Source organism: Enterococcus sp. 22-H-5-01 (assembly GCF_050310005.1).
GTDB classification, from domain to species: Bacteria; Bacillota; Bacilli; order Lactobacillales; family Enterococcaceae; genus Enterococcus_A; species Enterococcus_A hailinensis.
The window spans coordinates 1,890,001-1,947,671 of record NZ_CP189993.1 but is presented as its reverse complement, the minus strand read 5'-3'; the positions used below and the strand labels follow the sequence as shown (position 1 = coordinate 1,947,671).

General features: G+C 38.5%; 50 protein-coding genes, 7 tRNA genes, 1 other RNA gene, 1 pseudogene, 1 riboswitch and 1 other annotated feature (1 of these 61 running past the window's edge). Of the genes and pseudogenes, 13 read left to right on the top strand and 46 right to left on the bottom strand.

The features are described from left to right. The 4 genes from ACQKTA_RS09955 to ACQKTA_RS09940 all read right to left on the bottom strand — a co-directional run. Window positions 1-330, bottom strand: the 5' portion of a protein-coding gene (locus tag ACQKTA_RS09955; protein WP_427814545.1) for a serine acetyltransferase. The gene continues 168 nt to the left of window position 1, outside the view; the window shows 330 of its 498 coding nt (coding positions 1-330); the start codon lies at window positions 328-330; the stop codon falls past the left edge of the window. A 115-nt stretch (window positions 331-445) separates the two neighbouring features. Next, on the bottom strand, window positions 446-1,855 hold the full coding sequence (locus ACQKTA_RS09950; RefSeq protein ID WP_427813602.1) for an MDR family MFS transporter: 1,410 nt from the start codon (window positions 1,853-1,855) through the stop codon (window positions 446-448). Window positions 1,856-2,036: 181 nt separating this feature from the next. After that, the gene (locus tag ACQKTA_RS09945) at window positions 2,037-2,504 is read right to left on the bottom strand and encodes a MarR family transcriptional regulator (RefSeq protein WP_427813601.1); all 468 of its coding nucleotides are present in this window, start codon (window positions 2,502-2,504) and stop codon (window positions 2,037-2,039) included. An 86-nt stretch (window positions 2,505-2,590) separates the two neighbouring features. Further along, window positions 2,591-6,109, bottom strand: a complete 3,519-nt coding sequence (locus ACQKTA_RS09940) for a hypothetical protein (RefSeq protein WP_427813600.1) — start codon at window positions 6,107-6,109, stop codon at window positions 2,591-2,593. 119 nt (window positions 6,110-6,228) lie between these two features. On the opposite strand from ACQKTA_RS09940, the gene ssrS reads away from it, so the two are divergent. The 3 genes from ssrS to ACQKTA_RS09925 all read left to right on the top strand — a co-directional run bounded on the left by ssrS (window position 6,229) and on the right by ACQKTA_RS09925 (window position 7,301). Further along, a non-coding RNA gene (gene ssrS, locus ACQKTA_RS09935) (6S RNA) lies at window positions 6,229-6,422 on the top strand. Between the two features lie 65 nt (window positions 6,423-6,487). After that, window positions 6,488-6,772 (top strand): hypothetical protein, encoded by a 285-nt coding sequence (locus tag ACQKTA_RS09930; RefSeq protein WP_407856018.1) that lies wholly within the window; start codon window positions 6,488-6,490, stop codon window positions 6,770-6,772. Window positions 6,773-6,830: 58 nt separating this feature from the next. Next, complete coding sequence (locus tag ACQKTA_RS09925) at window positions 6,831-7,301, top strand: universal stress protein (RefSeq protein WP_332580686.1); 471 nt, start codon at window positions 6,831-6,833, stop codon at window positions 7,299-7,301. A 110-nt stretch (window positions 7,302-7,411) separates the two neighbouring features. On the opposite strand, the gene ACQKTA_RS09920 is transcribed toward ACQKTA_RS09925, so the two are convergent. The 9 genes from ACQKTA_RS09920 to ACQKTA_RS09880 form a co-directional block, all read right to left on the bottom strand. After that, window positions 7,412-8,323 (bottom strand): restriction endonuclease, encoded by a 912-nt coding sequence (locus ACQKTA_RS09920; protein ID WP_427813599.1) that lies wholly within the window; start codon window positions 8,321-8,323, stop codon window positions 7,412-7,414. Window positions 8,324-8,415: 92 nt separating this feature from the next. After that, window positions 8,416-8,775: a hypothetical protein gene (locus ACQKTA_RS09915; protein WP_427813598.1), complete on the bottom strand. Its 360-nt coding sequence runs from the start codon at window positions 8,773-8,775 to the stop codon at window positions 8,416-8,418. A 404-nt stretch (window positions 8,776-9,179) separates the two neighbouring features. Next, window positions 9,180-9,347 carry a hypothetical protein gene (locus tag ACQKTA_RS09910; RefSeq protein ID WP_332580687.1) on the bottom strand — a complete coding sequence of 56 codons (168 nt, stop codon included), beginning with the start codon at window positions 9,345-9,347 and terminating at the stop codon, window positions 9,180-9,182. 41 nt (window positions 9,348-9,388) lie between these two features. Then, the gene (gene fucO / locus ACQKTA_RS09905) at window positions 9,389-10,543 is read right to left on the bottom strand and encodes a lactaldehyde reductase (protein ID WP_427813597.1); all 1,155 of its coding nucleotides are present in this window, start codon (window positions 10,541-10,543) and stop codon (window positions 9,389-9,391) included. Window positions 10,544-10,614: 71 nt separating this feature from the next. Further along, window positions 10,615-10,926, bottom strand: a complete 312-nt coding sequence (gene rhaM, locus ACQKTA_RS09900) for an L-rhamnose mutarotase (RefSeq protein ID WP_427813596.1) — start codon at window positions 10,924-10,926, stop codon at window positions 10,615-10,617. Next, window positions 10,923-11,720, bottom strand: a complete 798-nt coding sequence (gene rhaD, locus ACQKTA_RS09895; RefSeq protein ID WP_427814544.1) for a rhamnulose-1-phosphate aldolase — start codon at window positions 11,718-11,720, stop codon at window positions 10,923-10,925. The genes rhaM and rhaD overlap by 4 nt, the downstream gene beginning before the upstream one ends. Before the next feature lie 114 nt (window positions 11,721-11,834). Then, complete coding sequence (rhaA, locus tag ACQKTA_RS09890) at window positions 11,835-13,115, bottom strand: L-rhamnose isomerase (RefSeq protein WP_332580691.1); 1,281 nt, start codon at window positions 13,113-13,115, stop codon at window positions 11,835-11,837. A 28-nt stretch (window positions 13,116-13,143) separates the two neighbouring features. Continuing rightward, window positions 13,144-14,601: a rhamnulokinase gene (rhaB, locus tag ACQKTA_RS09885; RefSeq protein ID WP_427813595.1), complete on the bottom strand. Its 1,458-nt coding sequence runs from the start codon at window positions 14,599-14,601 to the stop codon at window positions 13,144-13,146. After that, window positions 14,598-15,917: an MFS transporter gene (locus ACQKTA_RS09880; RefSeq protein ID WP_427813594.1), complete on the bottom strand. Its 1,320-nt coding sequence runs from the start codon at window positions 15,915-15,917 to the stop codon at window positions 14,598-14,600. The genes rhaB and ACQKTA_RS09880 overlap by 4 nt, the downstream gene beginning before the upstream one ends. A 111-nt stretch (window positions 15,918-16,028) precedes the next feature. Here ACQKTA_RS09880 and ACQKTA_RS09875 point away from each other — a divergent pair, with 111 nt between their 5' ends. Continuing rightward, window positions 16,029-17,069: an AraC family transcriptional regulator gene (locus ACQKTA_RS09875; RefSeq protein ID WP_427813593.1), complete on the top strand. Its 1,041-nt coding sequence runs from the start codon at window positions 16,029-16,031 to the stop codon at window positions 17,067-17,069. Window positions 17,070-17,085: 16 nt separating this feature from the next. Further along, window positions 17,086-17,760, top strand: a complete 675-nt coding sequence (locus ACQKTA_RS09870; RefSeq protein WP_407856020.1) for an HAD family hydrolase — start codon at window positions 17,086-17,088, stop codon at window positions 17,758-17,760. A gap of 38 nt (window positions 17,761-17,798) precedes the next feature. Here ACQKTA_RS09870 and ACQKTA_RS09865 read toward each other — a convergent pair whose 3' ends face one another. The 4 genes from ACQKTA_RS09865 to ACQKTA_RS09850 form a co-directional block, all read right to left on the bottom strand. Beyond that, window positions 17,799-18,344 carry a cysteine hydrolase family protein gene (locus tag ACQKTA_RS09865; protein ID WP_427813592.1) on the bottom strand — a complete coding sequence of 182 codons (546 nt, stop codon included), beginning with the start codon at window positions 18,342-18,344 and terminating at the stop codon, window positions 17,799-17,801. 29 nt (window positions 18,345-18,373) lie between these two features. Beyond that, window positions 18,374-19,066: a 5'-methylthioadenosine/adenosylhomocysteine nucleosidase gene (locus ACQKTA_RS09860; protein WP_427813591.1), complete on the bottom strand. Its 693-nt coding sequence runs from the start codon at window positions 19,064-19,066 to the stop codon at window positions 18,374-18,376. Between the two features lie 69 nt (window positions 19,067-19,135). Next, window positions 19,136-19,420: a cell wall synthase accessory phosphoprotein MacP gene (macP, locus tag ACQKTA_RS09855; protein ID WP_332580698.1), complete on the bottom strand. Its 285-nt coding sequence runs from the start codon at window positions 19,418-19,420 to the stop codon at window positions 19,136-19,138. Window positions 19,421-19,458: 38 nt separating this feature from the next. Then, window positions 19,459-20,019: an NUDIX hydrolase gene (locus ACQKTA_RS09850; RefSeq protein WP_427813590.1), complete on the bottom strand. Its 561-nt coding sequence runs from the start codon at window positions 20,017-20,019 to the stop codon at window positions 19,459-19,461. A 279-nt stretch (window positions 20,020-20,298) separates the two neighbouring features. On the opposite strand from ACQKTA_RS09850, the gene ACQKTA_RS09845 reads away from it, so the two are divergent. Together ACQKTA_RS09845 and ACQKTA_RS09840 are read left to right on the top strand one after the other, a co-directional pair. Further along, window positions 20,299-20,952: a 5-bromo-4-chloroindolyl phosphate hydrolysis family protein gene (locus tag ACQKTA_RS09845; RefSeq protein ID WP_332580700.1), complete on the top strand. Its 654-nt coding sequence runs from the start codon at window positions 20,299-20,301 to the stop codon at window positions 20,950-20,952. 58 nt (window positions 20,953-21,010) lie between these two features. Then, window positions 21,011-22,201 (top strand): toxic anion resistance protein, encoded by a 1,191-nt coding sequence (locus tag ACQKTA_RS09840; protein WP_332580701.1) that lies wholly within the window; start codon window positions 21,011-21,013, stop codon window positions 22,199-22,201. 34 nt (window positions 22,202-22,235) lie between these two features. On the opposite strand, the gene ACQKTA_RS09835 is transcribed toward ACQKTA_RS09840, so the two are convergent. From ACQKTA_RS09835 to ACQKTA_RS09800, 8 genes are all read right to left on the bottom strand, one after another. Further along, on the bottom strand, window positions 22,236-23,099 hold the full coding sequence (locus tag ACQKTA_RS09835) for a GRP family sugar transporter (protein ID WP_427813589.1): 864 nt from the start codon (window positions 23,097-23,099) through the stop codon (window positions 22,236-22,238). A 76-nt stretch (window positions 23,100-23,175) separates the two neighbouring features. Next, complete coding sequence (gene sapS / locus ACQKTA_RS09830) at window positions 23,176-24,198, bottom strand: two-component system sensor histidine kinase SapS (RefSeq protein WP_427813588.1); 1,023 nt, start codon at window positions 24,196-24,198, stop codon at window positions 23,176-23,178. Window positions 24,199-24,244: 46 nt separating this feature from the next. After that, window positions 24,245-24,916, bottom strand: coding sequence for a two-component system response regulator SapR (gene sapR, locus ACQKTA_RS09825; protein ID WP_427813587.1), 672 nt, complete (start codon window positions 24,914-24,916; stop codon window positions 24,245-24,247). Window positions 24,917-25,122: 206 nt separating this feature from the next. Then, window positions 25,123-26,616: a phosphomannomutase/phosphoglucomutase gene (locus ACQKTA_RS09820; RefSeq protein WP_427813586.1), complete on the bottom strand. Its 1,494-nt coding sequence runs from the start codon at window positions 26,614-26,616 to the stop codon at window positions 25,123-25,125. 103 nt (window positions 26,617-26,719) lie between these two features. Further along, on the bottom strand, window positions 26,720-29,143 hold the full coding sequence (locus ACQKTA_RS09815; RefSeq protein WP_427813585.1) for an HAD-IC family P-type ATPase: 2,424 nt from the start codon (window positions 29,141-29,143) through the stop codon (window positions 26,720-26,722). Between the two features lie 195 nt (window positions 29,144-29,338). After that, window positions 29,339-30,283: a 3'-5' exoribonuclease YhaM family protein gene (locus tag ACQKTA_RS09810; protein ID WP_332580707.1), complete on the bottom strand. Its 945-nt coding sequence runs from the start codon at window positions 30,281-30,283 to the stop codon at window positions 29,339-29,341. A gap of 2 nt (window positions 30,284-30,285) precedes the next feature. Further along, complete coding sequence (locus tag ACQKTA_RS09805) at window positions 30,286-32,913, bottom strand: AAA family ATPase (protein ID WP_427813584.1); 2,628 nt, start codon at window positions 32,911-32,913, stop codon at window positions 30,286-30,288. After that, the gene (locus ACQKTA_RS09800) at window positions 32,903-34,084 is read right to left on the bottom strand and encodes a metallophosphoesterase family protein (RefSeq protein ID WP_427813583.1); all 1,182 of its coding nucleotides are present in this window, start codon (window positions 34,082-34,084) and stop codon (window positions 32,903-32,905) included. The genes ACQKTA_RS09805 and ACQKTA_RS09800 overlap by 11 nt, the downstream gene beginning before the upstream one ends. Window positions 34,085-34,286: 202 nt before the next feature. Between ACQKTA_RS09800 and ACQKTA_RS09795 the strand changes: the two genes are divergently transcribed. Next, the gene (locus ACQKTA_RS09795) at window positions 34,287-34,469 is read left to right on the top strand and encodes a hypothetical protein (RefSeq protein ID WP_407856027.1); all 183 of its coding nucleotides are present in this window, start codon (window positions 34,287-34,289) and stop codon (window positions 34,467-34,469) included. A 71-nt stretch (window positions 34,470-34,540) separates the two neighbouring features. Here the strand turns inward: ACQKTA_RS09795 and ACQKTA_RS09790 are convergent, their stop codons facing one another. After that, on the bottom strand, window positions 34,541-34,882 hold the full coding sequence (locus ACQKTA_RS09790; protein ID WP_407856028.1) for a YlbF family regulator: 342 nt from the start codon (window positions 34,880-34,882) through the stop codon (window positions 34,541-34,543). 67 nt (window positions 34,883-34,949) lie between these two features. Next, the gene (locus ACQKTA_RS09785; protein ID WP_427813582.1) at window positions 34,950-37,121 is read right to left on the bottom strand and encodes a PBP1A family penicillin-binding protein; all 2,172 of its coding nucleotides are present in this window, start codon (window positions 37,119-37,121) and stop codon (window positions 34,950-34,952) included. A 219-nt stretch (window positions 37,122-37,340) separates the two neighbouring features. Here ACQKTA_RS09785 and ACQKTA_RS09780 point away from each other — a divergent pair, with 219 nt between their 5' ends. Beyond that, window positions 37,341-38,201: an RluA family pseudouridine synthase gene (locus tag ACQKTA_RS09780; RefSeq protein ID WP_427813581.1), complete on the top strand. Its 861-nt coding sequence runs from the start codon at window positions 37,341-37,343 to the stop codon at window positions 38,199-38,201. A 33-nt stretch (window positions 38,202-38,234) separates the two neighbouring features. Here ACQKTA_RS09780 and ACQKTA_RS09775 read toward each other — a convergent pair. The 8 genes and pseudogenes from ACQKTA_RS09775 to ACQKTA_RS09740 form a co-directional block, all read right to left on the bottom strand. Continuing rightward, a pseudogene (locus ACQKTA_RS09775) lies at window positions 38,235-39,008 on the bottom strand (SDR family oxidoreductase). A 9-nt stretch (window positions 39,009-39,017) separates the two neighbouring features. Next, window positions 39,018-39,491: an S-ribosylhomocysteine lyase gene (locus tag ACQKTA_RS09770; RefSeq protein ID WP_332580715.1), complete on the bottom strand. Its 474-nt coding sequence runs from the start codon at window positions 39,489-39,491 to the stop codon at window positions 39,018-39,020. Window positions 39,492-39,508: 17 nt separating this feature from the next. Next, the gene (locus ACQKTA_RS09765; RefSeq protein ID WP_427813580.1) at window positions 39,509-40,360 is read right to left on the bottom strand and encodes a MetQ/NlpA family ABC transporter substrate-binding protein; all 852 of its coding nucleotides are present in this window, start codon (window positions 40,358-40,360) and stop codon (window positions 39,509-39,511) included. 25 nt (window positions 40,361-40,385) lie between these two features. Then, a complete protein-coding gene (locus tag ACQKTA_RS09760) occupies window positions 40,386-41,057 on the bottom strand; it encodes a methionine ABC transporter permease (RefSeq protein ID WP_427813579.1) in 672 nt (223 codons plus the stop codon). Then, entirely contained in the window at window positions 41,054-42,094 is a 1,041-nt protein-coding gene (locus tag ACQKTA_RS09755; RefSeq protein WP_427814543.1) for a methionine ABC transporter ATP-binding protein, read from the bottom strand. Before ACQKTA_RS09755 ends, ACQKTA_RS09760 begins: the two co-directional genes overlap by 4 nt. Before the next feature lie 10 nt (window positions 42,095-42,104). After that, window positions 42,105-43,241 carry a 5-methyltetrahydropteroyltriglutamate--homocysteine S-methyltransferase gene (locus tag ACQKTA_RS09750; RefSeq protein WP_427813578.1) on the bottom strand — a complete coding sequence of 379 codons (1,137 nt, stop codon included), beginning with the start codon at window positions 43,239-43,241 and terminating at the stop codon, window positions 42,105-42,107. A 447-nt stretch (window positions 43,242-43,688) separates the two neighbouring features. Continuing rightward, window positions 43,689-44,294 carry a LysM peptidoglycan-binding domain-containing protein gene (locus ACQKTA_RS09745; protein WP_427813577.1) on the bottom strand — a complete coding sequence of 202 codons (606 nt, stop codon included), beginning with the start codon at window positions 44,292-44,294 and terminating at the stop codon, window positions 43,689-43,691. A gap of 394 nt (window positions 44,295-44,688) precedes the next feature. Then, window positions 44,689-46,326, bottom strand: a complete 1,638-nt coding sequence (locus tag ACQKTA_RS09740) for a putative polysaccharide biosynthesis protein (protein WP_427813576.1) — start codon at window positions 46,324-46,326, stop codon at window positions 44,689-44,691. A 136-nt stretch (window positions 46,327-46,462) separates the two neighbouring features. Here ACQKTA_RS09740 and ACQKTA_RS09735 point away from each other — a divergent pair, with 136 nt between their 5' ends. Next, a complete protein-coding gene (locus ACQKTA_RS09735) occupies window positions 46,463-47,962 on the top strand; it encodes a UDP-N-acetylmuramoyl-L-alanyl-D-glutamate--L-lysine ligase (RefSeq protein ID WP_427813575.1) in 1,500 nt (499 codons plus the stop codon). Window positions 47,963-48,019: 57 nt separating this feature from the next. Here the strand turns inward: ACQKTA_RS09735 and leuS are convergent, their stop codons facing one another. Next, window positions 48,020-50,533, bottom strand: coding sequence for a leucine--tRNA ligase (gene leuS / locus ACQKTA_RS09730; RefSeq protein WP_427813574.1), 2,514 nt, complete (start codon window positions 50,531-50,533; stop codon window positions 48,020-48,022). Window positions 50,534-50,669: 136 nt separating this feature from the next. Further along, window positions 50,670-50,862 (bottom strand) — a binding site (T-box leader). Between the two features lie 140 nt (window positions 50,863-51,002). On the opposite strand from leuS, the gene ACQKTA_RS09725 reads away from it, so the two are divergent. Genes ACQKTA_RS09725 through ACQKTA_RS09715 form a run of 3 tightly spaced genes read left to right on the top strand, consistent with a single transcriptional unit; the run spans window position 51,003 to window position 53,177 of the window. Next, window positions 51,003-51,662: a phosphatase PAP2 family protein gene (locus ACQKTA_RS09725; protein WP_427813573.1), complete on the top strand. Its 660-nt coding sequence runs from the start codon at window positions 51,003-51,005 to the stop codon at window positions 51,660-51,662. Further along, window positions 51,659-52,639, top strand: coding sequence for a TIGR01212 family radical SAM protein (locus ACQKTA_RS09720; RefSeq protein ID WP_427813572.1), 981 nt, complete (start codon window positions 51,659-51,661; stop codon window positions 52,637-52,639). Before ACQKTA_RS09725 ends, ACQKTA_RS09720 begins: the two co-directional genes overlap by 4 nt. Continuing rightward, complete coding sequence (locus tag ACQKTA_RS09715; protein WP_427813571.1) at window positions 52,614-53,177, top strand: class I SAM-dependent methyltransferase; 564 nt, start codon at window positions 52,614-52,616, stop codon at window positions 53,175-53,177. Before ACQKTA_RS09720 ends, ACQKTA_RS09715 begins: the two co-directional genes overlap by 26 nt. Before the next feature lie 8 nt (window positions 53,178-53,185). Here ACQKTA_RS09715 and ACQKTA_RS09710 read toward each other — a convergent pair whose 3' ends face one another. From ACQKTA_RS09710 to ACQKTA_RS09665, 10 genes are all read right to left on the bottom strand, one after another. Continuing rightward, on the bottom strand, window positions 53,186-53,974 hold the full coding sequence (locus ACQKTA_RS09710; RefSeq protein ID WP_427813570.1) for an alpha/beta hydrolase: 789 nt from the start codon (window positions 53,972-53,974) through the stop codon (window positions 53,186-53,188). A 22-nt stretch (window positions 53,975-53,996) separates the two neighbouring features. Further along, entirely contained in the window at window positions 53,997-55,475 is a 1,479-nt protein-coding gene (locus ACQKTA_RS09705; protein WP_427813569.1) for an MDR family MFS transporter, read from the bottom strand. Window positions 55,476-55,648: 173 nt separating this feature from the next. Beyond that, window positions 55,649-56,839, bottom strand: coding sequence for a methionine adenosyltransferase (metK, locus tag ACQKTA_RS09700; protein ID WP_332580729.1), 1,191 nt, complete (start codon window positions 56,837-56,839; stop codon window positions 55,649-55,651). Continuing rightward, window positions 56,837-56,918, bottom strand: a riboswitch (SMK box riboswitch). Its footprint overlaps the gene before it by 3 nt. A 112-nt stretch (window positions 56,919-57,030) precedes the next feature. After that, a tRNA-Glu gene (locus ACQKTA_RS09695) sits at window positions 57,031-57,102 on the bottom strand. A gap of 20 nt (window positions 57,103-57,122) precedes the next feature. Continuing rightward, window positions 57,123-57,210: transfer RNA gene (locus tag ACQKTA_RS09690), tRNA-Ser, on the bottom strand. Window positions 57,211-57,229: 19 nt separating this feature from the next. Beyond that, a tRNA-Ile gene (locus ACQKTA_RS09685) sits at window positions 57,230-57,303 on the bottom strand. Window positions 57,304-57,317: 14 nt separating this feature from the next. Then, window positions 57,318-57,388: transfer RNA gene (locus ACQKTA_RS09680), tRNA-Gly, on the bottom strand. A 1-nt stretch (window position 57,389) separates the two neighbouring features. Beyond that, window positions 57,390-57,465 (bottom strand) — tRNA-Asp (locus ACQKTA_RS09675). Between the two features lie 16 nt (window positions 57,466-57,481). Next, window positions 57,482-57,555, bottom strand: a tRNA-Met gene (locus ACQKTA_RS09670). A 15-nt stretch (window positions 57,556-57,570) separates the two neighbouring features. Next, window positions 57,571-57,660, bottom strand: a tRNA-Ser gene (locus ACQKTA_RS09665). Window positions 57,661-57,671 lie beyond the last annotated feature (11 nt).

The following is a 57,671-nucleotide window of genomic DNA, read 5'->3' as shown; positions in this document are numbered from 1 at the left end:
TGCTCCAACTACTGTATTCTTACCGATGGTCACAGGACCTAGAATTTTTGCTCCATCAGCTACGATAACATTTTCTGCAAGGATTGGGCTCCCCATATTTTCCCATTTATTTTGAATATTGTTATATCGCATGTTCGAACCAAGTGTAACATTTTGATAAATGACCACACTTTGAGAAAGTTTTGCTGCAACAATCGTACATCCTCGAGCATGGTGAGCGAATAAAACACTTCTATCGATTTGCTCACATTGTATTTCGCAACCGAACCATTTTTCTAATAATTCAGCAGCTTCAGCTTTTTCACTCTCATCTTTTGAATAGCAATTTATTTCTAATAATTATTCAAAGGTCATTGTTTCCATATTAGTCCCTCAACTTTCATCTTAAAGTACTAACTTTATTGTATCAATTCATTCTAAATTATTGAATTTTTAACTATTTGAATTAATGGTTCTCTCCATTCACAGTTTTATTCGTTAAGAATAGACTTGGAATGAAGATCAAAGCCAAGACGATGACAGATACAAGAAAGCCTGCATGATACGCAGCTAATTGATGAGTAATAGTTGGCTGAGCCCCTTGCAGTACTGTTGCTACCACAGTTGCGATCATCGCTGAACCAAAACTTGAGCCAAGATTTTCAATGATATTGATTCCGACTCCAGCATCCGGCAATTCTTCATCTTTCAAACCAGTATACGCATCACTAGTTAATGGAAGATTGATCCCGCCGAAACTAGTACCCCGAATAAATAGAATCAATGCGATCCAAACCATACTTGTAGTATTGGTAACGAATACCAGTGGAATCGTACCAATTAAAGAAATGATCAAGCTGACAATGACGACGTATTTCGCACCTAGTTTATCAATCATTTTGCCAATCAATGGACGAGTGATCAACATGCCTACTCCTTGGGGAATCATTGCGATTGCTGCTTCCATCGCTGAAAAGTGACGGAAATTTTGGAAAAAGAGCGGCAAGATCAACATTGGACCCATAATTGCGATATTGGCAAAAAATAATCCGATACTAGAGGCTTTGAAACTCCGATGTGAAAAGATGGTTAATGGTAACACAGTCGCATGCTTTTTGAATCGATCATAAAAGATATAGACAACTAAGCAAATAATCCCAATACCTGTCCTTAGCAATGATTCACTATTTTTGAATGTTGCGTGATCTGCAGCTTTTGAAATACCATAAATCAGTGCTGCACTCATGATCGACAAATCAGCAATGCCAAAAATGTCTAGTTTACTCTTGCGATTAAAGGGATCAAAGTTCGGCAAAGTCTTTGTCATTAATGGTGCAGCAATCAATATAATGAAAACATTGATAAAGAAAATCCAGCGCCATGAAGCAGCTTGGACAATGAATCCTCCCAGCACAGGCCCTAAGATTGGTCCAAAGATCATCGGCGTACTAACGATCGCCATTACCCGACCTACATTTTCTGGTCCTGCAGTTTTAACCAGCAGCGTAGACATTAGTGGTGTAATAATCCCTGCGCTGAAACCTTGTAATAATCGAAAGACAATAAAACTAGTGACGTTCCAACTAATTCCAGCAAGGATCGAAGTGATCCCGAATAAGATAACTGCTCCAATAAAAATTTTCTTTCCATTGAAATGATTCATTAACCAGCCAGCGATCGGCACTGCCATGGCCATCGCCAATACATAACCCGTGATCGCCCATTGGATCATAGCTAGATCGGTTTGAAATGTTTTGGTCAATTGATCGATGGCGATATTGACCATCGTAGAATCCAGCATCGGCGCAATCGCTCCTAAAGCAATTGCCCAAGCGGCTGAAAGTACTTCTTTTGGTAATTTATTTGATTGAGTCATAATAAACTCCTTTCATTTTTTAAGAGAATTGATTATTATTTTTCGCCTTTTTGATCAAGACTAACGTGAAATCATTTGCTGCAGCCAAATATTTTTTGTTTCCTAGGAAACTATATGACTTTTTTGTTTCTTTGTCAACAAAAATATAAAAATAAAAAAGAAGCAGTCCTTCGACTACTTCCTAGTTGATTTTAATCCCTTGTTCCTTAATTTCTCGATTCAGATGCTGATCGTAACGTTGGAGGAATTTTAAAAAACCTTCATATTGTTCATCTGTAATTGGATCAAAGACTTCTTTATCGCGTTCTGTAAATTCTTCATGCAATTTTTCATGAAGCTCAAAAACCTGTTTGCCTTCTTCAGCTAAGCTAAAATAAATTTCTTTTTTATTTTCTGCTTTGCGATAACTTTCGATATACTGTTTCTTCAGCATTTTTTTTGTTAACTTACTGATTGCACCACGAGTCATATAAAGAGATTCCGCCATTTTTGTTACGTTAGGATCTTCGTTTTTCCCAATAAATTCAATACAGTGTACTTCAGAGGCTGTATAACCAGACAACGCTTGTTCCATTTTTACTTTATTGAGCCAAGCAAGCTTATTGAATACAGCACTGTAGCCATCTAAGACTTCTTCTCTTTTACTCATCTTTTTCTCCTATCTATTCACATAGACTACTTGCGCTAATACGTGCTCCATCATTCTAGGATATTTTTGTTTCTTTTTCAACAAAGTTATTCAACTTTTGTCGTTAACACCCAATGAAAGGTGATCGGATGACTTCCTATTTTTTGCCGTTCTTTATCAAGTAATAGAAAAAGTCCTTGCTCTGTATCCCAGTCACTAAAATCAGTTGTGAAGGAACCCTGATTTTCTGCTAATAGATATGCTTCTTCAATTGAATACGCTCGGCCTTGATTATTGAAAAATAATTCACCGTAAGTATCTGATTTAGCCTGCACTGTCAGCTGCCAATTTTCTTTTCCGCTCCTTGTATCTTTGATCTGTAATTCCCCAAATACTTGCGGATAAAAAATTGTTGTTCGTCCAACAGAATGTGTCCCAAAATCAATCCTTGAGGGAACAGATACTAATTTCAACGTTTCAATCGTTGGTTGAAACATCGCGTTTAATTGATGAGAATAGCCTCTTTCTGGCTGCCAAGTAATTTCAGTGAGTTGTTTTGCTTCTCCTTTGCTTATTTTTACTTCCGCCTGCATAAATTCGAATAAATCAGACTCCATAAAAGTGATTTCCAAAGGGTCTGGACTATTCAATGGAACAACCACTTTTCCTGATTTATTTGTTCCATTCCCCCATACTTCCATTGGTAAAGATTCATTCTCTGAAGGTATTGGCCGGTAGTTAATTTCTCCATAGGGACTGATTACGTGATAATCAAGAATCGTTGCTGCGATAGCACAACCGATGTTTCCATTTTTATCACCGGTGTAGGAATACCCATACTCATCAAATCCAATAAAGTTAGCCGGTGATAATGCTTGATCCTGGTTTATAAAAGTCATAACAGCAAACCCTGATTGTATCCCAAAATAATTACCGGTAATCGTTTGTTGTCCACTTGATGTCAACATCCGCCAAGTTAACTGTGACTCTGTTAGCAAATGGTCTAAATAAATATTTTCTGCTCCAGCAGGTGAATGCAACTCTGAACCCGTTGCTGCTTTCAAAGAACCCGTTTTTAATTGAGCTACCTTTAAAATGGCTTTTCCAATTAATTCTATCTCACCAAACTGATAATAATTTTGAGCAAAATTATCCGTTGTCGCGTTACTGCCATTTAAAATCTTCTGAGCAGTCAGCTGGTCGGATATAGTCAAATGTGTAAAATTCATTAGTTCGTTTATTTCAGCTGTTCCAATGTTTAGCACGACATTATTTTTACTATTCGCAACCAAGTGATTCGTAAAACTAGTCGAATCGGATCCAATCAATCGACTAATGCTTTTAGCTGCTTGAATATCGATCGCTACCTCATGAGCTAATTCTCCAGCAAAACTATTTTTTACCATTCCTTGGATCAAAGCGAACTCACTTTTTGGTGCATCAATAGTTAATTCAATCTTCGGGCTATATATCGTTTTAATATTGTCTGACCCATCTCCAATAATTTCAATGCCTGAAAATTGCTGATCCGTCTTCATGGTAAAAAAGATCTGTTTATCTGAACTTCCGAGATAATTTTTAGCATTGGCTTCTTTAGGGCGTCCAGCAATAATTTGACTATCATCCGGCAATTCCACTTCACCCGTTACTTGCAGATCGATGTCACCACTGATCATCCCTTCTTTAGCAACACTGCCGATGATCTTTACTGGATTATTGTTATCAACAAAATGACCTCCACTGATATGTGTTTTGACATCTCCATCAATTAGATGGTTGGAGGCCAATCCATGGGTTCCTACGATAGTCCCTAAAAATTCTCCACCAGATATTTTTGCCTCCGCATTACCGATCATTCGACGATCTTTCTCACTGCCGGCAGCACCAACGCTCTCGATTTTTCCATCGATCATCTCGAACAAACTATTTCCATAAATTCGGTAACAACCGCCACCAGCGCCAAAAATATTTTTTGATTGTCCGCCTCTAGAAATAACCTGACAATCACCTTCGACAATTCCGCTGAAACTACCACCATAGGCATAATTAACTAATGCTTCATGAATGTCTAATGTAGTATTCCCTTGAATATATAAACTCGTTTCTAACGTTTGTTGAGTACTTCCACCGCCAGCTGCTATACTGAAGCCGTAAAGGCCGCCTAAAAAATTTTCTGATGTTAATCGATTCGGATCTTTGCCTAATTGTTCCATTCGTAAAGCCCAACTTTTACTGTAAGCCAAACTCGCCTCACCTAAACTCAAGTAAACATTTCCTTTGACTACACCGCTAGCACCGGCGCCAGTGAGTATATGATCCATTCCTAAACCATCGCTGACACATCCGCCTAATATTTGCGTCGTCACATCCCCTACAACTAAAAAATTTGTTTTGCTTTTAGCTAAAGACAAACGTGCATCTGGGGTTAATTGATCATAAGCAAGCTCTTCTGATGTACGCTTTTGCGGGTCGCTCAAATCTACGTTTGGAAGTAAACTTTCTGAATTAGTCAAACTGACTTTTGGGATTTCTAGACTACCGGCACCGTCGATTCGTTTAAATGACCCTGCATTAGCGCTACCGGCATAGATTTTATTTGTGATCGAACCATAAATTGCTCCCCGTTTTTGGTTGCCGCCAACATAGCTGCGTTCCCCTTGCTGAAAGGCTCGAGAATCGATCGAAGTAGTAATCCCGCCATTGATGTCACCGATTTGAGAACCGCCTACCAAACATCCGTTGGTTGAAAAACTTCCTTTACCTTCAATCTGGGTATTTATTTTCCCAGTTGTTCCGACTGCGACACCGCCAATAAAATTACCCAAAATAAAATTTGGATTAGTAGAAGCAATCTTATTTTTGATCTCACCATTTACAGTCACTGGGTCGGCTTCTGTCCCTAATACACCGCCATAATAATCAATTAAATATCCTGCCATAGAATCTATTTCGGTCGTGATATTCCCTTCGATTTTTCCATTAACAGAACCGCCACATAAACGATCAATCGTCCCTGTCATATTTAGTATGTTTATTTGAATATTTCCAGTTACTATTCCTTTCTCATTTCCACCATAAATTTCCCAATTACCACCAGTAACTTGATCAAACAAAAGCTTGGGATCGCCAATTAAATTTCGGCTACCTCCGCCATATAGGAACGTTTTTCCCACATGGTGAATATTTTCAAACAGTACACGGTGACCATTTCCATATAACTCATCCGCTTGTATTGTCAAATTACTAAAGCTGGCCGTTTGACCCATAAAACTTTGAGCGGGCAATTTGAGAAAGGCATCTTTTGTTTTTCCTTTAAAATTCAACTGACTTTCAATGCTCATAAATGTTACCGTATCAAGCGAAGGATCTTTTGCAACAATATCTCTTCCAACAAAAGTCTGGCTTAGATCTAATTCACCATCTAACAAGATTTCATATTCCTCGGCCGTTCCTAATTCATCTATGTCTAATAATAATCGCTTGAATCCATCGACAGTTACTGGATATAACGCTTCTTGTTTTACAGCTGGTATCAGTTCTAATGACTGAGCCTGAGCTTCTTGTGGAACAGCTAAAAATAATAAGATATATATAATTGGCAAAATATAAACAATTTTTTTTGACATATTGCCCTCCTTTTTTATACAATGTACGTATAGAAGGCGAGAACGTTTTTGGTTCATACAATTTATTGTAATAAGCCACTTCGTTGCGTCACAATAATCTCTGTGCTATGATTGAGATGGAAGTTCTGTGATGTGCGCATTACCCATTACAGTGTTGACCGAACATTTTTATTGATATCTTGGGATCTGTCTTGTGTCAAAGTTGGTAACATGCCTTTTCATTTGGTAGTTCGATACTTAGACCATGGAACCCACCTGCTAGACTTTGCGGGATCAATACTACCGGGTTTATAACGGCATCGACGGAATTTCCATTTTTTATGGAATAAAAGCAATTTGCTTCGTGCAAATTGCTTTTTATTGTATTGGAGGAAAATCATGATCCGTATTTTGTTATTTGTATTGGCTTTGATCGTATTATTTTGCAGCTATTATTTAATCAAAAAGCCAGCTGGTTTTTTAGTTTTGTTCAGTCAAGAAGACCAAGAAGATGCTTTGAGTTTTTTAAGACAGTTTGGCTACCTTTATGCGTTTTTAGGAATCATTGGACTAGTTATCGGAGTGATCGATCATCGCGCTTATTCTATGATCTATCTTGTAGCTCTATTAGTGATAGCGGCCGTTTTTGCTTTGATGATGGGCGCTAAAACGAAAAAAGGTTAATAGTACCATTTTTTGATGTTTTGTTTTAAAATAAAAGTGTGAAAAGGAGTTGGAAACGATGGAACAAGAGTACAGTAAAATTATGGTAGCAATCGATGGATCTAACGAAGCAGAGTTAGCCTTCAGAAAAGCGGTAAACGTGGCAAAACGGAACCAAGCAGAATTATTACTTGTTAATGTTATTGATACACGTGCGTTTCAAACAGTTTCTTCTTTTGATAATGTTTTGGCAGAACAAGCAACTGATATGGCAAAACAAACATTAGATGATTATGAAGCTGAAGCAAAAACAGCTGGCGTTTCAACCGTCAATAAAGTCATTGAATACGGTGCGCCAAAAGTCATGATCGCTAAACAAATTCCTGAAGATAATCAAATCGATTTGATTATGTTGGGAGCCACTGGTTTGAATGCCGTTGAACGTTTATTCATCGGATCTGTTTCAGAATACGTTATTCGCAATGCATCTTGTGATGTCTTGATCGTACGTACTGACTTGGAAAATAAAGTACCAGTTGAAGAAAAATAAGTTTATCAGAATACCAAAAGAATCAGCGTATTCATACGAAGTAAAAGGAGCATAGCCAACATTGGCTATGCTCCTTTTACTATCTATACTTTGCATCTGACTTTTGGATTTCACTTTATAATTAGCTTATTTTCAAGTTCCGTAATCAATTTTTTACGATCCCATAAAACGATTCGATGTTCTTTCGCTAATTCAGTTGCTGATTTTGTAAAAGTGGCATTGGTAATAACCAAGCCTTCCTGTAAAGAGAGTGTTGCTAAGTCTTCCGCAATCTCTTGAATCGCCGCATCACCAAGTGGAAAACAAATTTTTTTGACTTGGATTCCTAATGAAGCTGTCTTGATCGTGGCGATTAAATTTATTGATGGAACAGTCTCCTCTTTAATCATTTCAACCCCATATCCCAAACCTCTAAAGATTCCGGCGATGAATACTTTAAAATCTTCAGCATTCATTTTATCGATATCTTCAATCGTGATTTTGGGTTTTGATGCTTGGCTTAACAAAAATTGTTCAAATTGCTCCAATTGCCGGTCATGTAAAATTTTTTCAACTAACTTTTCAACTGTTCTCAAACTATATACATAATTTTCTTTTTCTAAAAATGAAGTCATCTCCATCATATATAAAGTAAACAAGGTAATATTGCGTGTATCATCTGGAATGATTTCAGACATGGTCGCATAAACTTCGATATATGCTGCTAAGTTTTTTACACAATCTCTAAAAGAATTACCGTAATTTGTATGCCATTCAGTAGCACTATGATGCTTTAAGCGACTCCAAAATATTTGGTGCGTGACAAAAGTCGCAGTCGCTTCGTCGAGAATCATTTTTTTCTTAAATAGGCTTTTCAATAACTCAAAGTTTTTGATTGTTTCAGCGTAACTGTCTTTAAAATGAAGCTCACGACCATCATACCCATGTTCTTTCGCATAAGCCATTCGAGTTGCCGTCAAATAATCAATGATTCGAACCGCACTGAATTTCTGATCCGCTTTTAATAGACACTCGTCTACCAAATATAAAAATTCTAAATCATAAAAAAAGGATTGTGGTACAAATTTAGTGATGAAATTATCCGTATAACTGATAAATAATGTGCGATGCTCTTTTAAAAGCTCATGATATTTTTTTGATACGCTGAAATATAGGTCTGAACCGATTCCATTTCAATGGTTTGGACATGACTGGATAAGCGTTCCCACTGCTTCATATTTGTCAGCTCTAAAACAATGCCGTTATAGGTGATTTTAGCAATATTTTTTCCTACAAACGTTGAAATATTCAATTCCACCGTTTCTTCCTGGATGACTCTTACATCTTCAAGCAAATTATCAAAAACAATCCATGCAGCTTTTCCTGCCACAAAAAGAGTTCCAACTTCCGACACTGGATTTCGACCTTCTAAATAAACACTATCGGGTTCGTAAAACCTCACACGTCCAATCTCAATCGTCGGATAGCGTGTCATTTCTTCCTGAAAGCTTTTTTCTTGGTGCTCATTAAAAAGTAAATGATTGTCGTAAAAAGAAGTAGTGCTAGTGACCAATTTCATTCCTCTCTTCTAAAAATACTTCATCTATTTTAAACCAGCCTTTAGGCCCATTTTTTTACTCAATAAATCAAATAAATCAATGCGAGTTCTATTCTTCCATATAATTTTCTCCTAATTCATTTATGCTAAATTAATATTATTCTAATGTAGTGTACCTGATTCTTTTTTTAAAAGCTATTTGAATGCTGTTGAACATGCATAATAACTTAAGGCTAGCATGTTTTGGCTAATATTTGATGATCAAATTGTTTTCTAATAAAAAATAAAAAGACTGTAAAAGTATGCCAAATCAGCAGTAGCTTTACAGTCTAATGAAATATTTAAAATTTAAATGTATTGATCACTTCGCCTTGCCGAGTAATTTTACTTGCTTTTACATGGATGTAATCAGTTGCACAACACAGCGCTTCTCGATAACTTTTAAAATGTTTTTCTTTTTTATCACCTTTGATTGTTTCTGTTAAAACCTGATAAATTGCTTTTTTCATCCTCTTCTCCTTAGATCTGCTAGCAACGACGATCAAAAATTTTACAACATTGATTTATATAGTTCGATGATTTCTTCTAAAGATGCCTCTCTTGGATTTCCTGGTGTACAAACATCACGAAACGCATCCTTAGCAACTTGTTCAACATCTGCTGCTTTCATTCCAAGTTCAGATAAACTTTGTGGAATCCCTACATCGATCCCCAATTGTTTGACCGCATTTACAGTTGCAACACGAACATCAGTCAACGACATGTCAACAGCATCTTTAATTCCCATTGCAATGGCGATTTCTCGGTATTTTTCCCCAGTATTTTCTTTATTGAAATCCATGATCAACGGCAGTAATGTAGCACAGGCAACACCATGTGGGGTGTTATACCAAGCAGATAATGGGTGCGCCATTCCATGCACCAATCCTAATCCAACATTTGAAAATCCCATGCCTGCAATGTATTGGCCTAACGCCATCTCCTCGCGGCCCCTCTGATCACCCGCAACTGAATCACGTAATGAATGACTGATGATTTCAATTGCTTTAAGATGTAACATATCACTCATTTCCCAAGCCCCTTTAGTAATGAACCCTTCAATCGCATGCGTTAAAGCATCCATCCCGGTTGATGCACACAATCCTTTAGGCATTCCCATCATCATATCGCTATCGATAAAGGCAACTACTGGAATATCATGTGGATCAACACAAACAAATTTACGCTGATTTTCAGTGTCAGTGATGACATAATTAATCGTCACTTCCGCTGCTGTTCCAGATGTTGTTGGCACTGCTAAAATTGGTAATGCCGGTTTTTTCGTTTCAGCAACTCCTTCTAAACTAATAACATCCGAAAATTCCGGATTTTCTATGATGATCCCAATAGCTTTTGCTGTATCGATTGGAGAACCCCCACCAATAGCTATGATATAATCAGCTTCGGCTTTTTGGCAGGCTTCCACACCGGTCTGAACAGCTTGGATAGAAGGATTCGGCACGATACCATCATAAATTTCGTAGGCCAAACTAGCTTCTTCTAAAATATCGATAACTTTAGTCGCTACCTCGAATTTGAGCAAATCTTTATCTGTAACAACCAACGCTTTTTTGAATCCACGTTTTTTAGCTTCGTTAGCGACTTCTTTGATCGCTCCTTGACCAAAATAAGAAGTTTCATTTAATATCATTCTATTTACTGTCATTGTTTATCCTCTTCCCTAATTGTGTTTATATTCACAAAAATTGATGAAAAGAAACTACGAATAGCTTCTTTTTACAATTCAAATACTTGTTCTAAATCAACTGTTACTGGTGAATTATCCGAATTTGTCTCCATCATATCTGCCATATAATCCCACCATTTGCGATTGATTTCTGTGTCCGCCGTCTTGGCCCATTCCGCTTCGTCTTCTATTTCTAAATAACCAAAAAGATAATCTGTTTCTGGATCGAAGAAAATCGAATAACTGATCGCTCCGTGATCTTTTAACATTTTACGCATCTCGGGCCATAGTTCATTATGACGTTTGGCATATTCTGCCTTCAACTCAGGATACAATTTCATGCGAACCGCTTTTTTGATCATATATTTGTCACCTGCGCTTCAAAAAATTCTGGATTAGGTGTAATTCCAAATTGTTTTGCTAAATCAATAAAATTTTCATCTGTGATTGTTTGACGAACTCCGCCTTGAGCTTGAACGTAGGTGTAGATTTGTGCTGCTTTTTCTGCTGTTTCGATCAAACCAAAAGTTTCATCCATTGTACGGCCGGCACCATACACACCATGGAATGACCATAGGACTAAGCGAGCTTCTTTCATTTTTTCTGCTGTGGCTTGTCCAATTTCATTTGAACCTGGAATCAGCCATGGCAATACCTGAATACCCTCTGGGAAAACAACCATGCATTCAGTACACATTTCCCAAAGTGTCCGAGTGATCGCTTTAGCAGTCAATTCATGTGTGAAAGTCATTGCTAACAGATGACTAGCATGACAATGCATCACGATTCGATTTTCTGGATCCACTTCTAATCGAGCGATGTGACTCATCAAATGGGCGGGCAATTCACTAGTGGGTACACCACCATCTGTATAACCCCACAATAATTCTACGCCATGTCCATCTTCTGAAACACGAATCAGTCCTAAATTATTCGCAGGATCTTGAATGACATTTTTAAAATATTTACCTGACCCAGTGACGATAAAATACTTACCTGCTAGTGCTGTTCCATCAAAATCCATCGGAATCGTGCGTAAAATATTTGCCGGATCAAGGTATTCTTGAACCACTTCCTCATCTAATAAATACGAAACATTTCCGCCATTTCTTTCATCCCAACCCAAACGGTATAGATTGCTTGTCACATCCACCATTTCTTTTACAAACGGTGCTTCAATGATATTCTTCACGATTGATTCCTCCAAAATTTTCTTTGCAGATCCGTGAAAGAAGTCTTCATTAGGAAGACTCACTTACACGATCATATTTTATTTTGTTGCTGCTAATTCTTTATCTCGAGTAGATAAAATATCACGTTCATAGTTCATGACTTCTTCATACCAGTTCATACCAACAGGCGCATCATTTTGTTCACAGAAATAGTTCCAGACATCAGCATATGGGAAATCTTTCAATTCTTCCGTAAATGCCATGCGTTTGGTATAATCATTTTCCAATTCGATTTGCTTTAATTCATTAGTTGGTTCCAACATCGCTTTTAATAATGCTTTTTGAGTATTACGTGTCCCGACTACCCAAGCAGCGATTCGATTGATCGTTGCATCGAAGAAATCCAAGCCAATATTTGTTTTATCCAATAAATCATTCCGAACGATTTCTTTACCGATTTCTTGTAATTCATCATCCATAATCACTACATGGTCAGAGTCCCAACGAACAGGGCGTGAGACATGTAACATGATTCCTTTAGAAAATAATGCTAGTGAGGATAATTTATTTGAGATGACTTCGGTTGGATGGAAATGTCCGGCATCCAAACAAATTAATTTGTCACGAGTTAACCCATAACCCATATAGAATTCATGTGAGCCTACAGTATATGCTTCAGCACCTAACCCGAATAATTTACTTTCGACAGCTTCTTGTGTATATGCTTCATTTAAATCTTCTGCAAAAATTTCATCTAGCGATTCCATCATTCGTTTACGCGGTGTATAACGATCAATCGGGTTATCTTTCATACCATCTGGCATCCAGAAATTATTGATACATGTTTGTCCTGTTTCTTTCCCTAGATATTCAGCAATTTTACGGCTCCGTTTCCCATGTTCGATCCAATAGTCACGCACTTCCTTGTCAGGATGTGCCAAAGTCATTCCGTCTTTCATCATCGGATGAGAGAAGAATGTAGGATTAAAGTCTAAACCGACACCTTGTTCATTCGCCCATTTTGCCCATTTTTCAAAATGCTTTGGTTCAATTTCGTCTAAATCGACAGCTTCATCGGTATCTAAATAAATCGCATGTAAATTGATTTTATGTTTACCAGGAATCAACGCTAATGCTTTTTCCATATCTTGACGTAATTGATCCGGTGTATGGGCTGCTCCAGGATAATCTCCTGTCGCCATGATACCGCCAGTTAATTCTCCATCGGGATTTAAAAAGCCTTTAACATCATCGCCTTGCCAGCAATGCATCGATATTTTTACTTCTTGTAATTTTTGTAAAGCTGCTTCTGTATCGACACCGATTTCTGCGTAACGAACTTTTGCTTCTTGGTAACGTTCTTCAACTGTTTTTGTCATGTTAAAATCTCCCTTTTCTTTATACGTTTTATACGAATGATCTCGTTAATGCTTGATAGTTTTCGATTGCTTGATGATTATCTTTTTGCGGTACGAATTCTTTTAATGAAAATGATTTTTTGATTCCTTCGCGTCCTTCTGCTAAGGTACCGAATCCATTTGTCGCAACCATTTGAACAATGATATTACCAATAGCAGTTGCTTCTCCAGGTCCAGCTAATACATTGATACCGCAAGCATCTGCTGTTAATTGATTCAAGAAATCATTATTAGACCCACCACCGACGATATGAAGTTGTGTGATCGTTTTACCTGTGATCGCTTCTAAGTTTTCTAATTCGACGGCATAACATAATGCTAAACTATCGTAAATACAGCGCGCCAACTCACCTGGTGTCTGAGGAACTTTTTGATCATATTCCTGGCAATAATTTTGGATTTCTTCAATCATATTTTTAGGGTTCATAAAGCGTGGATCATTGACATCGATTAAACTAATGAATGCTTCTTCTTTACTTGCTAGTTCAGCCAATTCCGGATAGGAATATTGATATTCTTGTATCCGGGCTACTTCTTGGATCAACCACATACCCATGATATTTTTCAAGAAACGAATCGTTCCTTGAACTCCCCACTCGTTTGTAAAATTGGCATCAAAAGCTGCCGGAGTTGAAATACCTTCCGCCATCTCAACCCCCATTAACGACCAAGTTCCCGAACTGATGTAAGCCCAATTCTCACCTTTTCCTGGGGTTCCGACTACAGCAGAAGCTGTATCATGTGATGCTACCGAGATAAATATTGCATCTGGTAAATCATATTCAGGAAATTTTTCTTTTTGGATTGGTCCTAGAATTGATCCTGGTTCGACCATTTTAGGAAATAATGCTTTATCTATTTCGATTGCTGTTAAAATAGCCTCGTCTAATTTTCGTGTTTTTAGATTCATCAGTTGCATAGTTGACGCATTGGTTTTTTCTAAAACAGCTTTTCCTGTTAAAACATAGCCCAAATAATCGGGCATCAATAATAATTTATTTGCTTGAGTCAATGTTTCTGTTTCTTCTTTTAGTAATTGGAAAACAGTATTGAAAGGTTGCAGTTGAATCCCTGTTTTTTCATAGAGCTGTTGTAATGAAAAATTTGTATCAAATTCCTCCATTGCTCCATTCGTACGTGAATCCCGATAGCTTACAGGTTGTTTCAACGGCTGGTCATTACTGTCTAGTAAACAATAATCAACGCCCCAAGTATCGATCCCTACGTAGCAAGTATCAATTCCTCGCTTTTTGATTTTTTCTAAACCAATTAAAATTTCTGTGATCAAATGGTCTGCATCCCAACAGTCCTTTCCTTCAATCATTGAAAATCCATTTTTAAAACGATGGATTTCTTCCAAAGAAATTTTATCGAATGGATCTTTTTCCGAAAGCATCAATCGTCCACTAGATGCTCCAATATCAATTGCTACATATGTTTTTGTCATTTTGATACCTCTTGTCCACGAGAAATATCCATATCATTCACAACTTGCTCATTGTTGCCATAACGTTCTTGCGTAATTTGTTCAAGTGTTTTGCCACGCGTTTTCGGAGTCCATGCCGTTCCGATCACTAATGAAACCACTAGTAGACCGATCATGACTGTTCCTGCTACGGTAAAACCTAAGTTGGCTAAAATAATCGGGAAGATAATCGACCAAACACCACAACTTCCACGTACCAAAAAGAACATTACGCCTTGTGCACCACCGCGATATTTCGTTGGGAATAATTCTGATGCCCATAATGCATAGAAAGCTTGTGCACCGATCCCAGCAGAAACGCCCCACAGGATAACGAATACCCATAAACCGATCCAAGACATCCCAACATATGTTAAGACCACCCAAGAAGCTACTGCTAATAAAGCGCCTACAAAATAGAATTTACGATGGTCAACTTTGTCTCCTAATTTTGCAAAACCAAAGTAAGAGCCCAATGAAGTTAAGACCCACAAAGCTGCTTGTAGCATATTCGCTTGCGAATTAGTCAAACCGCCAACCGTTTCATATACGAATGGCATGAAGAATCCCATCGCTCCTGCGACTAAGTTCCAAAACAAGTAAACACCAACTAAAAACGCAATTGACTTTCTATTAGCAACACTTGAAAATAAATCCCGATAAGGATGAGCTTTTTCAGATTCCTGTAATGCTGCTTGACGAGCATTTTCTTCTTCCCAATCTTTAGATTCTTCTAGTTGACGTTGTAAAATCCAAGCGATCAATGCGACAACGACTAACGATACAAATAACAAACGATTTCCTACCAAACCTAATGGGGCTAAGATGACACCTAATGTGAAAATAATTGCTGGTCCTAACGACCAAGCTAATTGTGAGATACCGATATTATGTGCCCTAGAATCAGGGTGTGCCATTTCAGCGATGTATGACCAAGAGGCTGGTACGCCAGCTCCTACAGACAAGCCCATAATTAGAAATCCAGCTAATAACATCGGAAAATTCATAGCAAAAATAATAAATAATGCCCCAAACATATAAATCAATAAGTTATAGGTATAGATGAATTTACGTCCAAATTTATCTGATAAATGTCCTCCGATCAAAGCACCTACAGCAGCACCAAAAGCATTTGCGCTAAGGGCTCCCAGTAATCCAACAGAGAAACTGCTCAAACCAAAATGTTCTGCCCACAATGTCAAACCACTTGCGCCGGCTACGATACAACCTGAATCTAAATAATTGGTCAAGGAAACAGCAATCGTTTCTTTCTTTCCTCCACTGCTTTGTCCACTCATGTTTTTCTCGCTCCTTAAATTTATTTACATGCATATTATCGAATGTTTTGGTTGCGCTTTCAATGACGAGGATATAGAATGAGTGTAACGAATTTACAGGGATGTGTTGACATGCATACAATTGTAAAAGAGTATCTAAAACACCATAATCAGATCGAAAAAGAACAGTTTCAAAAGAAAGAATTTGTAATGGATATCCCCGCAAAATCTTTTCAAACAGATGAGAGTGATATGATTTTATTAAGAGAATACTTCTTAAAAAATAACTCTATTTATATTAGTAAGCACCCGCGCTTTGCCCCTTATCCTAAACACAGCCATCATTTTTTAGAACTAAATTATGTTTATTCAGGTAAATCTATTCAATATATCAATGGTAATCGTGAAATCATTCAACAAGGAGAGATTTTATTACTTGATCGTGGTTCTTCTCATTCCCTCGGTGAACATGGAGAAGATGATATTTTGATCAATATTATTTTTCCAAATGATCGTGTCGATATCGATTGGTTATCTAGTTTGAATGATAAAAATAGTGTACTTTTTAATTTTCTGGCTCAAACGATCGCTACTCGATCAAGAAAAGAATATTTGATTTTTCGTTGTGCTCAAAATGAACATGTTCAAATGATTTTAGATCAAATGATCGACAAATATTTTTCTGAACCTATATTCGCTAATGAAATCATCACTTTATATATCCCTATCCTATTCACCGAATTGATCGGTAATTGCAAATATGATTTTTATGAAGAACAAAAAGATAAAACCAATAATCAAGTAGTCATCGATACATTAAAATTAATCGAAAAAGAGTATGCAACACTCTCCCTTGAAGTAGCAGCTCGACGATTAGGCTATAATAAAAACTATTTAAGTAATATCATCAAGAAAAAAACGAATGCGACTTTTTCTGAGCTGTTGACTAAGCAACGGATGAAACAAGCTAGGTTTTTAATAGAAAGCACGACTTTATCCATCAGTAATATCGTTGAATTGATTGGCTTAAAAAATCGCAGTCATTTTTACAAAGAATTTAAGGCGGCCTATGGTGATCTTCCTAATGCTTTTAGAAACATTAAACCCCTGATACGACGAAATAAGCCAGTGCTACTCGAAATAAAAAGTGCTACACTAAACTTATCTCTATAAAAAGTGAGGGTTTTATATGAAAGGCATCATTTTTGATTTTAACGGTACTATGTTTTTAGATTCTGATTTACATGAAGCCGCTTGGCTGTATCTGATTCAAAAATATTCAGCTAAAACAATGACAGAAGAAGATATTCTTAAAAATATCCACGGTAAAACCAACGACGTGATTTTACGTCATTTTCTTTCCGCTGATCTATCGGACGAAGAACTTCAAAAACTATCGGATGAAAAAGAGGCTTATTATCGTCAGTTAGTTGTCGATAGTCCCGAACATAATACATTTACGCCTGGTTTAACAAATGTATTGGATGAACTGAAAGCTAAAAATATTCCTATGACGATTGCCTCAGCATCGCCTAAAGTGAATATGGATTTTTATTTTGATTATTTAAACTTAGGCAAATGGTTCGATGAGTCAAAAATCGTCTACCATGACGGTTCTTTTCCTGGAAAGCCAGCACCGGATATTTTCTTGATTGCGGCAGAAAAAATCAAACTTGCTCCCAAAGATTGTTTAGTGATCGAAGATTCTTACTCAGGTCTGCAAGCCGCACGTAACGCCCAAATCGGCACGATCGTTGCGATTGATCCATTCCATCAACATCGCGCTATTTTCCAAGCAGAAAAACTGGCACCAGATGGTGTGATCGAAGATTTTTCAACCTTCAGCTCAAGCTATCTAAATTAACAAAAAACCGCAGCGAAATCCTTCGCTGCGGTTTTTTATTATATGATTTTTGCACCTAAAGTATTTTGGAAGTGGTTCAAAGCCCATTCATGCCCCACCTGGTCAAAACTAGCAACAGCATTTTTCGGTATCACTAATTGATAGCCTAAGTTATACGCATCAACAGCCGTATGGAGTACACAAATATCTGTACAAACACCCGTAAGACATAATTCGGTGATTCCTCGCTCACGTAAACGAATATCTAAATCCGTTCCGCTGAATGCGGAGTAATGCCGTTTATCGAGCCAATAAACATTTTCTGCAGCTTGATTGGTTTGATAAAACGCAGCTAATGAGCCATAAAGCGCTCGCCCGGCTGTGCCCACGACATTGTGTGGTGGGCACAACTTATTTTCTGGGTGATAATGATCAGCAGGATCATGGCCATCAATAGCAAAAACAATCAAATCCGCTTGATCAAAATAATCTTTCGTTACCGCAACTAGTGCCTCTTCAATCGCTTGTCCAGCTTCACCTGTTGTTAATTTCCCATCGGTTGCAACAAAATCATATGTGTAGTCAATTGAAAGCAGCGCGCGCATTTACCTTCCTCCTCTACTTAAATTGTTTTTTATTTTAAATGAGTCACAAATTCAATCACTAATTGAGCGGACAATGTCCCGGTACGTTCAACAAATTCTTCATGCGACTCTGTTGCTTCACCATCGGCAGTATCACTGATCGCCCGGACGATCAAGAATGGGATTCCAAATTGAGCGGCAGTATGACCAATAGCTGCCCCTTCCATTTCAACTGCTAGAGCTTCAGGAAAAGCTGATTTGATCTGATTGATTTTTTCCGAACTGCTGACAAAAGTATCACCTGAAACGACTAAACCTACATGAGTTGTTTGGTTCATTTTTTCGCTTGCTTTGATCATTTCGGCTTTCAAATAAGTCGAACCATCAAAATAGAGCGGCATTCCAGGAACTTGGCCGATCTTATAGCCAAATGTAGTCGCATCAACATCAAAATAGGCTACTTTATCAGCAATTACTAAATCACCTACAGAAAGACCGTTCCCAATACCGCCAGCTGTCCCAGTATTAATGACCATATTCACTTTATATTGTTGGATCAAGACTGAAGTCGTGATCGATGCTAATACTTTTCCGATCCCCGATTGAACGACGATTACTTCATGTTTTCCTAGACTACCAGAAATAAATAATGCTCCTGATTGCTCCCAAGAAAGTGGGTGTTCTAATTGTTCTCTCAATGCCTTGACTTCTGGCTCCATTGCGCCGATAATTCCAATTTTCATACAAATTCTCCTAGTTCTTTTTATCAATAATTTTTATCTTTATCAGTTTACCATTCTAACCAAATCGATTTAAAGGAAAAAGACTGCCAACATGACTACAACCAATAGCAGTAAAACAATAATAATGGCTTTGTTCAAAAAGCTGCCTCGTTCTTTTTGTTTTGCACGTTCACTGCTCCGGCTTTTTGTTACAGGTTTATTTTTCTTCAACTCTTTACGATAAACAGAACTGATTTCTTTTTCTCTTTTTTCGTATGCTCGTTCAGCTGCTTGTCGTTGCTCGTCTGCTAAACGTTCTTGTGCTTCCTTGCGCTTACGCAACTCACTGCGTGTCACTAGGGGGGATTGGCCCATGCATATCCTCTCCTTAATTCTAATTCGCTGTTTTAACTTTATTTATATTGAAGTAATTCCCAGTAATTGACCGCAAAAATCGTTTTTGCATCACAAATTTCTCCATCCTGGATTGCTTGCTTAGCTTCGGCTAAGGTTAATTCATATAATTCCAATACTTCATCCTCATCTTGCGGGCGAGGGTTTTCTACTTTTACTAAATCTGTGGCTAAATAAATATATAATTTTTCATTTGAAAATCCTGGAGACAGATACATCTCATTTATGTACGTCAAATTATCGGTCCGATACCCCGTTTCTTCTTCTAATTCTCGGCTAGCTGTCTTTTCTGGTTGTTGACCTTCACCAGGATCGATTTTTCCAGCTGGAATTTCCAAAACAACTTTTTCTAATGGTTTACGGAATTGTTTGACCATGATTATTTTATTTTCTGCGGTAATTGGAATGATTCCTACGCCACCATGGTGAAAGACCAATTCACGCTTGGCATTTCCTCCCATCGGTAAAGCTACATCATCTAAATAAACATCGATGATCTTTCCTTTAAAAATCTCTTTACGCTCAATTGTTTTTTCTTCAAAATCTTTATATTCTAACATCTGATTACTGACCTCCTTATTTACGTTACGAAAGCATTCTTGATACTTACTTATAATTTGAGCTTACACTGCGCAAACCTTTTACACTTCCTATACCCATCGCTCGATCGTTCTGCTTTATTGTATCACAGATAATTCTTACGTTTTTTCTAAATCTGAAAAATCCATCTTTAGTCCCATACTAAATCTATAGAAATTCATGCTATTATTAGCGTGTAAAGAAATCAAGTAGTTTGAATAGATAATGTGAAGGGTTCTTACTAGATTAGGAGGATTATTATGCGAAGGAAAATATTCCCTATTGTCATCGCAGCGGTGGGTGTTCTCTGCTTTTTCGAAGGCGATTTTGGTGACTATCTCGTCTTTTTAATGTTGGTAGTCGGTTTTTGGTTGATTTACCGTGGCTTCAAAGGTCGGAAAATCCAGCCGCAAAAAGAGGAGCTGCCGTTTTTGACAAAGGAAAAAGAAGCGTACTATAAACAAGTTGGAATGAGTGAGCGCGAAATCGAATTGTTCCGTGAAACGATGAATCTCTCAAAACAACAAATTTTAAAATTGCAACAAAACATCCAAAAAAATGCCAAATTAAAAGCAATTGATTTACGTCATGATACTTTGAAAGCTTCGAAAGCGTTGTTCAAAGAATTAGTCAAAGAGCCAACACGCTTACCAGAAGCTAGTCAATTTTTATATACTCATTTACCTAATATCGTCGATTTGACTGATAATTATGTTGAAATCAACGACCATGAGGTCAAGTCAAAAGAAGTTTATGGTAAACTAGAAGAAAGTGCACAAATCATTGATCAAATGGCTGATTTGATCGTTAAAGACTATCAACAATTCGTCGCTGATGATCTAGAAGATATGGACATCGAGATTTCGATTGCCAAAAAGAACCTGAAACAAGATCCTGATTTGTCTACAAAATAAAATAGCGAAACAAAAAATCTAGCTGTAGCTAGATTTTTTTCGAACAGGAGGAACCCTAGTGGAGCCAGAAAACAAACCGCAAACGCAGTCAGTCGACAATACATTAGATGATTTACTTAGCAATCCTTTTGGAACTGATGCCTTGACCCCCGTTCAGCAAGAAGAAATCTCGAACCTGCAAACTCAGGAACAAGCAGATCGTTTAGTCGATAAATTACCGGCAGAACGTCAAGCTCAAGCTCGTGAATTAGCAAAAAAAATCGACGTGAATGACTCACAAGCTGTCATTGGCTATGGGGCAACTGCACAGACCAAATTAAGTGAATTCTCACAATCAATGCTTAATACCGTCTCTTCTCAAGATATCGGTCCGATCGGTGATTCATTAAATCAATTGATGTATCGCTTGAACGAAGCTAATCCCGATGAATTACGCGTCGGCGAAGGCAATATCTTCCAAAAAATGTTTGGCAAAGTAAAACAATCGATCTATGAAATCACTACTAAATACCAAAAAATTGGTGCTCAAATCGATAAAATTGCTACTAAGTTGAATGTTGAAAAAGATGGTCTCTTAAAAGACAACCAAATGTTAGAGACACTTTACAATAAAAATAAAGATTATTTCGATGCTTTGAATATCTACATTGCCGCTGCGGAATTAAAAATGGAAGAATTGAAATTCCAAACGATTCCAGATGCAACGCAAAAAGCTCAAGCTTCCGGCGATCAAATGGATGTCCAAGTCGTAAATGACTATACGCAATTCTTAGATCGTTTAGACAAACGGACATACGATCTAAAATTAGCACGTCAAATCACGATCCAGCAAGCACCGCAAATTCGCTTGATTCAAAATACGAACCAAGCTTTGGCTGAAAAAATCCAAGCCTCGATCAACACGGCAATTCCTTTATGGAAAAACCAAGTGGCGATTGCTTTGACATTATTACGCCAAAAGGATGCTGCTACTGCTCAACGTCAAGTCTCTGAAACGACCAATGATTTATTGAAGAAAAATTCTGAGATGTTGAAAATCTCTACGATTGAGACTGCTAAAGAAAATGAACGCGGCATCGTTGATCTAGAAACCTTGCAACAAACGCAAAACGACTTAGTTGAAACGTTAGAAGAAACATTGCGGATTCAAAAAGAAGGCCGTGAACGTCGTCAAGCTGCTGAAATCGAAATCGGTCATATGGAAAGTGATTTAAAAGAAAAACTAATGGAATTAAATTCTGGAAAATAAATAAAAACGCATGCCTTAAAGGCATGCGTTTTTATTATGCTTTCATATATCCTAACACGACGCCGCCGACGATAATCAACAGACAGCCGATAATAACATAGTACATTTCTTTTTTGGTTTTGCGTTCGCCTAGTAAGAAGATACCACCCAATGTTGAGATGATAATTCCCATTTGTGACAATGAAAAACCAACAGCTAAACCAATGTTTTGAACACTTAGCAACATACAGATGTTTCCGATTCCCCATAATAGACCAGAAACAGTGTTACGCCATACGTAACGATCTACTTTCGCTTTGCGGAAGGCAAAGAAGCTTGCGCCGACCAACATCCCGATACTTTGCGGTAAAATAATTGCTAATGGATCTAAACCAGCCCAAGTAATAATGATTGTATAGACACCATAACCAATGGTTGAATAAATCAATGCACGGAATCCTTTACCGAAATCCAGCATACCATTGTCTGTTTTCACGCCACTTTGATCGTCTTTGCGAGCGGTTAAATATGCGCCCAAAACTAACAAAGCTAAGGCAATAAAACCTAAAACGAAATCTTTTGTTTTTGTCCATTCATGGAAAAAGACTGCGCCGGCGACGGTATTCAAAATTAATTGAAAGCCGGTTGAGATCGGTAAACCAACCGAAACTCCCATGAATTTCATCCCGTGGAACTGGCCATTTTGACCAACGGACCAAAAAAGACCTGACAAGAAACCGATTAACAAAATCCAACTACTCATTGCTGGTTGAACAACAAAATAAGTGACTACTGCAAAAACTAAGGCACCAATTGTCATTCCTAAGGTTTGCTGATTAGCGTCTCCGCCTAATTTCCCGCTCACCAAACCAATGCTTCCCCATGCCACCATCGGTATTAGGGCAATTAAAATACTCATAAACTTACTCCCTTCAATTCACAACTGAAACAGTTTAGCGAAAAAAAGGCTTTTTTGCAATATAAAATTAGAAAATTTAACGTTCTTCGTGATAAAAATCTAGCCTTGGGAAAAATAAAGTCATTTTAGTCCCGATTCCTGTCTGCGATTCAGCCGTCAACGTAACCCCTAATTTAGTCGCCAAGGTCTTTGCCAAATATAAACCGATGCCTGTAGAATGTTGCTGTGCTTTACGACCATTCTCGCCAGTAAAGCCCTTATCAAAGATCCGGCCTAAATCTTCAGCTGGAATACCAATACCATTATCTTCCAAAATCAGAGAAATACCTGAATTTTTAGTCACGATTTTTATATCGATCGTTCCATGATTGGGTGTATATTTAATTGCATTACTTAATAATTGGCGAAAAATAAATTCGATCCATTTCGCATCTGTTAGCACTTTTACATCTTCTTCAGACAAGGTCAGTTGCAGATTTTTCTGAATAAAATAATTGGCTTGGCCACGGATGATCGGTTGAATAATTTTTTTCAGTGAATATTCTTGGATCAAATAATCGTTGACGAATTCGTCTGAGCGAGAATAATACAGGATTTGTTCGACGTACTCATCGATTTTTTGGATTTCATTTTGTAATGAGATAAATTTTTCATCAGGGATATCAAATTCAATGGCATTCAAAATCAAATCAACGGCAGCTAAAGGAACTTTGATTTCGTGAATCCAAGAATCCATATAATCTTTTTGATCTTTTTGACTGTCTAATAGCTGTTCTAGCATCAAATGATGCTCTCGAACTTGCTGATTAATATATGCTTGGACCATTTGCTCTTCATTCGTATTGGCCACTTCCACAAAATGTTGTAAATGTGAATCTGCTTGATGATCCAATGCTTTATACCACTTACCACGACGATAATAGTCAAGCGCAAAGAAAACAAAAATAAAAAATAACTGTAAGACAAGCAGATAACTGATATTATCCCAGAAATGATTAAGCCCTGGGGTCAGCCAAACCATAAAAATCATCAATAAACTAAGTATCAGCCAGCCGATTATTATCAATGATCGATCTTTTAAATATTTGAGAAATGTCATAATTACTCCTTTTTAGCATGACTTCATTCACTATTGATTGAATAATCTATGGCACAATGTATCCCTGACCAACTTTTGTTTGGATATAATCTTCAATGCCCGCTTGTTCGATTTTACGGCGCAAGCGATTGATATTTACCGTCAATGTATTATCATCGACAAAACGCTCATCGTCCCATAATGCGCGCAGCAATTTGTCACGACTCAAAATTTTCCCATGCTGTTTCATCAAAATAAACAACAGCCGATATTCATTTTTACTTAAATCCACCACTTCTTCTTGGATCGTCATACTGCTGTTATCAATATTCAATGTGATACCATTGTGCTCCAATTCTTCGCCGCTTTCTGCGTAGTTATATGAACGACGCAACAATGCATTGATCTTAGCTACTAAAATATCAATTTGAAACGGTTTAGTGATATAGTCATCCGCCCCCATATTCATTGCCATGATTTGATCCATATTCGTGTTACGTGAAGAAATAAAAATGATCGGTACTTTAGAAACTTCCCGAATTTTTTGACACCAATAATACCCATCATAAGCTGGTAAGTTAATATCCAATAACACTAATTGAGGTGCAGCTTGTTCGAATTCTTCAAATACTTGATTAAAATCTTTCGTTTGAAGCACATCAAATTTCCACTTAGTCAGTTCTTCACTGATCAATTGGCTGATGACTGCTTCATCTTCTACGATCATGATCTTTGCCATGTAGTTCACCACTTTCTGCCTTCATCATATCAAAGAATGCTTAAAAAATGAAAGGCTAACTGTTCCCCATTTAATGTAAACTTTAGCAAAAATAATTTCATGATCGCTTGATAGCCAATCTGGCTAAATCGATCATTTTTTTTTGCAACAACTACAAAAAGGACCTTTGATTTGAACTTTCATTCAAGTCAAAGGACCTAGTTAAACTATTGATTTATTTGCTGATCTAATTTTGTGCTATCGATTTGAGTATCTTGGGCTAGAATTGCTTTGAAAATTGGCAATTGCTTTTGGATCTGACCTGCCTGATCATTTTCTACTTGCATTACTAATAGCGGTTCATGCAGACTCAAGCGCAACAGCATCCAACCCGTTCCGAAAGGTGCCTCTACTGAGAAGCGGATGCCTTCTTGATTCTCTGGATTGACCGTAAAACCTGTTTGCTGCGCCAGTTCCACTTTAAAACGATCAATCATCTTTTGACCGGTTGCTTGATATTCCTCACCGCTGATCGGGTAACGAAGCTCTAAAGTCTCTTCTGGTTGTGCTAGCTCTGCCATTAAATCAGTCAATTCACGATTTTCTTTTTGCAATTTTGGCAGCAACATTAATACTTTGGCGATCACATAAGCACCGTCATCTAAAAAGTAATTTTCTTTGAAGGCTGCGTGAGAGCTAGTTTCAATTGCTAATTGACAATCAATCCCTTCATCATTTAATTCAATTGCTTTATTGATGACGTTTCGATAACCCGAAATATAGCGGTATTGCTTGCCACCTTTTTCTTCAATAAAACGTTTCAGATGGTCAGACGTTGGAGAATTTGTAACGATCGTACTGCCGGGATGTTCTTGTAAAACGATTGCTGATAATACCGCAATCAGATTATTTCGATTGATAATTTGTCCATCTTTGGAAACGATCGCTGAACGATCCACATCAGTGTCAAAAATCACTCCCAAATCTGCTTGGTTTTCTAAGACAGCTTGTTTGATACTAGCCATTGCCTCTTTATTATCTGGATTAGGAATATGATTTGGAAAATGGCCATCTGGTTCTAAGAATTGAGAACCTGTCGTATCTGCACCCAAAACAGTTAACACTTTTTCTGCAAAATAGCCGCCAGCACCATTGCCTGCGTCAACAACGATTTTCAAGCCTTTTAATGGTTGCTCCGATCCACTGCCTTGCTGGATTTTTACAACTAAATCTTGAGCATAACGAGACAATAAATCTGTTTTTTTTACAGTTCCGGCTGCCGAATCACTCGCCTTTGTATGCGATAAAATAAAAGCGATATCACTTTTTTCTGCGCCGCCGCTTTGACTGAAAATTTTGATACCATTAAAATAATATGGTAAATGGCTCGCTGTCAACATGATACCGGCATCGCATTTGAATTCTTCAAATTGAGTCGCCATAAATAAAGCTGGGGTCGTAGCTAAACCAAAATCTAAAACATCGCAACCTGCTTTCTCAAACACTTCGATCAATACATGTTTTAATTCCGGACCCGTTAAGCGGCTATCATGACCAATACCGATTTTAAATGGTCGCGTGACGCCTTTGTCATCTAACCAGTTAAGAATTCCTTGGGCAATTTGACGTGCCTCTTCTGTTCCCAAGTTTTTAATTTTATCTCCATCTGTGATAGCGATTCCACGAATATCTGAACCATTTTGCAATTTTGTTAATTCCATGGATGGGCTCCCTTCAATTCTACTTTTAGTTCATTATACCAAAAATCCCGGAAAAGAAAGCCTTTTCCGGGATTTTTTACTAAATTAATGAAATTTTATTTTTTTAAATGACTCGTGACGACGGGTTCTTTTTTGCTTGACGTTTTTGCTGCCATTGAATGCGCCAAGAAACGATTTTATCCATGACGATCGTCAAGCCTTTAAACAACCAATAGCTTCCAATTGTTAATGGGATGACAAAGAATAAATTACGATTCCACAATTTATCAAAATCAAAAAAGTCTCTAAAGAATAAGTAACAGCTAAGATAGGCCGTACTCAAGACCGCGATCAGTGCAATTTTTTTCTTGTCTAATGGAAACGACACTTTATACAACACTAACAGACCTACACAACCAGTCAAGAAGACCGACATCGTAGAAGAAGCAATAAAATCTAAGTCAAACAAAACATCGGCTAATTGAATGATCATGACCGCTCCTACAACCGTGAGTGCTCCCGGCAGTGAGACACGTAAAATATTGTTCAAAAAGTCGCCTTTGATTCGTTCATAACTTGGTTTCAACGCTAGGAAGAACGATGGAATCCCAACAGTCAGTGCATTGATTGGCGTAAGTTGAACAGGTTCAAACGGATAAGGATTCGTAATGAACATAAAAATTACCGCCAAAATCAATGAATAGATCGTTTTAACTAGATACATCGAAGCTACGCGTTCAATATTATTGATTACTCGGCGCCCTTCGTTCAAAACATTTTGCATCCGTGCAAAGTCAGAATCTAATAAAATGACATCCGAAGCTGCCCGCGCAGCACTGCTGCCGTTAGCCATAGCTACACCGATATCAGCCTCACGTAAAGCTAAAACATCATTGACACCATCGCCAGTCATACAAACCGTATGTTTTTGCTTCAATGCTTGGATCAATAATTGTTTTTGCTTTGGTGTTACTCGTCCAAAAACAGTCGTATGTTCAACTAAATACGGATAATCGATGGGCTCTTTCAAACTCGACATATCGACAAATATCTCTGCATCTTTGATTCCAGCTTTTTGAGCAATTTTTGAAACGGTCAATGGATGGTCACCAGAGATAACTTTTAATTGAACGTCTTGTTTCGCAAAATAACCAAATGTCCCCCGTGCATTTTCCCGTAGATTGTCTGAAATAATCAAAATGGCTAGTAACTTAGGTTCGACAGCCATTTCTTCTGCAAGCACTTCTGGATATTCCACTAATGCTAATACTCGCTGTCCCGCCTCTAAATAAGGTTTGATTTTAGCTTCCAATTCTGTTGATTGTTCATGGAAAATAAACTCTGGTGCACCAACGGCAAAATTCCCTTCTTCTTTGAAAGACACCCCGCTCCATTTTCTAGCAGAAGAAAATGGAACAACCGTTTCAACAGACCAATCTTCAATCAAAGGAAAAGCCGTCCGCAAAGCTTTAGCTGTTGCATTTTGGTCTTTGAGTTGATGCATCAAAGCCCCCATGATCGTCTTTAAGCGCAAATCAGAAATATTTTTCAAAAGTGCTTCTTCAAATTTCAACGTGCCGTCTGTGATGGTTCCAGTCTTGTCCAAACAAATCACATCGACTCGAGCTAAGGTTTCGATGGAAGGTAGCGCTTGGACTAATACTTTTTTTCGGGCCAAATTAGCTGCACCAACGGCAAAGGCTACGCTAGTTAATAACATCAAGCCTTCCGGAATCATACTGACTAACGCAGCGACTGTTCCTAAAACAGCTTGCTTGATCGAAGAAGATGTTTGATATTGACTATAAAACAATCCTAATCCCACCGGTATGATGATGATCGTCAACACAGCGATCATTCGATCCAAAACTTTTGTTAGTTCGGAATTGCCCGTCTTTTTTGTTTTCGCTTCGCTTGTCAATTGTTCTGCAAAATTATCTTTTCCTACTGCTGTACCTTGATAGAAACCTTCTCCTGCTGTTACAAAGCTTCCGCTATACAATGCATCTTGTTCTTTTTTTTGAACACGATCAGATTCACCCGTCAATAATGATTCATCAACTTCGATGCCTGCTCCTGAGATCAATTTTCCATCGACCGGAACTTGATCACCGTTTCTTAAATAAAGAATATCGCTTAGAACAATTTCTTCTTGATCGATTTGCTGCAACTGCCCATTCCGCAAGACAATCGCTTTAGTTTTTGCTAATACTGATAACTTATCGATCGTATGTTTCGCTCGTAATTCTTGAATGATCCCAATCAACGTATTGATAATAACGACACCAAAAAAAAGTGTGTTTTTTGGGGAACCAACTAATAGAACCAAGATGGCTAACACTAAGTTTAACAGGTTAAAAATATTGATCGTGTTTTCTTTGATGATTTCTTTATCTGACTTCAACAAATTTTCTTCGCTCTGATTTACTTGTCCTTCTGCTGTTTTTTGTTGAACAGCTGCTGTGCTTAATCCTTTTAACTCCTCAGGAATCAGTACATCATCGAAATTTTCTTCAACTACTTGGATCGTTTCTTTTTTCTTTTTCATATAGTACCTCTCACTCCATTTGTAACAAATGCTGATATTCAGCGATCAATGTATTTTTTTCTACATTTATCTTAACACTACTTGGACTTTAAGTCGGGAATGAGCCTTATTAAGAATGTTTCTTAAATTATTTTCTAAGATTATTCCTATTAATGAAAAAAAAGTATGCCGCAATATTCTTGCGACATACTTAAATTAAATATCTTTTGGCACGTAAAAACTACGATTATCCATGCCAAAAATCCGTTCCGTATAAGTTCCCGGTTCTGTATTTTTGACTGCACCTGATAACATTTGCATCGAAGCATCGATATTATCGATTTGATGTAAAATCTCTGCTTCCATGATTCTTGGACGGACTGGTGAGCCATATTCTAATAACCCATGATGAGAAAGAACCATGTGGCGTAGAATAACTACATCTTCCTCCGCATCATTGATTTTCAATTCGATGCAAGCTTTGGTGATTTCTTCATCGACTAAAACTAAGTGACCGACTAGATTTCCTACAACGGTATATTCTGTCGCAGAAGGTCCGGTCAATTCGATCACTTTTCCTAAGTCATGAATGATGATACCTGCATAAAGCAAGGAAGCATTTAATTGCGGATATTCATGAGCGATCGCCTTGCCTAAGCGTAGCATTGTCAATGTGTGAAATGCTAAACCGCCAGCAAATGCATGGTGATTGCGTTTGGCAGCCGGAAATTCAAAGAATTCTTTTTGATATTTATTTAGTAAGAAACGAACGATCCGGTTCCAATGAGGATTTGTGATTTCAAATAATGTTTGATTGATCTCTTCTTCCATATCTTCCCGTTTGATTGGTGCCCGCTCCATGTATAGAGAAGGATCATTAGGCTCTTCTGGTTTGGTTGTTCGTAAATGCATGATTTTCACTTGTGGATTGCCTTGATAGACTTCGCGTTTCCCATTCAGCATAACCACTTGTCCCGCTTTGTAACGTTTGATTTCTTCTTCTGAAGCATCCCAGAATTTCCCATCTACTGTTCCCGAAGTATCTTGGAACGTAAACGCAATAAATTTTTTCCCATTTTTAGCTAAACGGACATCCGCATTCTTGATCAATACATACATCTCAAATTGCTCGTCGACCGTTAATTCTTTAATTTTCTTCATCATTAGACTCCCTTCAATTCCCAGACTGGCTGGTGAAGCTCTTGGTAATAGCTTACCATTTCTTGATCAGATGACAAACAAATGACTTGATAATTTTCACTAAATTGCTGTAATAATTTTGCGAATTGGTATTTTCGTTGATAGTCGTAGTGCAGCCAGCCGTCATCGATGATCACTGGACACAAAGGATGCTTCTGTTGCAAAGCTAAATAAGCGAAACGAAAAGCCATCATTAACTGGTCTTTTGTTCCAGTCGATAGATTATAGACACTCATTCGATCAACCGTTAAAATCCCTTCACTAAAATCTAGTTTGGTCTGTTCACGATTCGTTAACAAACGGAAATAGGTTGTCGCCTGCGCGAGTAATTCCGGCAATTGCTGTTCAGACAACTCAGTTGCAACATCTTGCAACAATTGATTCTCTAATTTGGTGATCGCATAATCTTTAGTCAATTTTTCAACATGAGCTCGTTGTTGGCTTGCTTGCTGATACAAGTTATCTAACGTTCCATCGGCTTGCATTTGCTGAATTTGAAGTCGAGAACGCTGTTCCTGCTCTTGTAATTGGTGCAACTGCTGTTCACCCGTCTGAATCGTTTGTCGTAACGTACGCAAAGCTTCTTCGATTTCCGCTTGAGTAGTTTCTTGATCAAATAATGGGACTACTCTTTCAGTCAATTCTTTTAATCGCAATTGATTTTTTGCAACATCCGCTTCTCGCTGTAAGAAAGCAGGTATCTCAGCCGGATAAGCCAACCGTAGATTTTCCATCAATACTTGATGTTGATCTAGTAGTTGCTGTTGCTGCCGCTGTGCCTCGTGGATGCGCTGTTGCAAGACTGTATTTTCTTGATACGTCTGAGCAAAACGAATCTGTTCCATTTCTTTTGCGAATTGCTCCACGATCGGTAATTTTTCAGAAAGATTTTTTTCACGTAACGGCAACCATTCCGCTAAAAAATCAAATCGCTGTTCTTGCTGCATTAAATTTTGTCGTAAATCCGCTTGACGATGCTGCAACTCTCGCTGTGTTTTTAATTGGGCTAAAAAATTCTGGGCTTGTTGATTCACTTTGATCACTGCAAACTCATTGATTTCACTAGTTATATTTCGTTGCTCTAATTCATGCTCTAACTGATTGATCAAAGCTAACAAACTTTTCTGACTTTGCAAAGCCTGCTCTTTTAATTCGGCTAATTGACCTTCATGAATATCTAATTGGCCTAATTTTTCCTGCCAAGTACTTTTATCAACTGGTTGATTACGTTTGATAAAGCCGCTAACTACACAAACAACTGCAGCTACTAATCCGATATAGCGCAAAGGTGCGGGTAAAAAGAGCGAACTGACCGCTACAATACCTGCAATGATAAATAACCACGGTATGGTTTTCTTTTGTTCAAACAACTCTGGATGTTTTTGTTCATAATCGTTTAAACTTTTCTCCGCCTGATTTCGCTGCTCTGTGACCAGATGCAAACGAATCTTCAATTCATCTTCCGTCTTTTGCTGATTTTGTAATGGAAGAAACAGCTTTTGAATTGCTTGCTCATCCGCAAATGGTCGTGGTGGATGATCTTGCCAGCCCGCAGTTTGCCCGTGATTCATCTCAGCTAACTGATTAGCGATCCGTTGCTCCTCATCCAACATCCGGCTAATTGCTACTTTTTCTGTTAACAGCTGTTGAATTTTATTTTCATATTCTAAATAAAAATAATAGCGAGCCGATTCTTGATTGCCACTATGCTGCTGCAATGCCGCATGTAATTTTTCTCGTTCCTTTGATAATTGCTGATACTCTTGATAAAAAACTTGTAATTTTTGTTGCTCTGTATCACTCGCGGTACGTTGAAGATCCATTTTACGCAAAGTCAAATACTCCGCATAGGCTGACCAGTTCATTCGCTGCTGTTCCAATTTCAATTGCTGTTCTTGGAACTGCCGGTTTTTACGGGTTTGTTTAGCTACTTGTTCATTTTGAATATCCGCTTGACCCACTAGCTGCTGAAAAGAAGCTTCTTGCGACTCCTTTTCTTTGATTCGTTGTTGCAGGCGCTGATACGTTTGAAGAGCTTGGTTAAGCGGCTGTTTTTTCCCTCGTGGACGATAGATCCGCTCGTAATTATTTTTTAATCGCAACCGTTGTTCAAACAATTCATTACTACCTGACAAACCTAATGAAATTAGTGCGTCATGTAGATTTTCTTCGCTTAATGCATCCATTTGTTGGAGTTGCTCTTGCTGGAAAGTAAATACTTCACGAAATAATTGCAATGTTAATGGATAGAGGATTCGCTCTAACAAATCCTCTTCTCCTTGTTGACCATCTTCCAGCCATACTTTTGCTTTGCCTTTATTTTTTGTTTTATAACGTTCGACCGTTACGATTCCATACGTTGGATGGACAAGTTGTAAACGACCGCCAAAACCACTGCCATCATTCGGTGTATAGTCTTTACCTTTTTTTCGTTTTGCAGGAAACCCAAATAAAATCGCTTGGATAAATTGATATAAAGTGGATTTCCCAGCCTCATTCAATCCATAAACTAATTGATTTGAAGATTCAAAGATAAAACTTTGCTGACGCCACTTGCCGAAACTCGTGATTTCAGCTTTTTTAATCCACATCAGCGTCCCTCCTAAACTGATATCGTTGCTCCATCTTCTCTTTGACCGTTGCAACGATCGTTTCTCTAAATGATTGATTCATCATTTGATGTAATTGTGGATTTAGATTCAACTCACTTAATAATTCATTGAAAATCTCGGGTTCTCGATAGGTCGTGATCAATTGTTCTACCAAGGCTTCATCCACCGCTAGATATGGACGTTCTTGTGGCAAATCAGCTACGGCTAATTGCCATAAAAAGATATTGTCAGCGACTTCATCTTGTACTGCCTCTAATAACTCTCCCGAAGCGATTTGATAGCTTAATTCTTCTCCTAGACCTTCCACATCACAAAACTCTAATTGTAAAATCGTCGGCATCGCTGCTTCAAGTTTACGGATCAAAGGAAATACCTCCCTTGGTTGACGAACACCCTTCAATGAAAGGATTCGTTTTTCCCAGCGAATCACTTCTACCGGAACCGTTTGACGTAGTAACTGACTGCCGTTTGATTCTACTAACGTCACTCCAGAAAGATCAGTTTCTTTTTGTGTATGCCCTTGTGGCGTTCCGGGATAGATGATAAAAGGACTTTCTGACAATACTTGCGGTACATGAATGTGTCCTAACGCCCAATAATCGTATCCCTTTGTAAGCAATTCACCCAATTGAAAAGGGGCATAGGGCATTTGTCCCCCATGATACATCCCAATATGAAAATCAACTGCTCCTTTATAAGGAAAGCTTTCAGCCATCGCCGTTTCAATCGTTGGATGCTGATAGCTGAAACTCGTGATCGCAACTTGCTCCCCCGCTTTAGTCATTAGTTGTTTTGTTTCAACCTGCTCGTCAGAAAATAATTGAATATTATTTGGAAAAGCGAACCAATAACGTTCCGCTTGATAAAAATCATGATTACCAAAATTCATAAAGACTGGGATACCGGCTTCATCGAGGCGAGCCATTTCTTGGAAAAAGAAACGTTGAGTCTTTAAAGTTGGCCGATTTTGATGGAAGGTATCGCCAGCTAATAAAACAAAATCTACATTATTATTGACAGCAACATTAACGATATTTTGCAACATTGTTTGATTGGCTGTCATCAATTTTTTTTCGAAATATTCAGGTACAGTCGTCAGACCTTCAAAGGAGCGATCCAAATGGAGATCGGCTGCATGTAAAAATTTCATTTTTCTCCTCCTCACCTATAGCAGTACATTTATTTTTTCAGCATAAAAGCTTGCATTGCTAAGTATTTTATCCAATCTGCACTTATTTTAACATAAAAAAGCGAAAGTCTGTTCGTATTTAAGCGAAGATTTTAAAAAGTTAAATTCTCGAAAGAAAACGAAGAATTCGTTAAAATAAGAGCATCAAAAAGGAGTGATACTCATGACGAATGATCAGCTAATCAAGAAAATCAAAGAGTTGTTAAATGAAGGCAATGTTGAAAAAGCCAAACTGTTTGTTGAAGAACATAAAGACGAATTAGGCGAATACTATGATAAGGCCAAAGTCCTGTTAAATTCAGAAAAATTCGATGGACTAAAAGAGCAATTCAAGAAATTCTTTTAATTAGGTATTAAAAAAAGAGGTCGAATCAAAAGTAGAAAATACTTTTGATTCGACCTCTTCTATTCTTTTGATTAGCCTTCGTATAATTCACGGATCGGTGTCATGATCACACGATTTAGATCATTGATAATGACGCTGAAAGCTTGTTCTTTCATCATCAATTCATTGATCAATTCTTCTTGTTGAACTTTTTCAGCTAATGCTTGTGCTTGTTCAGCATCGGCATCGCTAAAATCTTCGCCGCGCATTTGTTTTTCTTGTAAGCCTTGTTGGAAAGCTTGGAAATCCTTGAATGCAGCATATGCTGTTTCATTCGCTTTTAATTGTGCAAAAGCTTCTTCTAAAGATTTGAATTCTGGTAACTCACGGATTTCACGTTCTAATCCATTTGCTGTATCGTAAATATTTGCCATTTCGTATCCCTCATTTTCTATCAAAGTTACTTTTTTATTGTAACATGAATGGAAACGGGTTCATACCCTAATTTCCTGGTTGGTATTGTTGCCATAATTCTTGGCCTTTTTCTTTCAGTTTATCCGCACCGGCTTTGGCTTTTTCAAAGAAGCTAGCCGCTCCTTCACTCGCCTTTCCACCAATATCTTTGAGGTCTTCTTTCCATTTACTAGAATCAGAACTGCTGTCTTCTTGCGTATTGACCTGATCTGCTGCAACGACTTGTCCGCCAGTAGCATATGCATCCGCTACATTAAAGGCCGATTGTTTCACATACGGCAAAATGGACTCTGCTTCAGCTTTAAAGACTTGTCCAACTTCTGATCCGCTGGTTCCGCTCAGGTAATGGGTCTCACTTACTTTTTCAAAACCTAGCCAAGTAGAGATCACGATATTGGGCGTGTAGCCGATGATCCATTGGTCATTGACTTTATTGGCATCAAAATTGGTCTCAGTTGTTCCGGTTTTCCCTGCTACTGTATAGCCATAAGGATTTGCTTGAGCAGCTGTTCCGTTTGAAAAAGTTCCTAATAGCATCGAGGTCATTTCATTCGCCACTTGTTTTGAGATGACTTGTTCATATTTTGGAGAATTGTTATCTACCACTACTGCTCCTGTTGAATCAATGATCTTCGTAATCAAATATGGTTGATACACTTTTCCTTCATTTGCAAACGCACCATAAGCCGCCGCCATTTGAAGTGGCGATGTTCCTTTTTCTAATCCACCTAAAGCTAAACCATAATATTTATCAGATTTACTTAAAGGAATTCCGAACTCTTCAGCTTTAGCATAACCCTTGCTCAATCCGATTTCATGGAGTAGCCAAACTGCGGGTAAATTCAAGCTTTGAGCAACAGCCTGATACATCGGCACTTCGCCTTGATAGGTTCCATCATAATTTTTTGCTGTGTAATACGATTGTGGTTCGTCTTTCAACACGCTATCTGGTTTATAACCAGCTTCTAGTGCTGGAGCATACACACTTAATGGCTTCATTGCAGAGCCAGGTGAACGCTGCATTTGAGTCGCAAAATTATAACTACGGAAAACATGCTCTCCACGCCGTCCAACTAAAGCTTGTACTCCGCCATTTTTCGGATTCATTGCTACAGACGCTGATTGCGGCATCGCACCATCTTCTGCGTTAGCCGGAAAATTATAATTATTTTCGTAGACAGCTTCCATCTGTTGTTGATAATCTTGATCGAGTGCTGTATAGATTTTGTAGCCTTTATTCAATAAATCTTTTTCTGATAGACCATAACGTTCGACGGCTTCATCGATAACAGCATCGAAGTATGAAGGGTAGCGATAACCTGAATCAGCAGATGAATAGGTATCATTCAATTGTGATCCTAGATCAACAGCCTTTTCTTGCGCTTCTTGTTCTTTAGTCAATTTGCCGTTTTCTACCATTACCGACAAAACAGTATTTCGTCGATCGACAGCATTGTCTAAATGATCGATCGGGTTATAGATTCCTGGTCCTTTTAACATTCCAGCGATCGTGGCTGCTTCACCGACAGTCACTTGACTCGCATCTACACCAAAATATTTGTGCGCGGCATCTTGTACGCCCCAGACACCATTACCAAAATAAGCATTGTTTAGATACATCGTCAAAATTTGGTCTTTATCATATTTTTTTTCGATTTCGATCGCCATGAAAATTTCTTTAGCTTTACGTTCTAGCGTCTGATCTAAACTTAAATAAGCATTTTTGGCTAATTGCTGAGTGATCGTACTCCCACCACCAGTGATGTGCCCCGACGTCACTAAGCCCAGTGCTGCACGACCAATCCCTTTGATGTCGAAACCATGATGACTATAAAAATTCCGATCTTCTGTCGAAACAACGGCATCTTTCAAATTTTGTGAGATTTGGTCACTTTCTGCATAGGTGCCTTTTTGGCCATAAAGAGTTCCTGCTTGTTCATTCTTTTCATCATAGATGACCGTTGATTGTTTCAGACTAGATTGCAACGTTTCTACATCGACTGATTTCGCTAAGATGAATAAGTAAACACTCATTACTAAAATACCGACAAGTGCGAGTAGCAATACGATTTTATTCACATGATATTTTTTCCAAATTCGTTTGCGCCATTGATGAAAACGAAGCAAATAGGGTTTGATCCACAGCCAAAACGCTTTCGCTCCACTTTTTATCTTGCGCCAAATTTCCTGAAAATCCATTCTCTGGTCTCCATTCTATAAAAAAATTCAGACACAGTGTACCATAAAACACAGTGATACTGCGTGGGTCTAGAGACCGATACACATATGGTAGTATTCTAGCATGGCTTCTCAAGGAAAGACTAATTTTTTTCTTAAATATCCGTTAAAAGTGCTACAATAAACTCGATGAAATTTTCTCGTTAGCTATTCAATAAAATCAATCCTAGGAGTTACTATATGAAATTTACGATTACTTTACCCCTCAATTTTTCTGAGATGAGCATCCAAGATCTATTAGAAAATAAATGGTTTGTTCCTAGAAAAATTCGTCATTTTATCCGAACACGAAAAGGGATCTTAGTTAATGGCGAAGCCCGACCTTTTCACTCCCTGGTCAAAGCCGGTGATACTATCACTATTATGCTAGAAATGAGCGACTACCCTAAACGAGAGATTCGTTTAGGAAATGCCTCAAGAATCGACGTTTTATATGAAGATGAACATTTGATTATCGTCAATAAGCCATACGGAATGAAGACCCATCCGAATCGACCAGAAGAACAAGACACCTTATTAAATCATTTGGCTGATTATCTAGCACCAGAGACACAGCCCCATGTTGTTCATCGTTTAGATCAAGACACAAGCGGGGCGATTTTATTTGCTAAAAATCCTTTCGTCTTACCTATCTTAGGACATTTATTGGAACAAAAGAACATCTATCGTCGCTACCAAGCACTCGTTCATGGCTTGCTAACTCAAGAGCGAACAATCAATCAAAAAATCGGTCGCGATCGCCATGATCGACAAAAGCGCCGTATTGATAATAAAAATGGCAAACCAGCGATCACTCACGTGACAGTGGCTAAAGATATAGCCGTTAAGTCCAATCAAAGCGCCATATTCTGCCAACTTGAAACAGGTCGTACCCATCAAATTCGAGTACATCTTGCAAGTATCGGACACCCACTAGTTGGAGATCCATTATATAGTAAACATCCCAAAGGTCGCTTGATGCTTCATGCTTATGAGTTAACTCTTGATCATCCTTTTACCGGTCAATCGATTTCGGTTCGAGCACTTCCTGGATTATGGTAAAAAACAGTACAGCAATTATGCTGTACTGTTTTTTTAATGCATCGTCATTCCGCCTGTAACATTGATTGACTGCCCCGTCATATAACTAGCTAATGGACTTGCTAAAAATAAAACAACATTTGCTACGTCTTGCGGCGTTCCTGTTCGACCTAACGGGACTTGACTAATATCTTCTTACCTTACAGCTTCTGCACTCATCCCCCGCAAAGCTCCGCCTTCCACGCGCTCCCGCTGTTTCATCTCAGTTTCAATGATTCCTGGGCATACCGCATTTACTAAAATTTGATTGGCTGCCGTTTCGATCGCCAAGGTCTTCACTAATCCCAAGACCGCATGTTTAGAGGCAACATACGCAGCCATTCCACGATAGCCATTTTTACCTGCTTGAGAAGCAATCACGATCACTCGTCCTTGCTTCTGATGATCGATCATAGTCTTAGTAAAATATTTTAAAGCTAAGTAAGCTCCGCGTGTATTGACTTGAAAGGTCTTATCAAAATCGCTCGTTTGACTTTCGACTAAAAAATCCATCGTCGAAATTCCAGCAACATCCACTAATATATCTGGAATCAATTTTTTTTCAATCAATTGCTGATTCAATTCAGCAATCTCAACTTCTCTACTGATATCTAATTTGACTTGATAATACTGTGGATTCTCGGTTATCTCAAGCTGTGAAGCAGTATAAATAATATCCGCTGCGATCACGATTGCTTGATTCGCTAAAAAGGTATCCACTACAGCTTTACCGATTCCTTGACTACTGCCGATGACTAAAACGACTTTTTGCTTTAACTCTGGAAACATCGTCATCACCTAAACCAAATGACGTTCAAATGCATCATCGCTGATACCTTCAGCTACAACTTTCTTCGACCACTCCTTAGCAGAGAATAGTGAATGGTCCCGATAATTTCCGCAACTGATGATATCTGTTCCTTGAACATCTTTCCACTCAGTTTTTTCAGCAATTTGTTCTAACGATTCTTTCAAAGCAACAGCTACTTGATGAGCCGTGGGTTCTCCCCAGACAATCAAATGGAACCCCGTTCGGCAACCAAACGGTGAACAATCAATCACTCCGTCTAAACGATCGCGTAAAAGATCTGCTAATAAATGTTCGATCGTATGCAATCCAGCTGTCGGAATTGCATTTTCATTAGGCTGAACAAAACGTAAATCAAAATTTGTCAGAACATCGCCTTTAGGACCCTCTTCTTTTGTAATCAAACGTACGTATGGTGCCTTTACTTTTGTATGATCTAAGGTAAAACTTTCTACTTCTGCCATTATTGAAACACTCCTCTTTATTTTTCTAAATAACTTAGCGGTTTATCGACTTCGATCTTAGTTCCGCCAAATTCTTTACTGATATATTTTTGGATCGTTTTATTATGATACAACTTCACCAATTTTCTAAAATTAGCGTTGTCTTTATTATCTTCTGCTGTTGCAAGGATATTGATATTATTTTTAGTCGTTTGATCAACCTCTTCATGAAATAATGAATCTTCCAGTACATTCAAGCCACCATCCAAAGCTACTGTATTTGAAATCAAGACAGCATCCACCGATTTCAAAACACGTGGACCAGTCGTATCATCGATTTGCTTAAAGACTAAATTTTTAGGATTTTCAGTAATTTTTTCTACTCCACTCAAGGAATCGAAATCATCACTCAATGTGATCAGGCCTGCTTTTTGTAATAAAAGTAAGCCACGTGCTGTATTTGCGGGATTATTAGCGAGCGCGATCGTCGAACCAGCTGGAATCGCTTCGATCGAATCATATTTATCTGAATAGATTCCTAATGGTTCCAAATACGTGGTGCCTAAAGCTGCTAGTTTCTTTTTACTGTTTTGTTGATTGTAAGCATTGAAGTATGAATACGATTGAAATGCATTTACATCGACACTGCCATCTGCAGTAGCTTTGTTTAATTGAACACCGTCTGTAATTTGTTTTACTTCTATTGTTAGACCGGCTTTTTTAGCTTCTGCACTTTTGGCGATATACTGCCAAATTTGAAAATCAGATCCTTGCGATCCGATGACGATCGTATTGGATTCCTTTTTCTGTGAGTGGCTCACACTGTGTACGCCAAATCCAACAACACCTAATACGATGATGACACCCAATAAAGCAATTATTTTTTTCATGTTACATCTCCTTTGTTTTCTAACTTTAAAATTTGATAAATCGAGCGGCTAAACGATCGCCTATAAATTGAATAACAAATACTAATACTAATAAGATGATCATACATACAAACGTCACGTCATTTTGAAAGCGAGCATAGCCAATACTGATCGCCACATTTCCTAATCCGCCCGCACCGACAGCACCGGCCATCGTGGTCAAACCGACTAAGCTGATGACGGTCAGTGTTGAAACACGGATGATATCTGCTAAGCCTTCACGTAAATAGACACGGAAAATAATTTCTTGATTGCTCAAGCCCATCGACTGAGCCGCTTCGACAACGCCAGTTCCTACTTCTTGTAAAGCCAATTGGACTTGCCGCGCATAGAATGGAAAGATCCCAATCACTAATGGAACGAGTGCTGCTGTTGTACCGACCGTCGTACCCACTAGAAAACTAGTCAGTGGAGAAATCACTGCTAACAAAATAATGAATGGGATGCTCCGTAAAAGATTGACGATTTTATCTAAGATACTATAAAAAGGACGATCTTCAGCAATCCCACCAGGCTGAGTCACAACTAAAACTAACCCCGTCAATAAACCTAGTACTCCAGCGATCACTGCTGACGCAATCGTCATGTAGATCGTCTCTAATGTGGCTTGCCAGATATCTGCCTGCATCGCAATCACATTGGAAAATAGTTGACTCATGCTTGTTTCACCCTCTTCGCTATTTCTTCTACTCTCACTCCTTGTTCTCGTAAGTAGTCGACACCGCCAGCGACCTCAGGGCCGTTCAATGCCAATATCATTACACCAACAGTCAGATCATCGAATTGATCAACATTTGCAAAAAGGATATTGGCTGAAAGTGCATATTTTTGCGCCATTTCAGTTACCACGGCTTGATTGGTCGTTTCACCAATGAATTTTAGCAAGAACAAATTATCTAAACGTTTTTGCTGGATTCGGCTTAGTGCTTCTTGAACATTGATCGATGTTTCAATAAATTCTTCAGTTAGACGTTCTTTAGGATGCCTGAATACTTCTGCTACTTTGCCTTGCTCGATAATTTTCCCTGCTTCCATCACGCCCACCCGATGACAAATCGTTTGGATGACCTGGATCTCATGTGTGATCAATACGATCGTCAGTCCCAATTGTTGTTTTAACCGCTGCAATAATTTTAAAATCGACAATGTTGTTTTCGGATCTAAAGCGCTCGTTGCTTCATCGCTCACTAAGATATCAGGATTATTAGCTAATGCTCGAGCAATCGCGACACGTTGCTTCTGACCACCAGAAAGCTGATCTGGAAAAGCATCTGCTAACTCTTCTAATTCAACGAGTTTCAATAGAGCCAATGCTTTTTCACGCCGCTCATTTTTACTTAACTTCTCGCCTAATAACGGAAACTCAACATTATTTAAAATCGTTCGCGAATTCATCAAATTGAAATGCTGAAAAATCATTCCGATTTTTTTTCGTGCTTGCTGAAATTGATGTTTAGTTAATCCAGCTAAGTCTTGCTGATTTACGAGTACTTTTCCCGCGGTCGGAACTTGCAGATGATTAACTAAACGAATCAGTGTACTTTTTCCAGCCCCCGAATAACCAATGATGCCATAGATTTCTCCGCGATCAATTGTCAGCGAAACATGATCGACAGCTGTAATTTTACTGTTATTACGTTCAAACGTTACAACAGCCTCTTGTAATTCGATCACAGGTTGTTTATTTTCCACCATCATTTTATCCCTACTTTTCTGGCCAAACCTCTTCGGCGATGTTTTTGATCAAAGCAATTTTTTTCCACTGTTGCTCTTCCGTCAAAATATTTCCTTCTTCCGTTGAAGCAAAACCACATTGAGGACTCAAAGATAAACGATCTAACGGAATATACTGAGCTGCTTCTTTGATCCGATTGATTACTTGTTGACGATCTTCTAACTCGCCATCTTTCGAAGTGATCAACCCTAAGACAACTTTTTTATCACCGCTGACTTTTGCTAAAGGTTCAAACCCACCAGAACGATCTGTATCGTATTCTAAATAATAGGCAGTCACATTTTCCGAAGTGAATAATGGATCTGCTACATCATCATACCCGCCAGCTGCTGCCCACGTTGAGTGATAATTACCTCGGCAAACATGTGTATTCAATGTTAGATCTGCTGGTTGGTCTGCTAAAACAGCGTTATTGATTGTTAGATATAATTGTGCTAATTCTTTACGCACTTCTTTTTCATCTTTATCTTCTTCACTGATAAAACCTTCCGGCAATGGTGCAACCAAGACACCCCAAGTACAATCATCTAATTGGATCGTTCGAGCACCGGCTGTATAGAGATCTGCGAGTACTTGTCGATATGCTTGAACAATATCAGCAATCAATTCTTCATTCGTTGGATAAACCTCGCGAACTTTTTCAATTACATCAGGTCGTAACAATTCAACGAGAATCTGTGCTGGTGCAGGAATCGTTTGTTTCACTTCTTTTCCTTCACTAACATGTGCTTGCGTAAATTTGAAATGTTCAACGAAAGGATGATTTTCACCAGAAATTTTTCCTGTAACGATCACTGTTCCCGGTCGTGTTTCTTCTCCGTGAAAGAAATAACCATGTTCAGGAATATAAAATTCAATTCCTTGCAGTCCCCAAAAGAAATCCAGGTGCCACCAGCTACGACGAAATTCTCCATCAGTCACAGCTCTTAACCCCGCAGCTCCCTCTTTTTTAATTAGATCAATGATCGCTTCATCTTCGATTTTCGTTAAATATGCGCGGTCTACTTCTCCAGCTTCAAAAGCGGTCCGGGCTGTTTTTAATTTTTCAGGTCGTAAAAAACTTCCTACGATATCATATGTGAATGGTGATGTTGTACGTTTTGTCATAATAAATTTCCTCCAATTTTAGCTTTAAAGAAAAGGCGATGAAACAAAAAAACATCCATCCCTTTACCTACTGCTTTTGCAATAGATAAAGGGACGAATGTTTTCGCGCTACCACCCTCATTTACATTATTCTCACGAATAATGCCTTATCGGTACCTGTTGATACCCGGTGATATATCGGTCACTTCACGTTTGGTTCGCGTGAACGAGCCAAATAGCTCAGAGCTCATCTTCACTGACGTTTACAATCCCCTTTTCCACCGACCGGGTTCTCTGTGCTTATGACTTATCAGTTACTCTTCTCTTCAAAGCTTTATTATTTGTTCACTATAATCACACTATTTACTCCTCATGTCAACACTTTTTTCGCTCAATTTTAATAAATTTCGCTTTTAACGACAAAAAAAGCCAAGATCCAAGGATCTCAGCTTCAAAATATTTATTTTCTTAGTACCAGCCGTTTGCTTGCCAGAAAGCTTGAGCGCCTTCCCATGAACCATAACGAGAAGTTACGTATTGATCTGCTACACGTTCTTGGTTTGCTTCAGAATAATCACCATTCAAGTATGAAGCTGATAATTGGTAACGTCCAACATATTGGCCGTTTGATGCAGAATAAGAACCACCAGATTCTTTTTGAGCAATCCATTCTTTAGCTGAAGAAGTTGTTGCAGCTGTATTAGCTGTTGTTGCTGCTGGTGTTTCAGTAACAGTAGTTGTAGCTGCTGGAGCTGTTTCTTGAACTGTCGTTGTTTGTGTTGTAGTTTCTTGAACTGGAGCTGACGCTTCAGTAGAAGTTGTCGCTGCTTTTGTATCACCATTAATGGTCAATTCTTGACCAGCAAAAATCATGTTTACGTTAGAAATTTTATTTGCTTTCGCAATTGAACTTACTAAACTATCATTACCAACCAATTTATGAGAAATCTTTGATAAAGTATCTCCTGATTGAACAGTATAAGTTTCTGATGCGTGTGCATCCGTAGCTCCCATCGCTAGACCTGCACCTGCTGCTAATACTGTACTAAAAAGAAGTGTTTTCCCTAATTTCATTATATAAATTCCTCCGATTGTTTTGTCTCTTTTTCTTCTGTCATTTTGACTACGAGAGTTACTTTACCATCCTTTTGTATTTCATGGGTAATATTACTGTGACAATACATTACAATAATATGAAACAATGTAACAAAACTAGCGTTTGTGTGTTACTTTGAAATATATAATATTCATTCATATTTTAAAAAAAACCTTTATAGCAGGGTTAAAATAAAATGTAACTGTTTTATATTTGTATTACAAAAATTACTTTTAGAAACATTGAAATATTTTTGTAAAGAAACTCAATAAAGACTTTCTATCTTTTCTGAAGAATTTTGGCTAAATAATTGTATAGATTGATTCCATTTATGGGTTAAAAAAAACTTCTGCTAAAAAAGCAGAAGTTTTTTTATTTAATTCGTAAGCGTCGGCGCCACTTCAGCGCTTGCGGTCCAATCAATTTATCAGCTAATCGAAGTTTCAAACTCAGGCTAAGATAAACAAAACCGCCAGCTCCTGCAGTAAGAACACAAATCAGCATGGCTTGAATCCTAGAAGTAGGATCTAATACAATATAACTTATCTGGCGAACGATCAATGCCACTACTAGCATGATTACTGTAAGCAACGCGATTAAAAGACAACGTCTAAACGCTAATTGATAGTTTGCATGAACGACTCTTCGAAGTTTCCATAAACACAATCCACATGTTAATACTAAGCCCATAAAGGTAGCAATCAATGGTCCATATACTTCAAATAATTTGATCAACGGAAGTTGGATCACCGCTTTAAAAGCTAAGCCAAACAGCCAATACCTTACTGCAATGCGGCTGTGTGAAATACCTTGAAGTGTAGTCGACAGCATCATAAACAAAGCTGAAGCAAATCCCGCCCAGCAAGCTACCACTAAGATTCGACTGCCCAGTACATCTGGTGTATAAAAAAGTGTGTTGAGTGGATACGCCAGTAAAATCATTCCAGCTATTGCTGGAAACATGATAAATGCGAACAATTGAATATTGGTATTTACTAATTTTCCTAATTCAGGCCGCCGTCTTAAGGTAAATAACTCTGTCAACATCGGTAAACTAGTAAGTGCTAATGAGGTTCCTAACGCCACGACGACCATTGTCAACTTATCCGGATTTGCACTGAACAAAGCATAAAGATCGACTAATTGTCGGTGGCTATAATTAGTATTTGCTGCCATAGTATGGATAAAAGTTACTTGGTCGATCAACTTATAGAAAGTGATGCCCCCACCTAATAATATAAATGGAATTGCTTGTCTAATTGTTTCTAATAATAATTTTTTTGTATCGATGGTTACTTTATTTAAACTGTAGTTCAATTGAAGATCACTGCGTTTTTTGTCTTTGAACCAATAAAAAAGTAAAACACCATACGAGCCGATCATTCCCACTGCGGCAGCAAATGTTGACTGGATCACCGCAGCTAAATATTCACCATGTTGAACTTTCATGATAATAAAAACACTCAATAACATATAAAAGACCCGAATCGCTTGTTCGACCACTTGAGAAACGGCGGAAGGCCGCATATCTTGTTGCCCTTGAAAATAGCCGCGCAAGACACTCATACAAGGAAAAGCAATCACCGCGATACTCAACGCACGGATCACTGGGATCAGCTGTTGACCACCACCAGATAGACTAGCTAAAAAAGGAGCAGTAAAAAACATCAGTCCGCCAAAAAGAATCCCTAAAAGTGCTGTGGCTTGGAGCGCTTTGATGAATAATCGACGACTTGTCTGGTATTCACCTTTGGAATTGTAACGAGCAATCTGTTTCGCGATTGCCCCTGGCAGTCCGGCAGTAGAAATCATCATGAACAATGCATAAAACGTATACCCCATATTAAATAGCCCATTAGCCGCTCGAGCATTTTCACCCATCCAGGCATACCAAGGAATGATGTAAACAGCTCCTAGTAAGCGTGAAAAGATATTTCCTACAGTCAGCCAGGCTGAACCTTGGATCATTTTTTCCTGATAACTCAGGTCACTTGGTCGTGTTTCTCTCATGATCTCCTCCTACAAAATTACTACTCTAATAGTAAAGCTAAAAACGTTTTCTGACAATCACTCTTTTCTTAGTTTTTCTACCATTTATAAAGCTATGCTATAATAGCCTAGACAATATTATGGAGGTCTCTATCACATGCTGACACTTACCCAAATTCAACAAATCCTTGAAAAAGAAAACTTATTGCGTGAGTTTATCACGCCTGATCGTTGGAGTCTAGCTGCTCCTTTGGAAAAAAAATTCCACAAACTTTCTTATGACTCTCGTGAAGCAGATGCTGACACACTTTTTTTCTGTAAAGGAAATAATTTCCAAGTACGTTACTTGGAACAAGCACTACAAACAGGTCTAGCTTGCTACATTGCCGAACAGCCTTACGAAGTCGATGCAGCGTTAGCGATTATCGTAACAGATATCCGTAAAGCTCTAGCTGTTTTAAGTATGGCTTTTTATGACTATCCGCAAAATAAGCTAAAACTGATCGGTATCACGGGAACTAAAGGAAAAACGACCGTTGCGTACTTCACTAAAAAAATCTTAGATATCACGACCCAGCAAAAAACGGCTTTGCTGTCTACTTTGAACACTACTTTAGATGGAGTCACTTTTTTCAAATCTAAATTAACCACTCCTGAGTCTTTAGACTTGTACCGTATGATGGCAGAAGCCGTCACAAATGGTATGACACGCTTAGTGATGGAAGTTTCTTCGCAAGCCTATAAAGTCGCACGTGTTTACGGCCTGACTTTTGATGTCGGGATCTTTCTAAATATCTCACCCGATCATATCGGACCGATCGAACATCCGACATTCGAAGATTATTTTTATTGCAAACGTCAGTTGGTAGCCAACTCACGTCAAATGATCTTACATCATGAAATCGATCATTTTGATTTATTAAACGAATTAGCAAAAGCTAAAAATATTCCAGTAATCACCTATGGCAACAAGGTCGAAGCAGATTATCAAGTGAAGCCGTTGGAACATCCTCTAGCCTTTTCACTAACCGGTGCTAAAGATAGTTTGATGCTCAATGGTACGTACGAGATATTATTAGCTGGTGATTTCAATAAAGAAAATGCTGCAGCTGCATTGATTGCTAGTGCCTTGGTCGGCGCAGACCAAACAGCTGGTCAACAAGGTTTAGCCGAAGCATTGGTCCCAGGACGCATGAATTTATTATTGAAACCAAACGGCGCACACATCTATGTCGATTACGCTCATAATTATTTAAGTATGAAATCATTACTTGCATTTGCTAAAGAACAACACCCTGCTGGTGAAATCTTAGTCATAACAGGTTCAACAGGAAATAAAGCCGAGTCTCGCCGAGCAGGGCTTGGACAAGCCATCGGCGAATACGCAGATGTGGCCGTCTTAACAAGCGATGATCCCAATTACGAAGATCCCAAAAAAATTGCGGCTGAAATCCAGCAAGGAATCCAGAATGATCAAGTACAGGTCCACTTTGAAAAAGATCGCAAACAAGCGATCCAACAAGCGATCCAATCCGCCGATCCAAATGATGCGATTATTTTAGCTGGTAAAGGAACGGATAAATACATGACCGTTAATGGTGAGAACCTTCCTTATGAAGGCGATTATCATTTAGCTGAATTGTTTATAAAAGACTAGTAAAAAGAGGTTGGAACAAAAGTAGCGAATACTTTTGTTCCAACCTCTTTTCTTTTTTTAATTAGCTACGATATTCACTAATTTATTAGGAACCACGATCACTTTACGAATCGTTTTCCCTTCGGTATTGCGTTGGATGTGTTCATCTGCCATCGCAATTTTTTCTAGCTCATCTTTTGCTAGATCAATAGCGACCATTACTTTCGAACGCACCTTGCCATTGACTTGCAAGATCACTTCGATTTCATTTTCAATCAGAGCCTCTTCATCATAGGTTGGCCATGCAACATACGAGATATCTTCATCATGACCTAAAATCGCCCATAATTCTTCTGAAATATGTGGAGCGATCGGTGCTAATAATTGAACAAAACCTTCCACATATTCATAGGTCAAAGCTTCAACTTTATACGCTTCATTCACGAAGACCATCATTTGTGAGATGGCTGTATTCAAATGCAGCTGTTCCATATCTTCTGTGACTTTTTTGACGGTTTGATTATAGACTTTCGTCAATGAACCATCGTTGATGTTGGTAATGTGGTCACGCATTTTTCCATCTTCGTCTACGATCAGACGCCATACACGATCTAAGAATTTGCGCGAACCTTCTAAGCCATTTTCACTCCAAGCGATCGATGCATCTAATGGACCCATAAACATTTCATACATCCGCAATGTATCTGCACCGTACTGTTCTACCACATCGTCAGGGTTTACGACATTTTTCAATGATTTACTCATTTTTGCTGGAGCTTCTTCTAATTCTTCACCCGTTTCGATGCTGTACCATTTACCATCACGTTTTTCAACTTTATTGGTTGGTACAAGAGCACCGCGGCTATCACGGAAACTTTGTCCTAAAATCATTCCTTGGTTATATAATTTTTGGAACGGTTCATTTGTTGGAACCACACCGATATCATATAAGAATTTATGCCAGAAACGAACATATAATAAATGAAGCACAGCATGCTCAGCACCACCGATATAAAGATCCACTGGTAACCAACGTTTCAATTTTTCATAATCTGCTAAAGCTTCTTTATTATGCGGATCAATAAAGCGTAAATAGTACCATGAACTACCAGCCCATTGCGGCATCGTATTCGTTTCACGACGACCTTTTTTACCAGTAATTGGATCAACAACATTTACCCAATCTTCGATATTTGCTAGTGGTGATTCACCTGTTCCACTAGGCTTGATATCTGTTGTTTTTGGCAATTCTAATGGCAATTCATAATCAGGAACTAAACCAGTTGTGCCGTCTTCCCAATGGATCACAGGGATTGGTTCACCCCAGTAACGTTGACGAGAGAATAACCAGTCTCTTAAACGGTAACTTACTTCTTTTTTACCACATTGATGTTCGTCTAACCAAGAAACCATTTTATCAATTGCTTCTTGTTTACCTAAACCATCTAAAAATTCTGAATTAATATGTGGACCATCACCTGTGAAGGCTTCATTTTCAATATCGCCGCCTTCTACAACCGGTACGATTGGTAATTCGAAAGTTTTAGCAAATTCGTAATCACGTTCATCATGGGCAGGTACCGCCATGATAGCACCAGTACCGTAAGATGCTAAGACGTAATCGCCGATCCAAATCGGCATTTTATTTCCGTTAGCTGGATTGATCGCATAAGCCCCAGTGAAGACACCAGTTTTTTCTTTTGCTAAATCTGTCCGGTTTAAATCTGATTTTTTAGAAGCTTCTTCGATGTAAGCATCGATGGCTGCTTTTTGTTCCGGCGTTGTGATTTTTTGTACCAAGTCTAATTCTGGCGCTAATACGGCATACGTCGCACCAAATAATGTATCTGGACGTGTTGTGAAAACCGTAAAGCTTTCTTCACTGCCCTCAATCTTGAAGCTGACATTTGCACCGATCGAACGGCCAATCCAGTTGCGTTGCATTTCTTTGATACTTTCAGGCCAATCTACTGTTTCTAGATCATCTAATAAGCGATCTGCATAAGCCGTGATTTTTAACATCCATTGACGCATTGGTTTGCGGATAACGTCGTAGCCGCCACGTTCGCTCTTGCCGTCAATAACTTCTTCGTTTGAGATAACCGTTCCTAATTCTGGCACCCAGTTGACTGGAACTTCCGCTTCATAAGCTAAACCTTTTTCATACATTTGTTCAAAGATCCATTGTGTCCATTTATAGTATTCAGGATCTGTCGTATTTAATTCACGATTCCAATCGTAACTGAAGCCTAATGAATTGATTTGACGTTTGAATGTTTCAATATTTTTTTGAGTAAATTCTGCAGGATCATTTCCTGTATCTAAAGCATATTGTTCTGCTGGCAGACCAAATGCATCCCACCCCATTGGGTGTAAAACATTATAACCTTGTGATCGTTTCATCCGTGAGATGACATCTGTTGCTGTGTAGCCTTCCGGATGTCCTACATGCAATCCTTGACCAGATGGGTATGGAAACATATCTAATGCATAGAATTTTGGTTTTTCTGGGTCATCTTGGGTATTGAATGTATTGTGGCTTGCCCAATATTTTTGCCATTTTTTTTCAATCGCTTTGTGATCGTAACTCATGTTGCGCCTCCTATAAGCCTAATCTTTTATTTTTTATCATCCCCGAAAGAATGATGATGTAACAAAATTTACACTAGTTCCTTACTGCATTTCTTCAATGAAACAAAAAAAGCCCTACAAAAGTTCAAAACAACTTTTATAGGACGTTATCAACGTGGTACCACCTATCTTTATCTGCACACTGGCAGAACTCAACAGAAATAACGGTCTCTAACCGGATCATTCGATCATGCTCCAAGGTAAGTTCGAAGTTCTCGCATACCACACTCTCAGCACCGTGGGCTCTCTGAAATGCGTTTCTTTCTACTACTCCTCTTCTAGGCAAATAAATATTAAAGTAACTTTATCTTAGCAGATTACTATCTAGAATTCAATTGAATTCCCTTTAAGAATCCATTGAAAGAATTGTACTGCTAAGTAAACATGATATAATGATTCCGGTTATAGAAAGGATGAATTGTGTAGAATCATGAAAAATAAATCGCTCTATCATTTAATCGGAAGTTTCACTTTGCTGTTTTTTGCAGTGCTCTGTTACATCGTCCGATTTTATCCCGATACGTTATCCGGTTTTGACCACTCGATCATTCATGGGGTCCACCGTTTATATCCGCAGATGAACGGTTACTTTTTATGGGTGACAAAATTTGCCAATCCGATTACGATCGTCTTATTATCAATCGTTTTTGTCGGTTTGTTTTATTTTAATAAACAAAAGATCACTGCACTATGGTTAGGCGCGGGAATGGTTTTGATCAGCGGCGCGTTAAATCATTTACTAAAAATCTTTTTCCAACGTGAGCGACCTACCGTTCTTACCCATATGGTCACCGAACACAGTTTTAGTTTCCCCAGTGGACACTCGACTGCCAGCACCTTGCTTTATGGAACGTTGATCTTTGTGTTGCCTTTGTTTATCAAAGAAAATACTCCTCGCTTGATTGGACAAATCATTTTAGGATTATTGATTTTTAGTATCATGATCAGCCGTATCTACTTAGGCGTCCATTATCCTAGCGATGTCTTAGCAGGGATGCTTTTAGGCAGCAGCTGGCTATTTTTCACCTATCCTTATTATCAACAAAAAAAATTAGCTTACGATTTAAAAGCAATTAGGAGAAACAAATGACCTTTACTTATAGCGATGATGAAAACAAACGTTACCATTCTTGGAATTATGCTTTACGCCAAGAATTTGGTGGGAAAATCTTTAAAGTCCCGGTAGACGGTGGCTTTGACTGTCCAAACCGTGACGGTACTGTGGCTCATGGCGGTTGTACCTTCTGTAGTGTTTCAGGCTCAGGCGACATGATTGTAGCTCCTAGCGATCCGTTGCCACAGCAATTTCATAAAGAAATCGATATGATGCATCAAAAATGGCCGCATGTTGAACAATATATCGTCTATTTCCAAAATTTCACAAATACTCATGCACCGGTTGAAGTGATTCGCGAGCGTTTCGAACAAGTCGTCAATCTTCCAGGCGTTGTTGGACTTTCCGTCGGCACACGACCTGACTGTTTACCTCCAGAAGTGGTCGATTATTTAGCTGAATTGAATCAACGCTTATACCTTTGGGTTGAATTAGGCTTGCAAACAACCTATGAGGAAACAAGTAATTCGATCAATCGAGCACATGATTATGGGACCTATGTCGATGCGGTCGCTCGCCTGCGCAAACATAATATCAATGTCTGCACGCATTTAATCAATGGTTTACCTGGAGAATCGCTAGAGATGATGCGGGAAAATGTTCGCCGTACTATTTTAGATTCTGATATCCAAGGAATCAAACTTCATTTAATGCATCTGATGCGTAATACTAAAATGTTACGTGATTACGCTGAAGGTCGTTTGCAACTGATGACCAAAGAAGATTACGTTTCTGTGATCTGCGATCAATTAGAAATGATTCCTCAAGACATCATCATCCATCGCTTAACTGGGGATGCACCTTGGGATTCTTTAGTTGGACCTATGTGGAGCTTGAAAAAATGGGAAGTCTTGAACGCGATCGATCAAGAATTGATCCAACGAGATTCCTATCAAGGCAAGTTTGATATTAGAAAGGACGCTGACCATGCTGCTCACCTCCTTACGCTTTAGCCATCAACTCTTAAAAGAAGTCGTTATCGAAGGCGATCACGTGATCGATGCGACTATGGGCAATGGAAATGATACCCTTTTTCTAACGGAATTGGTCGGAAAAAGCGGCCAAGTCTATGCCTTTGATATTCAAGAGCAAGCTTTAAAAAATACCCAAACACGATTAGCTGCTGCTGATCAACAAGCGACATTATTTCTAGCGGGCCATGAAACGATCGATGAAAAAATTTCCATCGATCAACCGATCAAAGCCGCAATTTTTAATTTAGGCTATCTACCTAAAAGTGATAAACAGATTATCACGTTACCAGAAACAACTAAGCAAGCGATGGGAACAATTTTAAAACGCTTGACTGTTGGCGGCCGAATGATCGTTGTGATCTATTACGGTCATGCTGGCGGTGAGACAGAAAAAAATGAAGTCCTCGATTTTTGTCAAGCATTGCCGCAAGAAACTTATAATGTATTAAGTTATCAATTTATCAATCAAAAGAATACGCCGCCGATTTTATTATGCGTAGAGAAAAAGAACAGCTGACCTTCAGGTCAGCTGTTCTTTTCATTAAACCATTCCAATACACGTTGAATCCAAGCATCCCAAAAGATCCAATCATGCTTTCCAGGACCTTCTTCAAAGGTGACATCTAATTGGTTCTGTTCTAGTTTGTGCGCCATGTATTGACTGGCAGGATATAGATCGTCTTCTGTTCCACAAGCTAAGAAAAAGCGCGGGGCTTCTTTGCCGCTTTTGACTAATTCTTCTAATAGATAAAGCGGGTCATTTTTAGAACCTTGCAATTGATCCAATGGCCCAAAGATTCCTTGCCAGTAGGCTTCATTTCGCACCAACAACAAACTCTTGATATCTGCTAAAACTACAGCACCAGACAGAGAAGCTACCGCTGCAAAATTTTCCGGTTTTGCTAAGCCTAATTTCAAAGCACCATAGCCACCCATCGATAGCCCTGCTGCAAATGTTTTTTCACGCTTTTTAGTGATTTGTGGGAATAGTTCATGAACTAATTCCGGTAATTCTTCTGCCACAAACGTCCAATAATTCATATCATACGTAGTATCAGTATAAAAAGCTAAGTCTGTTGAGGGCATGACTACTGCCATTTGATAATCTGCAACATAACGCTCAATCGATGTCCGACGTTCCCAAACGCTATGATTTCCACCCATCCCATGTAATAAATAAAGTACTGGTATATCATCGGTAATACCGATTGTTTCTGTCCCTATTTTTTTATGCGTTGTCTGTGGTAAGATCACATTCATTGCCACTTCCATTTGCAACACATTTGAATAGACATTTACTTGTAAAAAAGCCATCTATTTTGATCCTCCAGTTTTCTTATTGTTCGTTTAGTTTAACACGTTTTGATTGTTTGCCAAATAAAACACTAAACAATAGCGCAATCACAATCAACAGCAGACCAGCCAAATAAATCCAATGCAAACTATTGAATAAAATGGTCCGCAATTCATCTCGTAGTGTTTGCTCGATTTGCAATGCCGTGTGCGGGTTGATCAAACGATTCATGAGTGTGGTATCCGTGATCCCTGCTTGAGCTAATTGACGGCCATTAGAAACATTCAAAATAATTCCAAAAACTGAGACCATAATTGTTTGTCCGATCGTACGAGACAATGTATTGAATGAAGTGGCTACGCCGATTTCTTCTTGCGAAACACTCGCTTGAGCTTCCACAGTTGTAGTTGTTACAGCCAAACCATATCCAACACCAAGAATTCCCATGATTACAAAAAACAACCAAAATGGGCTGGCTTGCGGCAAGAACAACAAGGAGCCACCGCCAATTAAAATAATCAATAGACCCAGTATTATGATTCGCTTCGCTGAATACTTTAATAATAAGCGTCCTGATAAGAAAGAACCATACATCCAGACAATAGACAACGGAGCTAATACTAAACCACCCAAGCCGGCAGACTTTTCTAGTACGCCTTGCATCCACATCGGAATATAAACATCCAAACTCATTAAGAAGCCGCTGATCAATGCCGCCACGATGTTGACACTAGCAAACGTCTGATTACTAAAAAGATTCAAGTCAATCACGGGATCTTCTGCCCGTTTCTCCGTATAAATAAATAAAAACAAGACCACAATACTAAAAATAAATAGCCCAATGACCGCTGCGGATAAGCCTTCATCTCCTAAAAGTTGAAAACCTAGCAATAAACTCAATAGCGTTAGCATTAAAAATAAACTTCCTAAAATATCCATTTTTTTTGCTTGATAATTTTTTTTCTCTTCAATAAAAAAGTACTGTAATAAACCGATTAATCCCAAGCCAATCGGAACATTAATAAAGAAGATCCAATGCCAGCCTACTGTATCAACGATCACTCCTCCAGCCAAAGGACCAAAAACACTGGCAATTCCCCAAGCTGCACTCGTTAACCCTAAAACCTTTGCTCGCTTATCAATATCATAAAGATCTGCTATGATCGTCAAAGAAACAGGCATGATCGCCCCTGCACCTAAACCCTGGATTCCTCTAGCAATAATCAGCGTCAACATCTCATTTGAAAAACCGCACAGTGCTGATCCTAGTACAAAGAGTAAAATCCCGATGAAAAAAATTGGTTTCCGACCAATTTTATCAGCCAATTTTCCATAAATCGGTGTAATCATAGCACTGGTCAATAAATAAATCGAAAATACCCAGTTCATGATTTCGATTCCTTGTAAACTACCTACGATCGTTGGCATTGCTGTCGTTACAATCGTTCCCTCGATTGCTGACATAAATGTCGCTATAAAAATACCTATCGTTACAACCTTAACATTTGTTGTTCGTTTCATTTTTACCTCCGAATTTTTATATTCTTGTGTAGCATAGCACGTCTTGATACAAAATGACTCTCAATTTTTTTATGTCCTTATTCAAAAATTGACAAAAAGAGACGGTTCTATTGATTCAAAAAATCAATAGAAACCGCCTCGTGAACTCCATAAATACTTTATGTCTGTACGATTTATTTTAAATCCAAACTAGCTTTCAATGCATCTACTTTATCTGTGTGTTCCCATGGTAGATCAACATCTGTACGTCCGAAATGGCCGTAAGCAGCTGTATCGCTATAAATAGGACGCAATAAATCTAGCATTTCAATAATACCTGCAGGACGTAAATCAAAGTTTTCGCGAATCGCTCCGATTAGCGCTTCCTCTGAAACTTTTGCTGTACCGAATGTATTTACTGAAATAGAAACCGGTTGAGCTACGCCAATAGCGTAAGCTAATTGAACTTCCACTTTTTCTGCTAAGCCAGCTGCTACAATATTTTTAGCAATATAACGAGCGGCATAAGAAGCAGAACGGTCTACTTTAGTTGCATCTTTCCCAGAGAAAGCACCACCACCGTGACGAGAATAACCACCATAAGTATCTACAATGATTTTACGGCCAGTTAGACCGGCATCTCCTTGAGGTCCGCCAATAACGAAACGGCCAGTTGGATTGATATAGTATTTTGTTTTTTCATCTAGTAATTCAGCTGGAATTTCATGTTTGATTACTTTTTCCATGACATCTTTACGAATTGTTTCGTTATCAACTTTATCACTATGTTGTGTACTGATAACAACTGCATCAACACGTTGTGGTTTACCATTTTCATCATACTCAACTGTTACTTGAGATTTTGCATCTGGTCCAAAATAAGCAACTTCACCAGATTTACGTAAATCTGCTAAACGTTTTACCAAATGATGACTCAACGAAATAGGTAAAGGCATTAATTCAGGTGTTTCATTTACTGCAAACCCAAACATTAAGCCTTGGTCTCCAGCACCGATATCTTCAATTGCTTCTTCTTTATCACGTGTTTCTAAAGCATCATCCACACCTTGAGCGATATCCGGAGATTGTTCATCAATTGCTACTAAAACAGCGACATTGTCTCCATCAAAACCAAATTTTGATTCTGTATAACCAATACGCTTGATTGTTTCACGAACAACTTTTTGGATATCCACATAAGCAGTAGTAGAGATTTCTCCAAAAACTAAAACAAGCCCAGTAGTCACTGATGTTTCACATGCAACACGAGCTTTCGGATCCTTTTCTAAAATTGCATCTAAGATAGCATCACTAATTTGGTCAGCAACTTTATCTGGATGTCCTTCTGAAACTGATTCTGATGTAAATAAACGACGTTCTTCCATTATAAATATTCCCCCTAATTTTATTCGGTTACAAGGAATCTCTGGTTTTTCCAGAACCTATCGGGAACTTGCAACGAATCGATTATAACAGAAAAATAGCACCTGTCACTAATAATCCACTAATAATTCAGAAAATTTATGGAAATTATTTTTGAATACAAAAAAAGAGACGTTCAAAAACGTCTCAACTATGACCCGTACGGGACTCGAACCCGTGTTACCGCCGTGAAAGGGCGGTGTCTTAACCGCTTGACCAACGGGCCATGATAATAAATATAAAAAACGGAGAAGGAGGGATTTGAACCCTCGCGCCGGTTTCCCGACCTACACCCTTAGCAGGGGCGCCTCTTCAGCCACTTGAGTACTTCCCCAAAAACCAAAAAGTTTTAATGGGCCTAAATGGACTCGAACCATCGACCTCACGCTTATCAGGCGTGCGCTCTAACCAGCTGAGCTATAGGCCCCAAATAAAAACTAAAGCGGGTGACGAGAATCGAACTCGCGACAACAGCTTGGAAGGCTGTGGTTTTACCACTAAACTACACCCGCATGGCGGTCCCGACGGGATTTGAACCCGCGATCTCCTGCGTGACAGGCAGGCATGTTAACCCCTACACCACGGAACCATGTTTTAGTTTTTAATTGCGGGAGCAGGATTTGAACCTACGACCTTCGGGTTATGAGCCCGACGAGCTACCAGACTGCTCCATCCCGCGATAATATTATTAAAAAGGAGGATAAGGGATTCGAACCCTTGCACGGTTTTACCCGCCTGACGGTTTTCAAGACCGTTCCCTTCAGCCGGACTTGGGTAATCCTCCGGTAAAAAATA

What these genes read in the sequence shown, in the direction of transcription:
- ACQKTA_RS09915 (WP_427813598.1), bottom strand. Translation starts at nt 8,775, where the DNA reads ATGACACGCTATCCGACGATTGAGATTGGACGTGTGAGGTTTTACGAA.
- ACQKTA_RS09950 (WP_427813602.1), bottom strand. Translation starts at nt 1,855, where the DNA reads ATGACTCAATCAAATAAATTACCAAAAGAAGTACTTTCAGCCGCTTGG.
- rhaD (WP_427814544.1), bottom strand. Translation starts at nt 11,720, where the DNA reads ATGGTGGATGTGACAAGCAATCTATACCGTTTGGGTTGGGATGAAAGA.
- ACQKTA_RS09910 (WP_332580687.1), bottom strand. Translation starts at nt 9,347, where the DNA reads ATGAAAAAAGCAATTTATCAGGTTTTAACAGAAACAATCAAAGGTGAT.
- ACQKTA_RS09845 (WP_332580700.1), top strand. Translation starts at nt 20,299, where the DNA reads ATGCGAAGGAAAATATTCCCTATTGTCATCGCAGCGGTGGGTGTTCTC.
- rhaA (WP_332580691.1), bottom strand. Translation starts at nt 13,115, where the DNA reads ATGACAAAAACAGTTGAAGAACGTTACCAAGAAGCAAAAGTTCGTTAC.
- ACQKTA_RS09875 (WP_427813593.1), top strand. Translation starts at nt 16,029, where the DNA reads ATGCATACAATTGTAAAAGAGTATCTAAAACACCATAATCAGATCGAA.
- ACQKTA_RS09705 (WP_427813569.1), bottom strand. Translation starts at nt 55,475, where the DNA reads ATGAAACGAACAACAAATGTTAAGGTTGTAACGATAGGTATTTTTATA.
- ACQKTA_RS09925 (WP_332580686.1), top strand. Translation starts at nt 6,831, where the DNA reads ATGGAACAAGAGTACAGTAAAATTATGGTAGCAATCGATGGATCTAAC.
- ACQKTA_RS09930 (WP_407856018.1), top strand. Translation starts at nt 6,488, where the DNA reads ATGATCCGTATTTTGTTATTTGTATTGGCTTTGATCGTATTATTTTGC.
- metK (WP_332580729.1), bottom strand. Translation starts at nt 56,839, where the DNA reads ATGGAAGAACGTCGTTTATTTACATCAGAATCAGTTTCAGAAGGACAT.
- ACQKTA_RS09725 (WP_427813573.1), top strand. Translation starts at nt 51,003, where the DNA reads ATGAAAAATAAATCGCTCTATCATTTAATCGGAAGTTTCACTTTGCTG.
- ACQKTA_RS09745 (WP_427813577.1), bottom strand. Translation starts at nt 44,294, where the DNA reads ATGAAATTAGGGAAAACACTTCTTTTTAGTACAGTATTAGCAGCAGGT.
- ACQKTA_RS09810 (WP_332580707.1), bottom strand. Translation starts at nt 30,283, where the DNA reads ATGAAGAAAATTAAAGAATTAACGGTCGACGAGCAATTTGAGATGTAT.
- ACQKTA_RS09765 (WP_427813580.1), bottom strand. Translation starts at nt 40,360, where the DNA reads ATGAAAAAAATAATTGCTTTATTGGGTGTCATCATCGTATTAGGTGTT.
- ACQKTA_RS09755 (WP_427814543.1), bottom strand. Translation starts at nt 42,094, where the DNA reads ATGGTGGAAAATAAACAACCTGTGATCGAATTACAAGAGGCTGTTGTA.
- ACQKTA_RS09750 (WP_427813578.1), bottom strand. Translation starts at nt 43,241, where the DNA reads ATGACAAAACGTACAACATCACCATTCACATATGATATCGTAGGAAGT.
- ACQKTA_RS09870 (WP_407856020.1), top strand. Translation starts at nt 17,086, where the DNA reads ATGAAAGGCATCATTTTTGATTTTAACGGTACTATGTTTTTAGATTCT.
- fucO (WP_427813597.1), bottom strand. Translation starts at nt 10,543, where the DNA reads ATGACAGTAAATAGAATGATATTAAATGAAACTTCTTATTTTGGTCAA.
- ACQKTA_RS09945 (WP_427813601.1), bottom strand. Translation starts at nt 2,504, where the DNA reads ATGAGTAAAAGAGAAGAAGTCTTAGATGGCTACAGTGCTGTATTCAAT.
- ACQKTA_RS09740 (WP_427813576.1), bottom strand. Translation starts at nt 46,326, where the DNA reads ATGAGAGAAACACGACCAAGTGACCTGAGTTATCAGGAAAAAATGATC.
- ACQKTA_RS09820 (WP_427813586.1), bottom strand. Translation starts at nt 26,616, where the DNA reads ATGGAATTAACAAAATTGCAAAATGGTTCAGATATTCGTGGAATCGCT.
- ACQKTA_RS09815 (WP_427813585.1), bottom strand. Translation starts at nt 29,143, where the DNA reads ATGAAAAAGAAAAAAGAAACGATCCAAGTAGTTGAAGAAAATTTCGAT.
- ACQKTA_RS09715 (WP_427813571.1), top strand. Translation starts at nt 52,614, where the DNA reads ATGCTGCTCACCTCCTTACGCTTTAGCCATCAACTCTTAAAAGAAGTC.
- macP (WP_332580698.1), bottom strand. Translation starts at nt 19,420, where the DNA reads ATGGGCCAATCCCCCCTAGTGACACGCAGTGAGTTGCGTAAGCGCAAG.
- ACQKTA_RS09770 (WP_332580715.1), bottom strand. Translation starts at nt 39,491, where the DNA reads ATGGCAGAAGTAGAAAGTTTTACCTTAGATCATACAAAAGTAAAGGCA.
- ACQKTA_RS09865 (WP_427813592.1), bottom strand. Translation starts at nt 18,344, where the DNA reads ATGCGCGCGCTGCTTTCAATTGACTACACATATGATTTTGTTGCAACC.
- ACQKTA_RS09790 (WP_407856028.1), bottom strand. Translation starts at nt 34,882, where the DNA reads ATGGCAAATATTTACGATACAGCAAATGGATTAGAACGTGAAATCCGT.
- ACQKTA_RS09710 (WP_427813570.1), bottom strand. Translation starts at nt 53,974, where the DNA reads ATGGCTTTTTTACAAGTAAATGTCTATTCAAATGTGTTGCAAATGGAA.
- rhaB (WP_427813595.1), bottom strand. Translation starts at nt 14,601, where the DNA reads ATGACAAAAACATATGTAGCAATTGATATTGGAGCATCTAGTGGACGA.
- ACQKTA_RS09760 (WP_427813579.1), bottom strand. Translation starts at nt 41,057, where the DNA reads ATGAGTCAACTATTTTCCAATGTGATTGCGATGCAGGCAGATATCTGG.
- ACQKTA_RS09860 (WP_427813591.1), bottom strand. Translation starts at nt 19,066, where the DNA reads ATGAAAATTGGAATTATCGGCGCAATGGAGCCAGAAGTCAAGGCATTG.
- leuS (WP_427813574.1), bottom strand. Translation starts at nt 50,533, where the DNA reads ATGAGTTACGATCACAAAGCGATTGAAAAAAAATGGCAAAAATATTGG.
- sapR (WP_427813587.1), bottom strand. Translation starts at nt 24,916, where the DNA reads ATGGCAAAGATCATGATCGTAGAAGATGAAGCAGTCATCAGCCAATTG.
- ACQKTA_RS09850 (WP_427813590.1), bottom strand. Translation starts at nt 20,019, where the DNA reads ATGTTAGAATATAAAGATTTTGAAGAAAAAACAATTGAGCGTAAAGAG.
- ACQKTA_RS09835 (WP_427813589.1), bottom strand. Translation starts at nt 23,099, where the DNA reads ATGAGTATTTTAATTGCCCTAATACCGATGGTGGCATGGGGAAGCATT.
- ACQKTA_RS09805 (WP_427813584.1), bottom strand. Translation starts at nt 32,913, where the DNA reads ATGTGGATTAAAAAAGCTGAAATCACGAGTTTCGGCAAGTGGCGTCAG.
- ACQKTA_RS09800 (WP_427813583.1), bottom strand. Translation starts at nt 34,084, where the DNA reads ATGAAATTTTTACATGCAGCCGATCTCCATTTGGATCGCTCCTTTGAA.
- ACQKTA_RS09735 (WP_427813575.1), top strand. Translation starts at nt 46,463, where the DNA reads ATGCTGACACTTACCCAAATTCAACAAATCCTTGAAAAAGAAAACTTA.
- ACQKTA_RS09940 (WP_427813600.1), bottom strand. Translation starts at nt 6,109, where the DNA reads ATGTCAAAAAAAATTGTTTATATTTTGCCAATTATATATATCTTATTA.
- ACQKTA_RS09780 (WP_427813581.1), top strand. Translation starts at nt 37,341, where the DNA reads ATGAAATTTACGATTACTTTACCCCTCAATTTTTCTGAGATGAGCATC.
- ACQKTA_RS09795 (WP_407856027.1), top strand. Translation starts at nt 34,287, where the DNA reads ATGACGAATGATCAGCTAATCAAGAAAATCAAAGAGTTGTTAAATGAA.
- rhaM (WP_427813596.1), bottom strand. Translation starts at nt 10,926, where the DNA reads ATGATCAAAAAAGCGGTTCGCATGAAATTGTATCCTGAGTTGAAGGCA.
- ACQKTA_RS09785 (WP_427813582.1), bottom strand. Translation starts at nt 37,121, where the DNA reads ATGGATTTTCAGGAAATTTGGCGCAAGATAAAAAGTGGAGCGAAAGCG.
- sapS (WP_427813588.1), bottom strand. Translation starts at nt 24,198, where the DNA reads ATGACATTTCTCAAATATTTAAAAGATCGATCATTGATAATAATCGGC.
- ACQKTA_RS09720 (WP_427813572.1), top strand. Translation starts at nt 51,659, where the DNA reads ATGACCTTTACTTATAGCGATGATGAAAACAAACGTTACCATTCTTGG.
- ACQKTA_RS09880 (WP_427813594.1), bottom strand. Translation starts at nt 15,917, where the DNA reads ATGAGTGGACAAAGCAGTGGAGGAAAGAAAGAAACGATTGCTGTTTCC.